At 40.3% G+C, this 52950-nt stretch carries 53 protein-coding genes, 2 tRNA genes and 2 rRNA genes; 56 read left to right on the top strand and 1 reads right to left on the bottom strand.

Annotated features, from left to right (window positions below; all coding sequences use genetic code 11):
• Nucleotides 1-193 precede the first annotated feature (193 nt).
• The 9 genes from rrf to rsmI all read left to right on the top strand — a co-directional run bounded on the left by rrf (nt 194) and on the right by rsmI (nt 7943).
• Nucleotides 194-310 (top strand): 5S ribosomal RNA (gene rrf / locus N667_RS0113740).
• Nucleotides 311-1513: 1203 nt separating this feature from the next.
• Complete coding sequence (locus tag N667_RS19540; protein ID WP_332248974.1) at nt 1514-1726, top strand: sigma factor G inhibitor Gin; 213 nt, start codon at nt 1514-1516, stop codon at nt 1724-1726.
• 77 nt (nt 1727-1803) lie between these two features.
• Entirely contained in the window at nt 1804-3243 is a 1440-nt protein-coding gene (locus N667_RS0113750; RefSeq protein WP_027410111.1) for an aminotransferase class I/II-fold pyridoxal phosphate-dependent enzyme, read from the top strand.
• A gap of 23 nt (nt 3244-3266) precedes the next feature.
• A complete protein-coding gene (gene tmk, locus N667_RS0113755; RefSeq protein WP_027410112.1) occupies nt 3267-3905 on the top strand; it encodes a dTMP kinase in 639 nt (212 codons plus the stop codon).
• A 124-nt stretch (nt 3906-4029) separates the two neighbouring features.
• Nucleotides 4030-5034 (top strand): DNA polymerase III subunit delta', encoded by a 1005-nt coding sequence (gene holB, locus N667_RS0113760; protein ID WP_027410113.1) that lies wholly within the window; start codon nt 4030-4032, stop codon nt 5032-5034.
• Nucleotides 5027-5854, top strand: coding sequence for a stage 0 sporulation family protein (locus tag N667_RS0113765; protein WP_027410114.1), 828 nt, complete (start codon nt 5027-5029; stop codon nt 5852-5854). Before holB ends, N667_RS0113765 begins: the two co-directional genes overlap by 8 nt.
• 15 nt (nt 5855-5869) lie before the next feature.
• On the top strand, nt 5870-6235 hold the full coding sequence (yabA, locus tag N667_RS0113770; RefSeq protein WP_027410115.1) for a DNA replication initiation control protein YabA: 366 nt from the start codon (nt 5870-5872) through the stop codon (nt 6233-6235).
• 67 nt (nt 6236-6302) lie between these two features.
• Nucleotides 6303-7043: a tRNA1(Val) (adenine(37)-N6)-methyltransferase gene (locus tag N667_RS0113775; RefSeq protein WP_027410116.1), complete on the top strand. Its 741-nt coding sequence runs from the start codon at nt 6303-6305 to the stop codon at nt 7041-7043.
• 21 nt (nt 7044-7064) lie between these two features.
• On the top strand, nt 7065-7943 hold the full coding sequence (gene rsmI / locus N667_RS0113780; RefSeq protein WP_027410117.1) for a 16S rRNA (cytidine(1402)-2'-O)-methyltransferase: 879 nt from the start codon (nt 7065-7067) through the stop codon (nt 7941-7943).
• Nucleotides 7944-7977: 34 nt separating this feature from the next.
• On the opposite strand, the gene N667_RS0113785 is transcribed toward rsmI, so the two are convergent.
• A complete protein-coding gene (locus tag N667_RS0113785) occupies nt 7978-8262 on the bottom strand; it encodes an AbrB/MazE/SpoVT family DNA-binding domain-containing protein (protein WP_027410118.1) in 285 nt (94 codons plus the stop codon).
• 494 nt (nt 8263-8756) lie between these two features.
• Here N667_RS0113785 and metG point away from each other — a divergent pair, with 494 nt between their 5' ends.
• The 47 genes from metG to N667_RS0114020 all read left to right on the top strand — a co-directional run.
• Nucleotides 8757-10694 carry a methionine--tRNA ligase gene (metG, locus tag N667_RS0113790; protein WP_027410119.1) on the top strand — a complete coding sequence of 646 codons (1938 nt, stop codon included), beginning with the start codon at nt 8757-8759 and terminating at the stop codon, nt 10692-10694.
• A 137-nt stretch (nt 10695-10831) separates the two neighbouring features.
• Complete coding sequence (locus N667_RS0113795; RefSeq protein ID WP_027410120.1) at nt 10832-11602, top strand: TatD family hydrolase; 771 nt, start codon at nt 10832-10834, stop codon at nt 11600-11602.
• A 203-nt stretch (nt 11603-11805) separates the two neighbouring features.
• Nucleotides 11806-12993: a ubiquitin-like domain-containing protein gene (locus tag N667_RS0113800; RefSeq protein ID WP_027410121.1), complete on the top strand. Its 1188-nt coding sequence runs from the start codon at nt 11806-11808 to the stop codon at nt 12991-12993.
• 194 nt (nt 12994-13187) lie between these two features.
• Nucleotides 13188-13748 carry a ribonuclease M5 gene (gene rnmV / locus N667_RS0113805; protein ID WP_027410122.1) on the top strand — a complete coding sequence of 187 codons (561 nt, stop codon included), beginning with the start codon at nt 13188-13190 and terminating at the stop codon, nt 13746-13748.
• On the top strand, nt 13745-14632 hold the full coding sequence (rsmA, locus tag N667_RS0113810; protein WP_027410123.1) for a 16S rRNA (adenine(1518)-N(6)/adenine(1519)-N(6))-dimethyltransferase RsmA: 888 nt from the start codon (nt 13745-13747) through the stop codon (nt 14630-14632). Before rnmV ends, rsmA begins: the two co-directional genes overlap by 4 nt.
• 84 nt (nt 14633-14716) lie before the next feature.
• On the top strand, nt 14717-15595 hold the full coding sequence (gene yabG, locus N667_RS0113815) for a sporulation peptidase YabG (RefSeq protein ID WP_027410124.1): 879 nt from the start codon (nt 14717-14719) through the stop codon (nt 15593-15595).
• 210 nt (nt 15596-15805) lie between these two features.
• Entirely contained in the window at nt 15806-16069 is a 264-nt protein-coding gene (gene veg, locus N667_RS0113820; RefSeq protein WP_027410125.1) for a biofilm formation stimulator Veg, read from the top strand.
• A gap of 105 nt (nt 16070-16174) precedes the next feature.
• Complete coding sequence (locus N667_RS0113825; protein WP_027410126.1) at nt 16175-16357, top strand: small, acid-soluble spore protein, alpha/beta type; 183 nt, start codon at nt 16175-16177, stop codon at nt 16355-16357.
• 149 nt (nt 16358-16506) lie between these two features.
• Nucleotides 16507-17376 (top strand): 4-(cytidine 5'-diphospho)-2-C-methyl-D-erythritol kinase, encoded by an 870-nt coding sequence (gene ispE / locus N667_RS0113830; RefSeq protein ID WP_027410127.1) that lies wholly within the window; start codon nt 16507-16509, stop codon nt 17374-17376.
• A 56-nt stretch (nt 17377-17432) separates the two neighbouring features.
• Entirely contained in the window at nt 17433-18257 is an 825-nt protein-coding gene (purR, locus tag N667_RS0113835) for a pur operon repressor (protein WP_027410128.1), read from the top strand.
• 19 nt (nt 18258-18276) lie between these two features.
• The gene (locus N667_RS0113840; RefSeq protein WP_027410129.1) at nt 18277-18651 is read left to right on the top strand and encodes a RidA family protein; all 375 of its coding nucleotides are present in this window, start codon (nt 18277-18279) and stop codon (nt 18649-18651) included.
• A gap of 212 nt (nt 18652-18863) precedes the next feature.
• Nucleotides 18864-19154: a septation regulator SpoVG gene (spoVG, locus tag N667_RS0113845; RefSeq protein ID WP_027410130.1), complete on the top strand. Its 291-nt coding sequence runs from the start codon at nt 18864-18866 to the stop codon at nt 19152-19154.
• A 125-nt stretch (nt 19155-19279) separates the two neighbouring features.
• Nucleotides 19280-20659, top strand: a complete 1380-nt coding sequence (glmU, locus tag N667_RS0113850; RefSeq protein ID WP_027410131.1) for a bifunctional UDP-N-acetylglucosamine diphosphorylase/glucosamine-1-phosphate N-acetyltransferase GlmU — start codon at nt 19280-19282, stop codon at nt 20657-20659.
• A gap of 9 nt (nt 20660-20668) precedes the next feature.
• Nucleotides 20669-21622, top strand: a complete 954-nt coding sequence (locus tag N667_RS0113855) for a ribose-phosphate diphosphokinase (protein WP_027410132.1) — start codon at nt 20669-20671, stop codon at nt 21620-21622.
• A gap of 75 nt (nt 21623-21697) precedes the next feature.
• Nucleotides 21698-22327 carry a 50S ribosomal protein L25/general stress protein Ctc gene (locus tag N667_RS0113860; protein WP_035098990.1) on the top strand — a complete coding sequence of 210 codons (630 nt, stop codon included), beginning with the start codon at nt 21698-21700 and terminating at the stop codon, nt 22325-22327.
• Between the two features lie 196 nt (nt 22328-22523).
• On the top strand, nt 22524-23084 hold the full coding sequence (pth, locus tag N667_RS0113865) for an aminoacyl-tRNA hydrolase (protein WP_027410134.1): 561 nt from the start codon (nt 22524-22526) through the stop codon (nt 23082-23084).
• A gap of 62 nt (nt 23085-23146) precedes the next feature.
• Nucleotides 23147-23377, top strand: coding sequence for an anti-sigma-F factor Fin family protein (locus tag N667_RS0113870; protein ID WP_027410135.1), 231 nt, complete (start codon nt 23147-23149; stop codon nt 23375-23377).
• A 60-nt stretch (nt 23378-23437) separates the two neighbouring features.
• Nucleotides 23438-26971, top strand: coding sequence for a transcription-repair coupling factor (gene mfd / locus N667_RS0113875; RefSeq protein ID WP_027410136.1), 3534 nt, complete (start codon nt 23438-23440; stop codon nt 26969-26971).
• A 195-nt stretch (nt 26972-27166) separates the two neighbouring features.
• Nucleotides 27167-27703 (top strand): stage V sporulation protein T, encoded by a 537-nt coding sequence (spoVT, locus tag N667_RS0113880; RefSeq protein ID WP_027410137.1) that lies wholly within the window; start codon nt 27167-27169, stop codon nt 27701-27703.
• Nucleotides 27704-28040: 337 nt separating this feature from the next.
• The gene (locus tag N667_RS0113885; protein WP_027410138.1) at nt 28041-29642 is read left to right on the top strand and encodes a polysaccharide biosynthesis protein; all 1602 of its coding nucleotides are present in this window, start codon (nt 28041-28043) and stop codon (nt 29640-29642) included.
• On the top strand, nt 29639-31102 hold the full coding sequence (gene mazG, locus N667_RS0113890) for a nucleoside triphosphate pyrophosphohydrolase (protein WP_027410139.1): 1464 nt from the start codon (nt 29639-29641) through the stop codon (nt 31100-31102). The genes N667_RS0113885 and mazG overlap by 4 nt, the downstream gene beginning before the upstream one ends.
• Nucleotides 31103-31116: 14 nt before the next feature.
• The gene (locus N667_RS0113895; RefSeq protein WP_027410140.1) at nt 31117-31398 is read left to right on the top strand and encodes an RNA-binding S4 domain-containing protein; all 282 of its coding nucleotides are present in this window, start codon (nt 31117-31119) and stop codon (nt 31396-31398) included.
• Between the two features lie 70 nt (nt 31399-31468).
• Nucleotides 31469-31771, top strand: coding sequence for a sporulation protein YabP (gene yabP / locus N667_RS0113900; protein ID WP_027410141.1), 303 nt, complete (start codon nt 31469-31471; stop codon nt 31769-31771).
• Nucleotides 31768-32379 (top strand): spore cortex biosynthesis protein YabQ, encoded by a 612-nt coding sequence (gene yabQ, locus N667_RS0113905; protein WP_027410142.1) that lies wholly within the window; start codon nt 31768-31770, stop codon nt 32377-32379. The genes yabP and yabQ overlap by 4 nt, the downstream gene beginning before the upstream one ends.
• Nucleotides 32380-32397: 18 nt before the next feature.
• Complete coding sequence (locus N667_RS0113910) at nt 32398-32769, top strand: FtsB family cell division protein (protein WP_027410143.1); 372 nt, start codon at nt 32398-32400, stop codon at nt 32767-32769.
• A gap of 116 nt (nt 32770-32885) precedes the next feature.
• Nucleotides 32886-33284, top strand: coding sequence for a S1 domain-containing RNA-binding protein (locus N667_RS0113915; protein ID WP_027410144.1), 399 nt, complete (start codon nt 32886-32888; stop codon nt 33282-33284).
• Between the two features lie 150 nt (nt 33285-33434).
• Nucleotides 33435-33508: transfer RNA gene (locus N667_RS0113920), tRNA-Met, on the top strand.
• Nucleotides 33509-33522: 14 nt separating this feature from the next.
• A tRNA-Glu gene (locus N667_RS0113925) sits at nt 33523-33594 on the top strand.
• Nucleotides 33595-33899: 305 nt separating this feature from the next.
• Nucleotides 33900-36377 carry a stage II sporulation protein E gene (gene spoIIE, locus N667_RS0113930; protein ID WP_027410145.1) on the top strand — a complete coding sequence of 826 codons (2478 nt, stop codon included), beginning with the start codon at nt 33900-33902 and terminating at the stop codon, nt 36375-36377.
• A gap of 61 nt (nt 36378-36438) precedes the next feature.
• On the top strand, nt 36439-37179 hold the full coding sequence (locus N667_RS0113935; RefSeq protein WP_027410146.1) for a vWA domain-containing protein: 741 nt from the start codon (nt 36439-36441) through the stop codon (nt 37177-37179).
• Entirely contained in the window at nt 37148-38119 is a 972-nt protein-coding gene (locus N667_RS0113940) for a serine/threonine protein kinase (protein ID WP_035099001.1), read from the top strand. The genes N667_RS0113935 and N667_RS0113940 overlap by 32 nt, the downstream gene beginning before the upstream one ends.
• Before the next feature lie 87 nt (nt 38120-38206).
• Nucleotides 38207-39592, top strand: coding sequence for a tRNA lysidine(34) synthetase TilS (gene tilS, locus N667_RS0113945; RefSeq protein WP_027410148.1), 1386 nt, complete (start codon nt 38207-38209; stop codon nt 39590-39592).
• 20 nt (nt 39593-39612) lie between these two features.
• Entirely contained in the window at nt 39613-40158 is a 546-nt protein-coding gene (gene hpt / locus N667_RS0113950; protein WP_027410149.1) for a hypoxanthine phosphoribosyltransferase, read from the top strand.
• Nucleotides 40159-40249: 91 nt separating this feature from the next.
• Entirely contained in the window at nt 40250-42139 is a 1890-nt protein-coding gene (ftsH, locus tag N667_RS0113955) for an ATP-dependent zinc metalloprotease FtsH (protein WP_027410150.1), read from the top strand.
• Nucleotides 42140-42236: 97 nt separating this feature from the next.
• A complete protein-coding gene (locus tag N667_RS0113960; RefSeq protein WP_027410151.1) occupies nt 42237-43010 on the top strand; it encodes a type III pantothenate kinase in 774 nt (257 codons plus the stop codon).
• A 15-nt stretch (nt 43011-43025) separates the two neighbouring features.
• Entirely contained in the window at nt 43026-43916 is an 891-nt protein-coding gene (gene hslO, locus N667_RS0113965) for an Hsp33 family molecular chaperone HslO (protein WP_027410152.1), read from the top strand.
• An 85-nt stretch (nt 43917-44001) separates the two neighbouring features.
• Complete coding sequence (cysK, locus tag N667_RS0113970; protein WP_027410153.1) at nt 44002-44928, top strand: cysteine synthase A; 927 nt, start codon at nt 44002-44004, stop codon at nt 44926-44928.
• 96 nt (nt 44929-45024) lie between these two features.
• Nucleotides 45025-46440 carry an anthranilate synthase component I gene (trpE, locus tag N667_RS0113975; protein ID WP_035098994.1) on the top strand — a complete coding sequence of 472 codons (1416 nt, stop codon included), beginning with the start codon at nt 45025-45027 and terminating at the stop codon, nt 46438-46440.
• 5 nt (nt 46441-46445) lie between these two features.
• Nucleotides 46446-47024 (top strand): aminodeoxychorismate/anthranilate synthase component II, encoded by a 579-nt coding sequence (gene pabA, locus N667_RS0113980; RefSeq protein ID WP_027410155.1) that lies wholly within the window; start codon nt 46446-46448, stop codon nt 47022-47024.
• Between the two features lie 3 nt (nt 47025-47027).
• The gene (gene pabC, locus N667_RS0113985; protein ID WP_027410156.1) at nt 47028-47909 is read left to right on the top strand and encodes an aminodeoxychorismate lyase; all 882 of its coding nucleotides are present in this window, start codon (nt 47028-47030) and stop codon (nt 47907-47909) included.
• Nucleotides 47903-48739, top strand: a complete 837-nt coding sequence (folP, locus tag N667_RS0113990; RefSeq protein WP_027410157.1) for a dihydropteroate synthase — start codon at nt 47903-47905, stop codon at nt 48737-48739. The genes pabC and folP overlap by 7 nt, the downstream gene beginning before the upstream one ends.
• Complete coding sequence (gene folB / locus N667_RS0113995; RefSeq protein WP_027410158.1) at nt 48732-49091, top strand: dihydroneopterin aldolase; 360 nt, start codon at nt 48732-48734, stop codon at nt 49089-49091. Before folP ends, folB begins: the two co-directional genes overlap by 8 nt.
• Nucleotides 49092-49619, top strand: coding sequence for a 2-amino-4-hydroxy-6-hydroxymethyldihydropteridine diphosphokinase (folK, locus tag N667_RS0114000; protein ID WP_027410159.1), 528 nt, complete (start codon nt 49092-49094; stop codon nt 49617-49619). It abuts the gene before it with no gap.
• Nucleotides 49571-49801, top strand: coding sequence for a helix-turn-helix domain-containing protein (locus N667_RS0114005; RefSeq protein WP_027410160.1), 231 nt, complete (start codon nt 49571-49573; stop codon nt 49799-49801). The genes folK and N667_RS0114005 overlap by 49 nt, the downstream gene beginning before the upstream one ends.
• Nucleotides 49794-50795 (top strand): tRNA dihydrouridine synthase DusB, encoded by a 1002-nt coding sequence (gene dusB / locus N667_RS0114010; RefSeq protein WP_027410161.1) that lies wholly within the window; start codon nt 49794-49796, stop codon nt 50793-50795. Before N667_RS0114005 ends, dusB begins: the two co-directional genes overlap by 8 nt.
• A gap of 83 nt (nt 50796-50878) precedes the next feature.
• Entirely contained in the window at nt 50879-52363 is a 1485-nt protein-coding gene (gene lysS / locus N667_RS0114015; RefSeq protein WP_027410162.1) for a lysine--tRNA ligase, read from the top strand.
• A gap of 333 nt (nt 52364-52696) precedes the next feature.
• Nucleotides 52697-52950: ribosomal RNA gene (locus N667_RS0114020) — 16S ribosomal RNA — on the top strand; the annotation flags it as partial.

Consider the following 52950-nt stretch of genomic DNA (forward strand, 5'->3'; position numbering starts at 1 on the left):
AAGAAAAGCGAAGGCGACTGTATAGCCACGAAGAGAGCGGAAGGCCTGCGAGGAGGCTGTTGCCGCCGCAGCAGGACAGAAGCGATTCGAGGGGCTAGGAGCCGAAGCTAGACAACACGAAAAGCGGAAATACCGCATCCTTTCTTCAACCTTTCACTGTTATCTAGTTTTGAAGGAACCATCCTTCAGACCGTCTAGTGACGATGGCGGAGAGGTCACACCCGTTCCCATCCCGAACACGGAAGTTAAGCTCTCCAGCGCCGATGGTAGTTGGGGCTAGCGCCCCTGCGAGAGTAGGACGTCGCTAGGCAAAAAAGCTGACTAAACAATGGTGTTTAGTCAGCTTTTTTATTTTATACAATCTTAATATATGAATTGCCTTTGTTCACGCAAATGTATAACGAATCGTACATCCATGCTTTTAGTCAAATACGTTTATGTAAACCTTTCCCACCTACACTCCGTTCGATCAAAAGAAGTTTCAGCGCAGAAAAAGGAGGTCCTCTCCTGCTCAATTCAATAAGAGGGACTGCTTCCCTCGTTCGTACTTTTTCCAGCAGTGGGCCCCTTTTGACATTTCTCTTGCCGTTATTGAGTCTCGGCGAGTTTCTTGTTTCGCAGCCGATGCAAGAAGCAGATCTTTCGTCTAGTGATCAAGAGAGCTTGGCCGTTTTCGCAAAACGCTCCGATGGTATGAATTTCGCCAAGATCGACATCAACTGAACGACCGGGTTGATGCGCTTTCGCCTCGGTCTCATTGTCATAAGGATCGCTAAGTACTAATCGTGGTCATAACAACATTCGATTTCTTTAATGGTTCCTTTTGACAAGCGGGAGACGTGGGCGATGATCGGTTCTTTTCTCTTTCTTTGATGGATACCCATCGATAAGGTGATGGTTCCATTTTCGTCAATTTTGAAACAGCCTTTCATCCATTTGGTGTGGAAGGATTTCTTTTGTTTTTACGAATAATAAGCATGACGAATTCCTTTTTGAAGATTGTCGTGCAAAGGAGAGTATTAGTAGCAGACCGCTTGAATCGACTGAATATGAAGATGAAATCGTCCTTTCGTTTGCTTTTTGAAATGCGTCGACCATACTGAGGGAAGTAGTCTTTAGCCAATCGGAGGCACTCATTCCAGACGCGGGTCGACTCCCGATTGCAGACCTAAAGACGCTCAAAATCCCTCTCGGATGCACGAAAGTCGACTTTTTGACCGCGAAGCATCCAGATTCCTCCCTTTCACGATCTTGGCTAAGAAGATTATGGAACATATATTCTATACTAGGAAGAAAATGTCCGATTCATTCTCCATCTACAGGTTGTTTCAAGGTAAGAGGCTTCTCGGTGGATATGTTAAAAGCTTTGTACTTTATGTTTGTAATTACTGAAAAATGACTTAGCATGAATAAAATATTTGAGTTACGTTTATATACTCTTCTACAAACAAACTAAAAATACATATCTTGTAAGTATAGAAACTAATAAATGAGGGAATTCTAAAAATGGGAGGTGGAGAATTTGGACCAATCTACGGCCAGTCATTCCATAGGAGAAACATGTATTGTTTGTGAACAATTAAAAAAACAAGGGATTCGAATCTATACCAAATTCCTATGTATAGACTGTGAAAGAGAAATCGTGCAGACGGATGTACATGATCCGAGATATCAATTTTATTTACAGCAATTAAGAAAAATAATGAATCGAGAGATATATTCATAGTTTCAGGTCCTATTAATAGGGCCTATTTTATTTTAATATATTTAATTAGGATAACTAAAAACAAGGAATGATGTGATATGGAACATAAGCAACACGAAACGCCTTTATACAACGCTTTAAAACAACATTGTTCAGCCAATCCTCTTTCTTTTCATGTTCCTGGACATAAATACGGGGAAGTTTTTCTAAAACAGGCTAAGGAAGATTATCAGCATTTATTGAAGTTAGATGCTACGGAATTAAACGGATTGGATGATCTGCATCAGCCGGAAACTGTTATTGCCGCAGCACAAAGGTTGGCTGCTGAGTTATATGGTGTAGATGAAACATTTTTTTTAGTAAATGGATCAACAGTTGGCAACTTAGTGATGATTTTTGCCACATGCGAGGAAAATTCTAAAGTTATTGTACAAAGGAATTGCCATAAATCCATTATTCATGCGCTTCAGTTAGTTGGGGCTACGCCAGTGTTTCTTTCGCCTCAATTTGATGACAATGTGAAAGTCCCTTCTTATATTCCTTATGAGGTGGTAAAACAAACTGTTGAATGCCATCCGGATGCAAAGGCGTTAATTTTGACCAACCCCAATTATTATGGTATGGCAGTTGATTTAACTGAAATCGTAGATATGGCTCATCGGTATCATATACCTGTTCTTGTAGATGAGGCGCATGGTGCTCATTTTGTGTTAGGTCATCCTTTTCCAAAAACAGCAATAGCATGTGGCGCAGATGTCGTCGTGCAGTCAGCACATAAAACATTGCCGGCGATGACTATGGGTTCGTATCTACATGTAAACAGTTCGCTTGTAGATAAGGATAAAATCAAGTATTTTTTACAAGTATTTCAGTCGAGCAGCCCGTCTTATCCAATTATGGCTTCACTGGATTTGGCAAGGAGTTATGTAGCTAACTTATCAACCAAGGATATTCATCATATACAAAAACAGGTTGATTTATGGAAAAATGCGCTAAATGATATAGAAGGGATAGAAGTAGCTGAGTCGCAAGATCCATTGGTCAGTACAGATTTGTTGAAAATTACCATGCAAACAAGATGTACGCTATCCGGTTACGAACTCCAAAAACGTTTAGAAACGGAGAACATTTTTACGGAATTAGCAGATCCTTTTAATGTTCTTTTCGTATATCCTTTAGCTTTATTAGAAAATGTGGAGAAGATTATAGGAAAAATAAAGAGAGCTTTTGATGGATTGCAGTGTTCTGAAGATTTATTTCAATCCTTAAAACCATTTTCATTTACAGAAATATCACAATCCATTTCCTATCGGGAGTTAAAGAAGCTGCCCCAAAAATTTGTACATATAGAGCAAGCGGAAGGACTTGTAGCGGCAGAAACGATTATTCCGTATCCGCCAGGAATTCCTTTGTTGATGACAGGCGAAGTGATCAACGATAAGCATATTCAATATATCCTTGAATTAAAAAAACATCGTTCCCATTTTCAAGGAGGAAAAAAGCTAGCGCTTCATCAAGTTGAGGTTTTTGAGAAATAAATAAACGAGAAAGGTGATAAACTGTGGAAGGATATTTTTTTTCTTTTGAAGGACCAGAGGGAGCAGGAAAAACAACCATTATTTCTAAGTTGGAATTGTTTTTACGCGAAAAGGGATGGGACGTTGTTGCTACGAGGGAACCTGGAGGCATCGAAATTGCAGAGGAAATTCGTGCAGTCATTTTAAATCCTGCACATACCAAAATGGATGCGCGTACAGAAGCATTGCTTTACGCAGCTGCCAGAAGACAACATTTGGTAGAAAAAATCATTCCTGCGATTGAAAAAGGAAAAATTGTGTTGTGCGATCGCTTTATCGACAGCTCACTCGCTTATCAAGGATTTGCGAGAGGATTAGGGGTTGATGAAGTATTGAGCATTAATGAATTTGCTATTTCCGGTTATTTTCCTTCGTTAACGTTTTATTTTGATATAGATCCTAAAATAGGGATCGAGCGAATTTACAACAATCGACTTCGAGAAATTAATCGTCTTGATATGGAGGGTTTGTCGTTCCATAACAAAGTACGGCAAGGTTATTTGCAATTAGTGGAACGTTTCCCTCATCGTATGATAAGAATTGATGCTTCTAAATCAATTGAGGAAGTATTTGTAGAAACGGTTGCTGTGCTTATGCAGAGAATTGAAGGAAAGGAAAAATGATTCTTCCATCAAACATAAAATGATGAAATGATAAAGACGTGTTAGAATAGAAATGGACTTTCCTTTTTCATCTTTCTAGAGAGGGAAAGTCCCCTTCTATAATAAAGATAAGTGAGTGGTGTATGTGGCTGTCGTTTGGGAAGAACTTGAGCAATACCAGCCGATTGTATTGAGGCTGTTAGCTAATAGTATTGAAAAAGGCAGAGTGGCTCATGCTTATTTATTCGAAGGACAACGTGGCACGGGTAAAAAGGAAGTCAGCGTTTTGTTTGCGAAGAGTTTGTTTTGTTTCAACCGAGTTGAATATAAACCGTGCAACGAGTGTATAAATTGCCGCAGAATTGATTCGAGAAACCATCCAGATGTTCATTGGATTGAACCAGACGGACAATCGATCAAAAAGGGCCAAATTGAGGCGCTGCAGGAAGAGTTTTCAAAAACAGGCGTCGAGTCGAATCAAAAGTTGTACGTTATTAATCATGCCGATAAAATGACGACGAATGCGGCAAATAGCTTATTGAAATTTTTAGAAGAACCTTATCGGGGAACTACAGCGATTTTATTAACTGAACAATATCATCGTATGCTAACGACTATTATTTCACGATGTCAAGTTTTATCGTTTCAGCCATTGCCGCCTACTGTCCTCGCTAATTATTTAAAGGAGCAACAAATTCCACTTCACCTTGCTCTTCTTGCAGCTCATGTTACGAATAACCGCGAAGAAGCAATCGAATTAAGTCGAGATGATTGGTTTGCAGAGGCGCGAAAAATAGTGTTACAATTATATGAAGCGCTAAATAAAAACAATCTTCAGGCTCTTTTTGTCATACATGAAAAATGGATACCCCATTTTCAAGATAAGCAACAGATTGATATAGGATTAGATCTGTTATTGTATTTATATAAAGACCTACTGTATTTGCAATTAGGGCAATTAGAAAATATCATATATCGTGATCGAATGAATGATTTGCAGCAATGGGCTCTTACTTGTTCGCAAAAGCGTATTATTCAAAACATGTCGACAGTTTTACAAGCAAAAGCGCGTTTAAATACAAATATGAATGTACAACTTTTAATGGAACAGCTGATCCTCAATTTAAAGGAGGGAAGAACATTTGTATAATGTAGTGGGCGTCCGCTTTAAAAAAGCGGGAAAAATTTATTATTTTGATCCCGGGGAACTAACAATACCGACAGGGGAGTTTGTCATTGTTGAAACAGTTCGTGGTATCGAGTTTGGAAAAGTAGTTATAAGCAATAAACAGGTGGATGAAAACGATATTGTTCTCCCTTTAAAAAAGGTCATTCGCATTGCTGATGCTAAAGACAAAATGGTAGTTGAGGAAAATAAAAAGGCTGCTCAGGAAGCATACCAAATTTGTTTAAAAAAGGTAGAAGAGCACGGGCTTGAAATGAAGCTCGTGGATGTTGAATATACGTTTGATCGCAATAAAGTAATTTTTTATTTCACGGCAGATGGACGTGTTGATTTCCGGGAGCTTGTTAAGGATTTAGCAGCTATTTTCCGAACGCGTATCGAGCTTAGACAAATTGGCGTGCGTGATGAAGCAAAAATGCTTGGCGGAATTGGACCTTGTGGGAGAATGCTTTGTTGTTCGACGTTTTTAGGAGATTTTGATCCTGTGTCCATCAAAATGGCGAAAGATCAAAATTTATCTTTAAATCCAACAAAAATTTCTGGTCTCTGCGGTCGACTAATGTGTTGTTTAAAATATGAAAACGATGAATATGAAACGGCGAAAGAACAGTTGCCTGACCTAGGCGAGTACATTGAAACCCCACATGGTCTCGGAAGAGTAGTTGGCTTGAATATTTTAGAAAGAGTGCTGCAGGTGGAGTTGTCGGAGCATGAGCGAGTGGTAGAGTATACGATCGATGAGTTAGTGAAAGAAGGGGTTTTATCGATTCAAGCCACAGATTAATTGAGGTGGATTTGCGTGGATAAAAAAGAGATTTTTCAATCAGTAGCAAGTATGGAAGAACAAATTAGTCATTTGTACCGTCAGCTTGTCGAACTAAAGGAGCATCTTGCTCAACTACTAGAGGAAAATCGGCATTTACGGATAGAAAATAATCATTTGCGCGAGCGACTTGAGCAGCTCACCGGGGATGTAACGACTATAAAGAGAAAAGCAAAAGTTGATAAGCAGAGGAATAATGATCGAAAGTTTATTGATATCGGCGAGGGGTATGACAACTTAGCAAGGCTTTATCAAGAAGGATTCCATATTTGTAACGTTCATTACGGAAGTGTCCGCACGGAAGATTGTTTATTTTGCTTATCATTTTTAAATAAAAAGTAATAGCCGAGCCTTTCCAAGTAGGGAGAGGCTCTTTTCTTGAAAGATGACGAAAGAGGGTATTAAGTTAATGGTTGCACTGTATGGTGATGAGAGACTTGATTATCTTTTGAACGAGGATATGCGTATTATACAAAGCCCATCTGTATTTGCGTTTTCGCTAGATGCAGTTTTATTAGCGAAATTCGCCTATATGCCGATTCAAAAAGGACAAATTGTCGATTTATGTACCGGAAATGGGGTTATTCCGCTTTTGTTAAGCAAAAGAACGAAAGGAAAAATAGTGGGCATCGAAATTCAAGAACGCATTTATGACATGGCTAGACGAAGTGTGCAATACAACAAACTAGAAGAGCAAATCGAGATCATTCATGGGGACATTAAAGATATACCTAAGCAAATTGGCTATAGCAAGTATGATGTTGTAACTTGTAATCCTCCATATTTTCCAACAGTTAGCGAGGAGGAAATGAATAAAAATAGGCATCTGGCTATTGCGCGTCATGAAATTTATTGTACATTGGAAGATGTAATTAGAGTAAGCAGCCAATTGCTTAAACAAGGGGGAAAAGCTGCTTTTGTTCACCGTCCGGGGCGCTTGCTAGATATTGTTACCTTGATGAGGAAGTATCGATTAGAACCGAAACGATTGCGTTTTGTATATCCGAAAATCGGGAAAGAAGCGAATACAATCCTAATAGAGGGAATCAAAGATGGAAATCCAGATTTGAAAATTTTGCCTCCATTAATTGTTTATAATAATAATGAATATACCGATGAAGTGAACCAAATTTTATATGGAATTTCATAATAATAAAGGAGAAAAAGTATGTTGTGGCAGCAAAAAAGTTTTACAGGACAAAGTAATGGCGGCATTTTATATATTGTACCGACTCCTATTGGGAACCTAGAGGATATGACGTTTCGGGCATTACGGATCTTAAAAGAAGTTGATTTTATTGCCGCAGAGGATACGAGACAAACGAAAAAATTGTTGCGTCATTTTGAAATTGCTACTCCCGTTATTAGCTATCACGAGCATAATAAGTACACAGCTGGTCCAAAAATTGTTGAATGGTTGCAGCAGGGGAAAAATGTAGCATTAGTAAGCGATGCAGGAATGCCTGCGATTTCCGACCCGGGATATGAACTTGTGGTGATGGTTATAAAAGAGCACTATACTGTTGTTCCGCTTCCAGGGGCTAATGCCGCGGTAACCGCTCTTGTTGCTTCTGGACTGCCAACTGATCATTTTTATTTTTTTGGTTTTCTTGATCGGGGGAAAAAAGAGAGAAAAAAGCAACTTGAAGCGTTGAGACATATTCGCGATACCCTAATTTTTTATGAAGCACCGCACCGATTAGAAGACACGCTACTTGCTATGCATGAAGTATTAGGAGAGCGAAATATTGCTCTATGTCGCGAATTGACAAAGCGATTTGAAGAGTTTGTTCGAGGTACGATAAGCGAGGTCATAAATTGGGTAAAATGCGAGGAGATTCGCGGTGAATTTTGTATTATTGTGGAAGGTGCGAAAGAAAGCGAAGAAGATGAAAACACAATGGATAAGTGGTGGCAATCGCTCTCCGTTGTAGAGCATGTTGATTATTATATTAATGAGAAAAAATGGAGCTCCAAGGAAGCCGTCAAGCAAACGGCTAAAGACAGAAATATGTCGAAAAGGGAGATATATCAACAGTATCACCAATAAAAAAAGTTCTCTAGAAAAATCTAGAGAACTTTTTTTATTTCGACATTTCTAAATTCTCTTGGATTTCTTTAAGAAGAATTTCTGCTCCTTCACGGCTTAAAATAATCTTGCCGCCGGCAAGTTTGAAGTTGTCGTCAGAAACTTCGCCTGTCACGACACATGTCATATTTGGTTTATACTTTTTCAAGATGATACGCTCGTCATCAACATAAATTTCTAATGCATCTTTTTCTGCGATATCTAATGTGCGACGCAATTCAATCGGAATAACAACACGACCTAATTCATCCACTTTACGAACAATGCCTGTAGATTTCATTGAACAATCTCCTCCCCACAAGTGATTTTGATTTTCTATGTTTTTAGTCTTTTATTCGTCAATATTCGACAAAATTCCTACAACCTAATCATATCAGTGTTTCCATTATACGTCAATCCTTTTATATGTAAAATTAAAAAAAAATGTATTTTACTATTTTAGAAAATGTTTAAATTTGATTTTTTACCTATAAATAAATATTATTTGATATATTAGAAAAACTATTATATTGATACACATCCCGAAAAATAATGAATTTTTTTCCTTTTTTATGATTATTTTTACAAAAAACTTGTATATACATATTATCTAAATAGTGATTATTCGACAAAATTCAACTTTGTTTGTTGACACCCACCTCATTTTTATGTATATTTTTCCAAGATAAAAGAAATAGATGTTTTTATATAACAGAAAAATCATATAAAATATATATTAAGAACAATCGCTCTCGTCCTTCGGGCGGGGGTTTTTCTATATGAGGAGGGTCAAGGATGGAAAAGAAAACATTTTATATTACGACGCCTATTTATTACCCAAGTGGAAAACTACATATTGGACATGCTTATACAACTGTTGCAGGCGATGCGATGGCACGCTATAAACGTCTTCGCGGGTACGATGTGATGTATTTAACAGGAACGGATGAGCACGGGCAAAAAATTCAGCGAAAAGCCGAAGAAAAAGGCGTCACTCCCCAAGCCTATGTAGATGAGATTGTTGCAGGCATTCAAGAACTATGGAAAAAACTCGATATTTCCTATGACGATTTTATCCGCACGACGGAAGATCGCCACAAAGAAGCGGTTGAAAAGATTTTCGCTCGCCTTGTCGAGCAAGGTGATATTTATTTAGATGAATACGAAGGATGGTACTGTACCCCTTGTGAGTCTTTCTATACGGAGAGACAGCTTGTTGATGGGAATTGCCCTGATTGTAATCGTTCGGTAGAAAAAGTAAAAGAAGAATCCTACTTTTTTAACATGAGTAAATATGTTGACCGTCTTCTTCAATATTACGAAGAAAATCCAGAATTTATCCAACCGGAATCACGAAAAAATGAAATGATTAACAATTTCATTAAACCTGGATTGGAGGATTTAGCGGTCTCGAGAACAACGTTTGATTGGGGAATTAAAGTGCCAGGAGATCCGAAACATGTTATCTATGTATGGATCGATGCATTATCTAACTATATTACGGCGCTAGGCTACGGAGCAGAGAATGATGAAAAGTTCTTAAAATATTGGCCAGCTGATGTACATTTAGTCGGAAAAGAGATTGTGCGTTTTCACACGATTTATTGGCCAATTATGTTAATGGCATTAGATTTACCGCTTCCGAAAAAAGTGTTTGCTCATGGCTGGCTATTAATGAAAGACGGCAAAATGTCGAAATCAAAAGGAAATGTTGTCGATCCCGTGACGTTAATTGACCGCTATGGTCTAGACGCGCTTCGTTATTACTTGCTTCGCGAAGTTCCATTCGGTTCAGACGGGGTGTTCACGCCAGAAGGTTTTGTCGAGCGTATTAATTACGACTTAGCGAACGATTTAGGAAACTTATTAAATCGTACAGTGGCTATGATCGAAAAATATTTTGCCGGTGCAATCCCGCCTTATAGTGGACCGAAAACGGCATTTGATGATGAGCTTGTCGAAATGTCGAAAGAAATAGTAAAGCAGTACGAAGAAGCGATGGAAAAAATGGAGTTCTCGGTGGCATTGACAGCGGTGTGGCAGTTGATTAGCCGCACGAACAAATATATCGACGAAACACAGCCTTGGGTATTAGCAAAAGAGGACACGAATAAGGAAAAATTAGCATCTGTTATGACGCATTTAGCCGAATCTCTCCGTCATATAGCGATTTTACTTCGTCCGTTTTTAACGCGCACGCCGGAAAAAATCTTTAAGCAGTTAGGCATTGTGCAAGAAGAATTAAAAATATGGGAAAGTTTGTATGAATTTGGTCTTATTAAAGAAGGAACAAGAGTCGAGAAGGGAGAACCGCTTTTCCCTCGCTTAGAAATAGAAGCTGAAGTAGCTTATATTAAAGAGCAAATGCAAGGCGACAAGCCAGCGCAACCACAGCCAACAGAAGCGATAGATGAAATCGCCATCGATGATTTTATGAAAATTGACTTGAGGGTTGCACAAGTGCTGCATGCGGAACCTGTAAAAAATGCTAATAAGCTTCTTAAGCTGCAACTGGATCTTGGATATGAGAAACGCCAAGTCGTCTCCGGGATCGCTGAGTTTTATAAACCTGAGCAATTAATAGGAAAGAAGGTCATTTGCGTAACAAATTTAAAGCCAGCGAAATTGCGAGGCGAGTTGTCCCAAGGAATGATTTTGGCGGGACAAACAAACGGTGTGCTGTCTTTAGCTACTGTCGATGAAAATCTTCCGAATGGGACAAAAATAAAATAATGCATTCAATGAAAGAGGTGGGCGCGGGATGCGGGCGACACCTCTTTGTTGTCATTTTGTAATATAAATGTTAACGAGCTGTGATATATGTAATCGCTTTGTATGATACACTTAACAACGAAAAAGGAGCTAGGAGTATGTTATTTGATACACATGCGCATTTAAATGCATTGCAATATAGTGAAGATGTAGAAGAGGTCATTCAACGAGCCTGCGACGAAGGGGTATCTCACATTGTCGTTGTAGGATTTGACCGTCCAACCATTTCACGGGCGATCAAGTTGGCGGAACAATACGATTTTATTTATGCGGCTGTCGGTTGGCATCCTGTCGATGCGATTGACATGACTGATGAAGATTTGCAAATGCTTGAGAAGTTAGCCTCGCATCCGAAGGTAGTTGCTTTAGGAGAGATGGGGCTTGACTATTATTGGGATAAATCTCCTAAAGAAGTGCAAAAAGAAGTATTTCGTAAGCAAATTGCTTTGGCTAAAAAAGTGAGATTACCAATTATCATACATAATCGCGAGGCGACAGCAGATATTTTAGAGATTTTGCAAGAAGAAAACGCGAAAGAAGTCGGCGGAATTATGCATTGCTTTACAGGTAGCATTGAGGTAGCGAAACAGTGCATTGATATGAACTTTTATCTTTCATTTGGCGGACCGGTGACGTTTAAAAACGCAAAAAAGCCGAAAGAAGTAGCGAAAGAAATTCCGCTCGAGCATTTGCTTATTGAAACAGATTGTCCTTATTTAACTCCTCATCCGTTCCGGGGGAAACGAAATGAACCGAGCTATGTGAAATATGTAGCAGAAGCGATTGCTGAATTAAAAGGTGTTTCTTTTGAAGAAGTAGCAACAAAAACATGTGAAAACGCCAAAAAATTATTCGGCATCAATCGCTAGTAAAAACTGTCGTTTTTTTGGAAGGCTTGTCTAATAATTGGTGAAGAAAAAAGAGTTCTACAAATTTAGAGTCTTGCATAGTATAGACATGTCGACAAGTCTTCCTTTCCTTTTACCTTGATTTTTTGCATAATAGAGTGTGTTTACGCGTAAAGAGGTTAAGGGAGGAGAAATAAGGACAAGAGAAGGAGGCGTTTCAAAACGTGTTAACAAACATGAGGAGTCTGCTGTCCGGTTCGTTCAGAAAGAATTTAACGATAACTGCTAGTAGTTTGATAGCTTTTTCGGCAACAACTGGATTTGCGGGATATGAGGCAACGAAAGAACATGTGATACTTACAAAGGATGGGAAGAAGCAGGAGATTCGTACACATGCCGATACAGTTCGAGAGTTGTTAGAAGAACAGCACATTCACCCGCGGCCTGAAGATTATGTATATCCTTCGCTTGATGCAGCTGTAACAGATGATCTACATATTGTTTGGGAACCGAGTAAAAGAGTTACCATGACGATAGATGGGAAACAAAAAGAAATTTGGACGACTGCAAAAAATGTAAAAGAACTATTAGCCGCCCAACATATTGTTTTAGGACCACACGATCAAGTATCTCCATCAATTGATGCGAATATTCAAAAAGGGATGAATATTTCGCTTGAAAAAGCGTTTCCCGTTCAGTTAAATGTCGGCGGTAAACAACAACAGGTATGGGCAACTTCGACTACTGTCGCTGACTTTTTAAAGCAGCACAACATCACATTGAATGAACTCGACCGTGTTGAACCATCATTAAATGATAAAATAAAAGCAAATATGGTCGTAAAGGTTACTAAAGTTCAAAAAGTCACCGATGTAGTGGAAGAACCAGTAAATTTTGCAGTCGTCACCCGAAGAGATGCCAGCCTGCCTAGGGGGCAGCAACGAGTCATCAGTCCCGGCGAAAAAGGGCTCGTATCAAAGCAATATGAGGTCATATTGGAAAATGGAAAAGAAGTGTCGCGCAAATTAGTAAAGACAGAAACAGTTAAACAAAGTCAAGATCGTGTCGTGGCTGTGGGTACTAGAGAAACGTATATCACATCACGCGGCTCAGCACAATCATCTAGAGAGATTTATGTTACTGCCACTGCATATACTGCTTATTGTAGTGGATGTTCTGGAAAAACGCGAACAGGTATTAACTTGCGTTCTAATCCTCATATGAAAGTAATTGCAGTTGATCCCCGCATAATTCCGCTCGGTTCGAAAGTGTATGTAGAAGGGTACGGTTATGCAATTGCAGGGGACACGGGAGCTGGGATCAACGGTTATGAAATTGATGTTTTCTTTCCTGATAAGTCGTCTGCTTTTCGTTGGGGGAAGAAGCGTGTAAAAGTAAGAATTATACAATAAGGAAGAAGACAGGGGGTTTTTTTGCCCTCTGTTTTTTCGTTATAATGGAAAGTGATTTTCCACACTTATTAGACGAAAAAGCAAGTAAAAAGTTTCATTTTTTATGAAAACGATAAAAATATTTATGGTAAAAATATTTGTCTATTTTGATTCGGAAAGGGGGAAGCGCAGGAACTTGTTTCTGCGCACCAGTGTTGAAGATTAAAGAAATCATTGTTGTCGAAGGACGAGATGATACGGTGGCAATCCAGCGGGCCGTTGCTGCCGATACGATCGAAACGAACGGTTCAGCTATTAATGACGAAACGATCGAACGAATTAAGCTAGCGAAGGAAAAACGAGGAGTTATTATTTTTACTGACCCGGATTTTCCGGGAGAAAAAATTCGCAAGACCATTGCTGAACGTGTTCCAGGATGTAAGCACGCATTTTTACCTAAACAGTCCGCTCTTGCTAAAAGAGGAAAAGGAGTTGGCGTAGAACACGCCTCTGTAGAAGCAATCCGTAAAGCGCTCGAAAACGTATATGAAGAGACAGATGAGTGGAATGAAGATATTACATTAGATGATCTCTTAGCAGCCGGATTGATTGGAGGGAGTTTAGCTAAGACTCGTCGACAACGTCTAGGTCAATTATTAAAAATAGGTTATACGAATGGGAAACAGCTTCATAAGCGATTAAGAATGTTTCAAATTTCCAAAGAAGCTTTTTATAATGCATTGGAGCAAATACTTCAGGAGGAAAATACAGAATGATTAAAGATATTGCTACGCCAGCGCGCACGCGTGAAATTTTAGATAAATATGGTTTTTCATTTAAAAAAAGTCTGGGACAAAATTTTTTAATTGATACAAATATTTTGCGCCGCATCGTTGATTTTGCAGGATTATCCGATACGACGGGGGTCATTGAGATCGGCCCGGGTATTGGGGCATTGACAGAACAACTTGCGCGACGCGCCAAAAAGGTTGTCGCGTTCGAAATAGATCAGCGTCTTTTGCCGATTTTAGCAGACACTCTTTCATCTTATCCAAATGTGTGTATTATTCATCAAGATGTACTGAAAGCCGATATTCGCTCTGTTATTGACAAGGAATTCAAAGATGTAAGCGATATTATGGTTGTTGCTAATCTTCCATATTACGTGACGACGCCGATTATTATGAAGTTGCTAACAGATGCTTTGCCGATTCGCGGTATTGTGGTGATGTTGCAAAAAGAGGTGGCTGACCGAATTTCTGCACGACCGGGAACAAAAGATTATGGCTCTTTATCTATTGCTGTTCAATATTATACGGAAGCAGAAACTGTAATGAATGTCCCCCGTACTGTTTTTATGCCGCAACCGAATGTGGATTCAGCTGTGATTCGTCTAGTGAAAAGAGACAAACCAGCCGTCGAAGTAAATAATGAATCATTTTTCTTTCAAGTGGTACGTGCAAGTTTTGGACAACGGAGAAAAACGATCTTAAATAATTTAATAAGTCATTTGCCAAATGGAAAGCAACTGAAAGAGAGTGTTGAGGGTACACTAACAGATCTCGGAATTGACCCTCGCCGCCGCGGTGAAACGTTGACAATTGAGGAATTTGCAGCTCTCAGCAACAGCTTGGCAAAAGTGTTCTGTGAAAAGGCCTAGTTTTTAGGCCTTTTTCTTTTCACGTCTTTTAGGTATATGCATATTGTACTTAATAAACGGCATATATTTTGGAGTGAACGAGCAATGGAGATTAAAATCGGAGATATCGTGGCCAGAAAATCATACGAATGCGATTTATTGTTTCGAGTGATTGATATTAAAGAGAAAGATGGAGAAATAGAAGTGATCCTTCACGGTGAGGACGTACGTTTAATCGCAGATGCCCCATTGAACGATTTAATCATTGTTGATGAACAGGAGCAACAAACGAGAAAAAAAAGGGAAAATGAGTTAATTGAACAGTCATATAGGTTGTTAAGGCAAGATTATTACCTGTTGAAACAAAAAGCAGAGTATCGGGCGACAGGGGGGTATCAAACAGAAAAAGATTTTTTTCAAATTCCAGGGCGCGTCCTTCATCTGGATGGTGACCCTGTATACTTACGTAAATGTTTAAACTTATATGAACGAATCGGTGTCCCTGTATATGGTGTATATTGTGAGGAAAAGGAGATGCCGGAAAAAGTAGGAGGACTCCTTGAGCAAGTTCGTCCCGATATTTTAGTTATTACAGGTCATGACTCTTACTCAAAATCAAAAGGGAAAGTAACTGATTTAAAAGCATACCGTCATTCAAAATATTTTGTGCAAACGGTAAAAGAGGCGAGGAAAAAAATACCTCATCTTGACCAGCTTGTCATTTTTGCTGGGGCATGCCAATCGTATTTTGAATCATTAATTCGTGCCGGTGCAAACTTTGCAAGTTCCCCAGCGCGTGTCAATATTCATGCGCTTGATCCAGTGTATATTGTTTCAAGAATTAGTTTTACTCCCTTTGTTGAGGCAGTTCAAGTTTGGGATGTGCTGCGCAATACTTTGACTGGTGAGAAGGGGCTTGGGGGGGTAGAAACAAAAGGAGTACTGCGCACGGGAATGCCATTTCGCTTAATTGAAGAAGAATAGGGAGAAGATCGCTACGGCGAAAGAAATAGTCGGGCGATCTTTTTCTATTCCATACATAATTTTTCATGAACAGTATATAATATACACGGAAATGAGAAAAATGTAGAAAAATACACATTGACACAAATGAAAAGTGGTTGGTATAATTTTTATTTTTGATTTTTTAAATCAAATTTGTTATAATGTTAACAGTGAGGTGGAGAGCGAATGATGGCAAAAACTTTATCCGATATTAAGAAGGCGTTAGATTCTAACATTGGTAAGCGCCTAACATTAAAAGCGAACGGTGGTCGAAGAAAAACCATTGAACGCTGTGGGATTCTTGCAGAGACGTATCCATCTGTATTTGTCATTGAGCTTGATCAAGCGGAAAATGCGTTCGAGCGTGTCTCTTATAGCTATGCGGATGTATTGACAGAAACGGTAAAATTAACATTTTTGGATGATGATCATATGGTAGTGGGCAGGCAGTAGACATTTGTTTGCTGCTTTTTGTTTTTCTCCGCCGCATCAAACATAAAGAGTGGGTCGTTTTTAAATACTAAAACTGTCGCGGTGTTGGAAAGGAGCTGTTTGCATTTGGGTCGACGTCGTGGAATAATGTCACAGCGTTTTAAAGAAGAATTAGCAAAAGAGCTAGGGTTTTATGACGTAGTGCAAAAAGAAGGATGGGGTGCAATTCGCGCGAAAGATGCCGGCAACATGGTAAAGCTAGCCATTGAAATGGCTGAAAGACATTTGGCGAACAGGCAAGGACGCTAAACGAACTTGACAAACGAACGCCGCGACAGCCGAAGCTTTATGGCTTCGGTTTTTCTTTGACAAGACCGCTAAAAGATTGCATAATGATGGACGGTGTTTTGTGGTAAAATGTTCGTATAAGTTTGAAGTGGATAAAGTAGGTGGAAAGTTTGAGATTATTGGTAAAGGCACCGGCAAAAATCAATTTATCATTAGATGTGTTACATAAACGTCCGGACGGATATCACGAAGTTAAAATGGTTATGACGACAATTGACCTTGCTGACCGCATTGAATTAATTCCATTGTCGAGCGATACGATCAAAATCATTTCGCATAATCGCTTTGTTCCTGATGATCACCGCAATTTAGCTTATCAAGCGGCGAAGTTGTTAAAAGAAACGTTTGGAATCAGAGAAGGGGTAGCGATATCTATTACAAAAACGATTCCAGTAGCGGCAGGTCTGGCAGGAGGGAGCAGCGATGCAGCTGCTACACTGCGAGGGTTGAACAAACTTTGGAAGTTAGGTCTTACCCTTGATCAGTTGGCCGAACTTGGTGCCAAAATAGGTTCCGATGTCTCATTTTGTGTCTATGGGGGAACAGCGATTGCGACAGGGCGGGGAGAGAAAATTGAGCATATTCCAGCCCCGCCTCCATGTTGGGTTATTTTGGCTAAGCCTACGATCGGAGTTTCTACGGCGGAAGTATATCGAAACTTAAATCTTAATACAATTACTCATCCAGATGTTGATGGAATGGTACAAGCCATTAAAAGTCAAAACTACGAGAGGATTTGCTCTCTTGTTGGAAATGTGTTGGAAGATGTGACTTTGAGGAAATATCCAGAAGTAGCCAACATTAAGGAACAAATGAAGCGATTTGGTGCTGATGCAGTGTTAATGAGCGGGAGCGGCCCAACGGTGTTCGGGTTAGTTCAATATGATTCACGCCTACAGCGAATCTACAATGGATTACGAGGGTTTTGTGACCAAGTATTTACAGTGAGATTGTTAGGAGAGCGGAATTCTCTTGATTAAACACGTACATTAATGTTATATTTACGTTAAAATATTCGGTTTTAGGGGGTGTATTTATGAAATTAAGGCGCAGCAGCCGACTAGTCGATATGACGCATTATCTCCTGCAACATCCTCATCAGCTCGTGCCGCTCACCTTTTTTGCAGAGCGTTATCAATCGGCGAAATCTTCCATCAGCGAAGATTTGGCTATCATTAAACAAACGTTTGAGCAGCAAGGAATAGGAACGCTCAAGACGCTTTCCGGCGCGGCGGGCGGCGTTCAATATATTCCAAAAATGTCTGCTGATGAAGCGAAAGCAACGGTTCAATACTTGTGCGAACAACTCGCTAATCCGGAGCGATTATTGCCCGGTGGGTACTTGTACATGACTGATATTCTGGGAGATGCCCGTATTGTGAACAAAATTGGTAGACTTTATGCGTCTCTTTTTGCAGAAAGATCAATTGATGTTGTGATGACGATCGCGACAAAAGGTATTCCACTCGCTTATGCCGTTGCTCACTTTTTGAATGTGCCCGTTGTGATTGTTCGCCATGATAATAAAGTAACCGAAGGATCAATGGTCAGCATTAATTATGTTTCTGGTTCTTCAAAGCGTATTCAAACGATGGTATTGGCAAAACGGAGTTTGGCGGAAGGCACAAACGTTTTAATTGTTGATGATTTTATGAAAGCAGGCGGAACGATCAACGGAATGATTAGCCTGCTAAATGAGTTTAATGCCCAATTAGCTGGCATTGGTGTTCTCGTGGAATCAGAGGAAACGAGCGAAAGGCTTGTTGATGAATATATTTCCTTAGTAAAGCTCTCTTCTGTTAATATAAAAGAGAAGCAAATTGCTATTAAAGAAGGAAACTATATTGATTTTATGGAATAAGTGAAAGGGGATATGCAAGATGAAAAAAGTAGAAACAACAAAAGCGCCGCAAGCCATCGGTCCTTACTCTCAAGGAATTATTGTCAATAACATGTTTTATAGCTCTGGACAAATTGCCTTAACACCAGAAGGAGAAATGGTTGAAGGAGATGTTCAAGCACAAACGCATCAAGTATTTAGAAACTTGCAAGCTGTTTTGGAGGCAGCAGGAGCATCACTTGAAACAGTCGTAAAAACGACAGTATTTCTAAAAAGCATGGATGATTTTGCAGCAATGAACGAAGTCTATGGACAATATTTTAATGAACACAAGCCAGCTCGCTCTTGTGTAGCAGTGGCTAAACTTCCGAAAGATGCGCTCGTTGAAATCGAAGTTATTGCATTAGTAAAATAGTTTCCCTTGTGTTGCTGCTCACCTTTCTATTCCCATTTGAAGAATGTTTCAAATAAGAAGTTGGATGGATATTGAGAAATTTTAATAGTTTGACAAAAATCGGTCATTTTAGCCATTTTTTATAAAAAAATTTAAATAAAAAGAAGGAAATGCGGGATAAATGTGGAATAAAACTAATTAAGTTCTTATATAGGGAAAAGGTGGTGAGCAGAATGGAAGTAACTGACGTAAGATTACGCCGCGTGAATACCGAAGGACGTATGAGAGCGATTGCCTCGATTACATTGGACAATGAGTTTGTTGTGCATGATATCCGTGTAATTGACGGCAATAACGGCTTGTTTGTGGCGATGCCGAGCAAGCGTACTCCTGACGGGGAATTTCGCGACATTGCACATCCAATTAATTCCACAACCCGCGGGAAAATTCAAGAAGCCATATTGGCAGAGTATCACCGTTTAGGTGAACTTGAGGAAGAATTAGAAGAAGCTGGTGCTTCTTAAATAGAAAAAGCCTGTTCTAGCAGAACAGGCTTTTTATTTTTTGGTAAAATGGATTGTTTCCTTGAAATACATAACTAATTGAGATATATTCAATATGGATAAAAAGGTAATTGGAGGCCCTGTTTATGGTAAAACGATATGCGGTAATATTGGCGGCGGGACAGGGAACAAGAATGAAATCTAAACTCTATAAAGTGTTGCATCCTGTCTGCGGCAAGCCAATGGTTCAGCATGTGGTTGACCAAGTATTACAGCTTGGTCTGGAGAAAGTAATTACTGTTGTTGGTTTTGGTGCAGAACAAGTTCAATCGCAGATTGGTGATAAAAGCGAATTTGCTCTCCAAGAGAAGCAGCTAGGAACGGCCCATGCAGTCATGCAAGCATCCCCGTACTTGAAGGACAGAGAAGGCGTGACGCTTGTTGTTTGTGGGGATACTCCCCTAATTACGGCTGAAACGATGAAAGCGTTATTAGAGCATCATCTTTCCACTCGTGCTAAAGCTACGATTTTAACGGCTATTGCAGAAAATCCCACTGGTTATGGGCGAATTATTCGCAATGGCGACGGACACGTAGAAAAAATTGTAGAACATAAAGATGCAACTGAAAAAGAGCGGATGATTAAGGAAATCAACACAGGAACGTACTGTTTTGATAACAAAGCTTTATTTGAAGCGCTTACAAACGTCTCTAACGATAATGCCCAAGGAGAGTATTACTTAACGGATGTCATTGAAATTTTAAAGACAAAAGGTGAGATTGTTTCTGCTTACCAGGCTCCTTCATTTGAAGAAACCATCGGAATCAATGACCGTCTTGCTCTTTCCCAAGCCGAAAAAATTATGCGCAGGCGCATTAACTATTCTCACATGATGAACGGCGTGACCATCATTGATCCAGAGCATACGTATATATCACCAGAAGCGGAAATCGGTAGGGATACTGTCATTTACCCTGGCACCGTCATTGAAGGAAAAACAATAATTGGTGACGATTGTATCATCGGTCCCCACTCTGAGATTAAAAATTGCGTAATCGGAAGCGGCACGACGATTCGTCATTCGGTTGCTCATGATAGTAATATCGGGCATCATGTAACAATTGGACCATTCGCCCATATTCGCCCATCTTCGGCAATTGGCGATGAAGTACGTATTGGAAACTTTGTCGAAATCAAAAAATCTACGTTTGGTAAAGGAAGTAAAGCTTCACATTTAAGTTACATCGGCGATGCCGAAGTAGGAGAAGATGTGAACTTAGGTTGCGGTTCGATTACAGTGAATTATGACGGAAAGCATAAATATTTAACAAAAATTGAAGACGGAGCGTTTATCGGCTGTAATGCAAATTTAATCGCCCCTGTAACAATAGGAAAAGGTGCTTATGTGGCAGCTGGTTCCACGATTACTGAGGATGTTCCAGGGAACGCTTTATCAATTGCTCGCGCCCGTCAAGTAAATAAAGAAAATTACGTGGATCGCCTTAACATTAAGAAAAATTCCTAACGGAGGTTTATCATGTCTCAATATCTCGATTCCAGTCTCAAGTTGTTTGCCCTAAATTCCAATATGAAGCTAGCAGAAGAAATCGCTCAAATTATCGGTGTACAGCTAGGAAAATGTTCCGTATCACGCTTTAGCGATGGGGAAATTCAAATTAATATTGAGGAGAGCATTCGCGGTGGCGATGTGTTTGTCATTCAATCAACAAGCGCTCCTGTAAATGAACATTTAATGGAACTTTTGATTATGATTGATGCGTTAAAGCGTGCGTCTGCAAAAACCATTAATATTGTCATGCCTTACTATGGTTATGCTCGCCAAGATCGTAAAGCGCGTTCCCGCGAGCCGATCACCGCAAAATTAGTAGCCAATCTTTTAGAAACAGCAGGTGCTTCTCGCGTCATTACACTTGATTTGCATGCTCCGCAAATTCAAGGATTTTTTGATGTTCCAATCGATCATTTAATGGGTGTGCCAATTTTAGCGGACTATTTTAAAAATAAAAATCTCCAAGATATCGTAATCGTATCTCCAGACCACGGCGGGGTAACGCGTGCGCGTAGACTAGCGGACCGCTTAAAAGCACCAATTGCTATTATTGATAAACGTCGTCCTAAACCAAATGTCGCAGAAGTGATGAATATCGTTGGACAAGTGGAAGGAAAAACAGCTATTCTCATTGATGACATTATTGATACAGCTGGAACGATCACATTAGCGGCCAATGCGCTTGTCGAAAACGGCGCAACTGAAGTGTATGCTTGTTGCACACATCCTGTATTGTCGGGACCAGCCATTGATCGGATTCAAAATTCTAAAATTAAAGAATTGGTTGTAACCAATTCGATTGCTCTTTCAGATGAAAAGAAAATTGATAAAATTGTAGAATTATCTGTAGCTCCTTTAATTGCTGAAGCTATTATTCGCATCTATGAGATGCAATCGATTAGTGCACTTTTTGATTAATTAAAATCTATGTTTAAATCCCCCTGTTTTAGGACAAAGTAATTCGTAGATTCTAAAACAGGAGGATGATGATTCATGGCTGTGTTAGAAGCACAAGAGCGCACGGAAGAAAAGCACTCGGCCCTTCGAGAAATTCGGCTGCAAGGAAACATTCCTGGAGTGCTCTATGGGAAAGATATAAAAAATAAAATGATTTATATTAATGAATCCGATTTTATCAAAACGATTCGTGAGGCTGGACGCAATGGCCTAATTATGCTTAGAGTAAATGGAGAAAGCCATTCTGCATTGCTTCGTGATATTCAAAAAGACCCGATTCGCAACGAGATTATGCATGTCGATTTTCAGGCAGTGGATATGTCATCGGAAGTGAACGTTGATGTGAACGTCCATTTAGTTGGAGATGCCGCTGGTGTTAAAGATGGCGGCGTATTGCAACAACCGTTGCATCAATTATCGATTCGGGCGTTGCCTTCTAATATTCCGTCGTCTATCGACATTGATATCTCTCATCTTCAAGTCGGTGAAACCATTACTGTTGGTGATGTTCAAACAGGTGGAAAGTACGAAATTAATCACGAACCCGAAGAGGTTATCGCTTCAATTTTACCGCCGAAACAAGAAGAAGAAATTCATAGCGGCGAGCAACAGGAACCAGGGCATCCTGAATCGGAAGAAGGGCGAGAAACAACTCCACAATCATGACGGACAGACGTAACCATTGTTTGGTTACGTCTTTTGCGCTAAACTGTCAATGAGAAGGAAGGTACACTTGTATTCAGCATCGTATTTACTTGTGGGTTTTTTGAATAAAAAATAAAGTAAATGGCATGTTTGTCGAATCCCGATGGCAAGAGTCACGGGCTTTGTTAGTATGCAAATAAAGAGAGGAGATCAACCGTTGAAACTGTTTGTCGGCCTAGGGAACCCCGGAAGGGAATATGAGCAAACAAGGCATAATATCGGATTTATGATTGTTGATGAGCTTGCCAAACGTTGGAGTATTTCTTATAATCAAGCAAAATTTAATGGTGTTTTTGCATCCCATATTATTGCCGGGGAAAAAGTCATATTATGTAAGCCTTTAACATATATGAATTTATCGGGTGAATGTGTGCGGCCGTTTATGGATTATTATAAAATTGATATTGAAGATGTAGTCGTTATTTATGATGATTTAGATATTCCAGTGGGAAAAATCCGTTTGCGTATGAAAGGAAGCGCCGGCGGTCATAACGGGATCAAGTCACTTATTCATCATTTGGGAACAGATCAGTTTAAACGCATTCGCGTTGGCATTGGGCGTCCGCAAAACGGTCAAAGGGTAGCAGACTATGTGTTAGGAAGATTTACACAAGAGGAAGAAGCCGATATTCAACATGCAATTATACGTGCAGCTGATGCTTGTGAAAAAGCGGTCTCCGCTTCATTTTTACAGGTAATGAACGAGTTCAATTCATGAATAAAATCCTCCTAAATGGTAAAAAATGAACATATGTGAGAGACCATTAGGAGGTTGTGGATATGCCATTGCATTATTATTGTCGGCATTGTGGAGTAAAAGTAGGCACGATCAACCGGGTACCGTTATATAGCGAACAGCTAGGATTTCATCATCTGACGGAAGAAGAGCGTTTAGATATGATTTCTTACCTCCCGAATGGGGAGATCCATGTGAAAACGATTTGTGAAGATTGCCACGAAGCACTTGAGAGAAATCCAGAACTGTACCAATATGAGAAATTTATACAATAAGGAGCTTTGGTTACACCAAAGCATTTTTGCATTTATCGCTATGAGAGGAGGGGGAACTCGGTGCGAGCATTGCATCATTATTTTGTAGAAAACCAAGACGTTCAGTCAATTATAAAAGGAATTGAAATTGGTTTAAAGGAGCAACTTATAACTGGGTTATCAGGTTCGGCTCGGTCGGTATTTTTATCATCTCTTTATAAAGAAACAAATAGACCGTTGCTTATTGTTGCTTATAACTTATTCCAGGCGCAAAAGATATATGATGACCTCATACAGTTGTTAGGGACAGAGGAAGTGTTTCTTTATCCTGTCAATGAAATGATTGCTGCGGAAATGGCTATCGCTAGCCCTGAACTAAAAGCTCAACGTTTAGAAGTGATGAATTATTGGACGCAGCAAGAAAAAGGGATTGTGATTACTCCGCTTGCAGGATTGCGGCGTTTATTACCACCGAAGCCTCTATGGAAGGAAAATCTGTTTAAAGTTGAAGTAGGAAAAGAATTTGATATTGATATTTATAAACAGCGTCTTGTGCAAATGGGGTATAAGAGAGTGTCGGTGGTATCAACTCCGGGGGAATTTAGCATTCGTGGCGGTATCATTGATATTTATCCGCTCACAGTAGAACTTCCATATCGGATTGAATTGTTTGGTACAGAAGTAGAGTCTATTCGAACATTTACAATCGATGATCAGCGTTCACAAAAAGAGGTAAAGCAAATTTTAATAGGGCCGGCAGATGAAATGCTTGTATACGGGAAAGCATTGCAGCAAGGTATTGAAAGGATTGAAAAGGGATTAGCAGAAAGCATTAAAACAATAAAGGACGAAAAGACAAAGCAATTATTAGTCGATCACATTTCTTATGAACTTGAGCGATTAAAACAAGGGCAAGAAATTGAACAACAATATAAATATTCCGCGCTTTTTTATGATGAACCTGCTAGTTTGCTAGACTATATGCCGGAGAATGGTCTATTGTTGCTTGATGAAGTTAGTCGTTTGCATGACTCGTCAGAAAATTTAGATAAGGAAGAGGCAGAATGGTATACAAGTTTACTTTCGGAAGGAAAAATTATCCACGAAGTTCCAATTTCCCATTCTTTCTCCAACCTCCTGCAATCATGTAAGAAGCCAATTTTATATTTATCATTATTTTTGCGTCATGTTCCGCATACGCATCCGCAAAATATCGTGAGTATTTCTTGCAAGCAAATGCAAAACTTTCACGGCCAAATGGCGTTATTAAAAACGGAATTAGAGCGCTGGAAGAAGGCGAAGTATGCAGTCATCTTTTTAGCCCCAAATGAGGAGCGGGTGAAAAAGCTGCAATCTATTTTAGAAGACTATGAGATGGATGTGTCTTTATTGCCGGAAGAGGCGGCAATCATGCATGGTAAATGCCAGCTTATTCAAGGAGATTTAAATACAGGTTTTGAACTGCCGATGCAGAAGGTTGCCGTGATTACAGAGGAAGAGTTATTTAAAAAACGCATAAAAAAGACAACTCGAAGGCAAAAATTGTCAAATGCGGAGCGGATTAAAAGCTATTCAGAGTTGCAAGCAGGCGATTATGTGGTACACGTAAACCACGGAATCGGTAGATATTTAGGAATTGAAACATTGGAGATAAATGGAATTCACAAGGATTACATCCATATACAATATCAAGGAAGCGACACATTGTATGTTCCTGTTGATCAAATTGATCAAGTGCAAAAGTATGTCGGCTCAGAAGGAAAAGAACCGAAAATTTATAAACTAGGCGGAACTGAGTGGAAAAAGGTCAAGAAAAAAGTCGAGTCGTCGGTTCAGGACATTGCCGAAGATTTAATCAAACTGTATGCAGAGCGAGAAGCAAGCAAAGGATATGCCTTTTCTGCGGATACGGAAATGCAGCGGGAATTTGAAGCAGCTTTTCCTTATCAAGAAACAGAGGATCAGCTTCGCTCTATTGAAGAAATCAAACGCGACATGGAAAGTGAAAAGCCAATGGACCGTTTATTGTGCGGTGATGTTGGCTACGGAAAAACAGAAGTCGCACTCCGAGCGGCTTTTAAAGCGATTATGGACGGAAAGCAAGTGGCATTTTTAGTGCCGACAACGATTTTGGCGCAGCAGCACTATGAAACGGTAAGAGAACGTTTTCAAGGATATCCGATTAATGTTGGTTTACTCAATCGTTTTCGTACGAAAAAACAGCAAAACGAGACAATTCGAGGATTGAAGGATGGTACCATCGATATGGTGATCGGTACCCATCGATTATTATCAAAGGATGTTGCTTTCAAGGATTTAGGATTGCTAATTATTGATGAGGAACAGCGATTTGGAGTAACTCATAAGGAAAAAATCAAACAGCTTAAAGCGAATATTGATGTGCTAACGCTAACAGCGACACCGATTCCAAGGACGCTACATATGTCAATGATAGGGGTTCGGGATTTATCTGTTATTGAGACGCCACCGGAAAATCGTTTTCCTGTCCAGACATATGTGATGGAATATACGCCAGAATTAATCCGTGAGGCGATTGAACGAGAGCTTGCAAGGGACGGACAGGTGTTCATTCTCTATAACCGTATTGAAGATATTGACGTTAAGGCAGAGGAGATTTCGATGCTGGTGCCAGATGCGCGCGTCACATACGCCCACGGAAGAATGACAGAAAACGAACTCGAATCTGTTATTCTGGCGTTTTTAGAAGGACAATATGACGTGTTAGTAACAACGACGATTATTGAAACAGGTGTCGATATTCCGAATGTGAATACGTTGATTGTATATGATGCGGATAGGATGGGGCTTTCCCAACTATACCAATTAAGAGGGCGCGTCGGACGTTCCAATCGTGTTGCTTATGCGTATTTTACGTATCGGAAGGATAAAGTATTAAATGAAGTGGCTGAAAAACGTCTGCAAGCTATTAAAGAGTTTACAGAGCTCGGATCAGGGTTTAAAATTGCAATGCGCGACTTATCGATTCGTGGAGCAGGAAATATATTAGGGGCTGAACAACACGGATTTATTGACTCCGTCGGGTTTGATCTATATTCGCAAATGCTGAAGGAAGCCATTGAAAAACGCAGAGGCATTCACCAAGAAGAAAAACAGATTGAAGTGGAAATCGATCTTGAACTGGATGCTTACATTCCGGATACGTATATTTCTGATGGTTTACAGAAAATCGATATGTATAAACGGTTCAAAGCCATTAACACATTGGAAGAACTTGAGGAACTTCGCGCTGAAATGCTTGATCGCTTTGGAGAGTATCCGGATGAAGTCGATTATTTATTCCAGGTAGCTGAAATGAAAGTATATGCTAAACAGAACGGAGTCGAGTCCATTAAGCAGCATAAACAACAAATTGATTTATTGTTTACGGAACAGGCATCAAAAGACGTACAAATTCAGCGTCTATCTAAAGTCGGAGAACGGTACGGACGAGTGTTTGGTTTTGGCATGGATGGTTCAAAATTAAAAATCGTTCTCTATGTTAAAGGCTTGAAAGCGCAAGAATGGCTTATCATTTTATACGAAACATTAAAGGAATTAACACATGAGAAAAATGAAAGATCGGTGACAGCTTAAGCACAAAATGTTTACATTTTGGAAAATGTGTCGATGATGAATGTTGGGGAATTTTATCTAAAATTGAAAAAATCACTTTCATCACGTATAGAAGTTGCGTTGTGAAGGATACTAATCACAACAATGGTGAATTCTTCAATGAAGAATTCATCGGTGTATTCTTCAAACATCAAGATGAAAGTGAGGCGTCAATCGATGAAAGCAACTGGTATTGTGCGTCGAATTGATGATTTAGGACGAGTTGTAATCCCAAAAGAAATTCGCAGAACGTTGCGCATTCGGGAAGGGGATCCACTTGAAATATTTGTGGATCGTGACGGTGAGGTTATTTTAAAGAAGTATTCACCAATTAGTGAACTTAGCGACTTTGCCAAAGAATATGCTGAAGCTTTATTTGACAGTTTAGGTCATCCTGTTTTAATTTGTGATCGCGATACATTTATTGCTGTCGCAGGGGTTTCTAAGAAAGAGTTTCTAAATAAGAGTGTCAGTTCGTTAGTGGAAAAAGTAATGGAAGATCGTCAGCCGCTTCTCCGTACAGAAGAGGGTGAAGTGGAACTTGTTGATGGACACACAGAACGATTGAAATCGTATACAATTGGCCCAATTGTGGCAAATGGAGATCCGATTGGTGCAGTCGTTATTTTATCAAAAGACAAAGCAATTGGCGAAGTCGAGCACAAATCAGTCGAGACGGCTGCGAGCTTTTTAGCGCGGCAAATGGAGCAATAAGAAAAGCGTGAAAGGTTCGGAACACTTTGCGCCATGAGGATATGGTGAAGTGTGGATGAATTGGCCTTTTCAATCAACTTATTGCACCGCGGAAAGCATGGCTTCAAATCGACTAAAGTATTGCTGGTGCAGTCGTATTCTAGACAGATTTTGTGTCATGTTTGTTACTAAAAATAATGAGCTAAAATGCATTCGGGTAAATGATGTTTTAAAAGGAATGATCTCTTAATACAAATTGGTTTGAATGTATATGCTTTAAAAGGCAGCTGCTATGCTGCCTTTTGTTTTTGCGGTATAATGGCAAAGGTTAGCTTTTATTGTTGGAAGGTGAAATAGGATGAATGTAAATGATGGGTCGCGAACTTTGAGCGTGTGGCGAGGGGCAGCTGTATTAACTGTAGCTGCCTTTGTGACGAAAGTATTGAGCGCTTTTTATCGTGTCCCATATCAAAATATTGTTGGCGATGTCGGTTTCTACATTTATCAACAAGTATACCCGATTTACGGGATTGTTACGGCGTTAGCTACATACGGATATCCGGTCGTTATTTCTAAACTGGTGGCAGAACGAGCAGAAGAAAAAGATGAAGAGGGAATTAGCTATATTTTACAAGTCTCCTTGTGGTTTTTAACTATGATCGGTGTGTTTTGTTTTATTTTGTTGTACACAGGAGCAACGTCGATTGCAAAATGGATGGGAGATGAAAAACTTACTCCACTGATCCGTATCATTTCTTTTTCTTTTTTATTGCTTCCGTTTTTATCGGTATTGCGCGGTTATTTTCAAGGAAAAAATGATATGGTCCCTACTGCTATTTCGCAAGTAGCGGAACAATCTGTAAGAGTAGTAACTATTATTGGCTCTTCATACCTTTTAATCAAAAGTGGACATACAATGTACGAAGCCGGGGCAGGGGCGATCTTTGGCTCGTTAACAGGAGGATTGGCAGCCCTTCTATTGTTAAGTGCCTATTGGTTGCGGAGGAGGCGATTACAGCATCTGAATCCAATAACCACGTTACGTGCTGGAACCATTATTCGTTATTTGTTCGTGCAAGGGTTGACGATTTGTGTAGCCAATATGGTTTTGACGCTTACCCAGCTTGCCGATGCCATGTCGTTATTATCTTTGTTAATACACCATGGAATAGAAGAGCATACTGCTAAAATGTTAAAAGGGGCTTATGATCGTGGTCAGCCGCTTCTTCAACTAGGAACAGTTGTCGCTACGTCATTTTCCTTAACGCTCGTACCGCTTATAGCGGGGGCAAAAAAACGAGGAGACGATGCATTTATTTTAGAAAAAATGAATTTATCTCTTCGTATTGCAATGGTCATTGGTATTGGCGCTTCTTTCGGTTTGGCCATTTTAATTCGTCCAACTAATATTATGTTATTTGAAAATGATGCTGGTTCTTGGCAGTTGGCTATTTTAGCAATATCCATTTTCTTTGCGACAATGTCCCTTACCGCTTCAGCGCTTCTTCAGGGAATAGGGTATGAGCGTTTTTCGATTATTGGGGTAGTCATTGCTTTTATTTGTAAATGGTTGTGCAATATATGGTTCGTTCACATGTTTGGAATCACTGGAGCCGCATTAGCTACTTTGCTTTCATATATGTTAATGTTTATATTTTTGTACTGGATATTGCAAAAAAATACAGGTGTTCCGCTGATTAGGAAAAAAGATATATATGCTATGATAAAAGCGGCCTTTATAATGATTGTGACATTACAGTTATATATGTGGTTGACAGAGTCATGGCAGGAAAGCCGTTTGGGAGCGGCTGGACAAGCTTTGGCTGGAGTACTGCTTGGAGGAAGTGTTTATATTATAATGGTTTTCAAAGGAACAATTTTTTCTCCACAAGAGGCAACCTTTTTTCCGTTTGGGGAAAAATTACATAGATTTCTTTCCAAAATAGGTGATGAACAGTGAATACGATTTTTATTTTTGGTTTAGGGGCAGGAGACATTGATCAGCTGCCGCTTGGTATTTACCGCAAATTAAAAAGCGCTTCTCCTCTTTTTTTGCGTACGAAAGAGCATCCTGTTGTGCAGGTATTAGAAGAGGAAGGAGTTCCGTTTACTTCGTTTGATGTTCTTTACGAAAAATACGACACATTTGAAGAAGTGTATGTGGAAATTGTCCGCGTTCTATTGGAAGAGGCGCAAACGACCGACGTTTTTTATGCTGTTCCGGGCCATCCTTTTGTGGCCGAAAAAACGGTCCAACTTTTATTAGAGGCGGAGCGGCAGCAAAAATGTCGTGTGGTTATTGAGGGGGGACAAAGCTTTTTAGATGCGCTGTTCACCTCTTTGCGCATTGACCCAATTGAAGGATTTCAGCTCATCGATGCGACATCGTTTCGTGAGGATGAGTGGCAATTAACGCACCATGTTGTGTTTTGTCAAGTGTATGACTCATTCATTGCTTCAGAAGTGAAACTTGCGTTAATGGAACAGCTGCCAGACGATTATCAGGTGTATGTTGTAGTAGCAGTAGGAAGCGCAGATGAAAAAATTATTCAAATTCCTTTGTACGAGTTAGATCGTATGACGGAATTAAGCAATCTAACCAGTGTTTACGTGCCGCCTGTGAAGGATGAAACGATGCTGTACCATCGCTTTGAAACATTGCGTCGCGTCATTGCGACATTGCGAGGTCCAAATGGCTGTCCATGGGATCGCAAACAAACGCACGAGTCATTAAAAAAATACTTGCTCGAAGAGACATACGAATTGTTTGATGCAATTGACAAGCACGATGACGATGGAATCATTGAGGAGCTCGGTGATGTTTTATTGCAGGTCATGTTGCATGCGCAAATCGGCGAGGATGAAGGAATATTTTCGATTGTTGATGTGATCAAAGGCATCACGGAAAAGATGATTCGCCGCCACCCGCACGTATTCGGGGACGTGACGGTGCAAAATGCGGACGAAGTAGTAGAAAATTGGCAACGCATCAAAGAAAGAGAAAAACAAGACCGCACAAAGTCGTTGCTTGATGAAGTGACGAGAAGTCTACCTAACCTATTAAAAGCATACGAATTCCAGGCAAAGGCAGCAAAAGCAGGCTTTGACTGGGATGATGTAAAGCCGATGTGGGATAAAGTAGAAGAAGAAATAAAGGAATTTAAAAACGAAATTTCTAAAAATCATCAGAATCTAAAGAAGCGGATGAATGAATTTGGCGATATATTATTTGCGCTTGTCAACATTGCACGTTATTACAAAATCAACCCGGAAGAAGCGCTACATGCTACAAATATGAAGTTTTATCGCCGTTTTTCTTATATTGAAGAGCAAGTGAAAAAGCACGGCTTGCGCATGGAATCGTTATCGCTACAGCAACTGGATCAATGGTGGGAAGAAGCAAAAGAAAAAGGTTTATAAGGAGGGGATTTTTGATGCGTCTTGATAAGTTCTTAAAGGTATCGCGTCTCATTAAACGGCGAACGCTGGCAAAGGAAGTGGCAGATCAGGGGCGCGTAGCTATTAACGGCATAACGGCGAAAGCTAGCTCTACGGTGAAAGTAGGAGATGAAGTTACGATTCAATTTGGGCAAAAACATGTAACGGTTAAAATTACAGATTTAAAAGAAACAACGAAAAAAGAAGAAGCTCCCCATCTTTACGAAATTATAAAAGAAGAGCGCATTGATAGGGAAACGTTCCAAGACGAGGTGTGACAGCTTGTTCTAAAATTTCCCCTACATTCATACACATGGTACAAATGTGAGATGAATGCGGGGGATGAGTATGAACCAACATTATGATGGAATGAATAATAAAGGATCTGTGCAAGAGCACGACGTCATTATGCGGGGACGCCGCCTTTTAGATATTACTGGGGTTAAGCAAGTTGAAAGTTTTGATAGCGAAGAATTTTTGCTTGAAACAGTGATGGGCTTTTTATCGATCCGAGGACAAAATTTACAAATGAAAAATTTAGATGTCGATAAAGGCGTCGTCTCGATCAAAGGCAAAATATTTGACCTTATATACTTAGATGAACATCATCAGGAGAAGGCTAAAGGATTCTTTAGCAAGTTGTTCAAATGAGTGTAAACACTCAGCTTGAAACGATGTTTGCGATGATTGTGATGGGAGTTTGGCTCGGTTTGGCGCTGGATACGTACAATCGCTTTTTGCAGCGGCCGAACCGTACTCGTTTTATTGTTTTTATTAACGATATTTTGTTTTGGCTCCTCCAAGGTCTTATTACTTTTTATATATTATTGCTTGTAAATAAAGGTGAACTACGGTTTCACATTTTTTTGGCGATTTTATGCGGTTATGCAGCCTATCAAAGCTTATTCCAAACCATCTACCTAAAGCTGCTAGAAATGCTCATTCGCATTTTTACGGCATTGTACCGCTTTTTTATAAGGACATGCTATTACGTCATCGTTCGTCCAATTCAATGGCTTTTTCATCTCATATTATTGCTTTTATTGTTCTTATGGAAAGTATTTCTTTCGGTTTTCAAAACTCTCTTTCGATGTATCACTTTGTTGCTGAGACCTTTCCGCTTGCTAGGGAAATGGATTTGGGAGATGGTTCCTTTTAAATGGAGAGCGCCAGTTACAAAATTTTTTCTTTGGTTGGCAGGAGTTGTACAAAAAGGAACGAATATGTTCATAAAATGGGGCGCTAAATTCCGAAAATAAGAGTGGAGGTATAAAAACGTGGGTGCTTTACATAAAAACAAGGTGACAAAGCTTCAGTCCTCATATGTTCTCGCACAAGAAGAAAAGGAAAGAAAAGCATTAAAAAGGCGGCGCATCATTGCCGTTCGCTTTACTTTTTTAGGCGTGGTAATGGCAGCGTTGTCAGCCTTCTTTTTATATACTCTCCACTCCCAATCTTCCAATATTGAAACAAAAATTCAAAATCAAAAAAAGCTGGAACAGCAGTTAAAAGTATTAGAAAAGCGACAAAAGCGGCTGGAAGAGGAAATCAAAAAATTGCATGATGATGACTATATTGCTGAATTAGCCCGAAAAAAATACTTTCTGTCAAAAGACGGAGAGATTATCTTTACTGTTCCACAAAAATAAGCGAGAACCCGCTAAAGACATAGGCGTTGAGCTTATTGACACTTGTTTTTTGCATTCGTTATAATAAAGAAAATAATTTTTTACTTTTTTAAGGATTAAGGAGGAGCACTTTTTTTATGTCAATTGAAGTAGGCAGCAAGTTACAAGGCAAAGTAACGGGAATTACAAAATTCGGAGCGTTTGTGGAGCTGCCAGAAGGCGTAACGGGTTTAGTGCATATTAGTGAAGTAGCCGATAACTATGTCAAAGATATCAATGATCATCTCAAAGTAGGAGATGTTGTTGAGGTAAAAGTTATTAACGTTGAAAAAGATGGAAAAATCGGCTTATCCATTAAAAAGGCAAAAGAATCGCAGTCTTCACAGCGTCCGCGTACAAAAGCAAACGATCGTGCCGCAAAGGAAAGCTTCGAACAAAAAATCAGCCGTTTTTTAAAAGAAAGCGAAGATCGTTTGGCATCTCTCAAACGACATACTGAATCAAAGCGGGGAGGTCGCGGTGCGAGACGCGGTTAACTTGCTGCTGAATCATGTTATAATATAGCAGGTATGGAATAAGAAAAAAGCATCCAAACGATTAGGATGCTTTTTCTTTGGTTAATAAAATGCGGTAAAAAATATTGACAAAAGAATAGATCATGGTTAAAATATTAATTGTCGTTGAATGGCGGCGTAGCTCAGCTGGCTAGAGCGTACGGTTCATACCCGTGAGGTCGGGGGTTCGATTCCCTCCGCCGCTATAACTAAATAACAAGGCCCGTTGGTCAAGTGGTTAAGACACCGCCCTTTCACGGCGGTAACACGGGTTCGAATCCCGTACGGGTCACTAATTAAAGATGTTTCCTAATTTGGAAACATCTTTTTTTTAATTTTTTAACCCTTGCACATGATGCTCGTTTGAAAAACTTAAGGAATAAAGCGGCTCGTAATACGTATGAACCTCTCTCACCTGCAATCTGTTAAGAGGTGGGAGACTTCTCGGTTTATGTTAAAGAATAAATTTGTATGACTATGGCATGTTAGCGAGAAATTCGTCGAACGTTTTTTTGGGTAGCTTTCCTTTTTTGACAAATTTTTGACAATTCAGAAGATATAATAAGGCTAATAGAAAAGCAAAGGAGTGGATCGGGAATGGAAAGAATCGAAAGACGTTTAATGAACCAAATTTCGGAGGTGCCATTAAACGAAACACAGGCTGTTTTCTCACGCTGGACGAGACATTTAAAGTTAAGATTGGGACACTTATTTGTTCAGAAAGGTTTTGCTTTATTAGTTATCGGTTTTCTCCTTGGACGAGCCCTCATTTTATCAAAACTTATTCCATTTGCGCTCCCGTTTTTCGTATCTGTTTATATGATGCGCCGAGATAAAGCGGGATTGGCGTTCATTGCCCTTGCAGCTGGAGCATTGACGATATCGTTTGAAACAGCTGTGTTTGTTTTTGCAGGAATGTCTAGCTTCTTATTGCTAAACCAGTTTTTGAAAAAGTTTTTTGATGACTCACTAAAAATAGCTCCTTTTGTTGTATTTTGTCTTTCGCTTTCTACAAAATTAGCGATGATATATTTTTGGTCGGGCACTCCAACAATGTATGAAACTGTAATGGCCTTGATTGAAGCAGGTCTTGGTTTTGTTCTCACTCTTATTTTTCTGCAAAGCATCCCTCTTTTAACTGTACAAAAATACAAGCAATCATTGCGGGCAGAAGAAATTATTTCGCTCGTTATTTTGCTTGCTTCGATGTTGACAGGAACGATCGGCTGGAAAATCTCCTATTTATCGGTAGAGCATATTTTAGCGCGATATCTTGTATTACTATTTGCTTTTGTTGCTGGAACGACTACCGGTTCGACGGTAGGGGTAGTAACGGGCTTGATTTTAAGCTTAGCGAATGTTGACAATTTATATGAAATGAGTTTATTGGCGTTTGCTGGTCTTTTAGGCGGGCTGCTAAAAGAAGGAAGGAAAATCGGTACTTCTCTTGGTTTATTAATAGCTACCCTATTAATTGGTTTATATGGAAACGGCAAAGCGGACGCAATTCCAACGGTGCTGGAGTCTTGTTTCGCGGTAGCTTTATTTTTGTTGACTCCGCGTTCATTAATTGAAAAAGTAGCTAAGTACATTCCTGGAACAGTTGAGTATATGAATGAACAGCAACAGTACGTAAGGAAAGTTCGTGATGTAACGGCGCAAAGAGTATCTCAATTTTCCCGTGTATTTCAGGCGCTGGCTAGCAGTTTTTCTAGCGAACGGACTTCTCTTGAGCATGAGTATGGCGAAAAAGAGATTGACTACTTTCTTAGCGATATTACGGAAAAAACATGCCAAACATGCTTCAGAAAAGAACAATGTTGGTCCCAGCAGTTTGATACAACATATGAGTACATGAAACAAATTATGATAGAGGTAGATGGAGAAAATATTTCACAGAACCATAAACTGTTACGTGAATGGGATCGTTACTGCATTAAGGCGAAAAAAGTAGTAGATGTGATGGAAAAGGATATGGCTACTTACCAAGCGAATAAAAAGCTGCGAAAACGAATTCAAGAAAGCAGGAAACTCGTAGCAGAACAATTAATGGGCGTTTCGCAAGTTATGGAGGATTTTGCTAAAGAAATCCAACGTGAGCAGGAAAATCATTATTTGCAGGAGGAACAAATTTTCCACGCATTACAAGAGTTCGGAATTGAAGTTGGGCATGTTGATATTTACAGTTTGGAAAAAGGAAATATTGATATTGAAATGAGTATTCCATATTGCGATGGGCGTGGGGAATGTGAAAAACTGATTGCACCGATGCTTTCTGATATTTTAGATGAAACGATTGTGGTCAAAAGAGAGGAATGTGCCGCATATCCGAACGGATATTGTCGTGTAGCCTTTGGGTCAACGAAAGCGTTCGTTGTAGAAACGGGTGTGGCTTTTGCGGCAAAAGGTGGAGGATTTGTCTCAGGTGATAGTTATTCGATGATTGAACTCGGGGCAGGAAAATATGCGATTGCCATTAGCGATGGGATGGGAAATGGAGAAAGAGCTCATAATGAGAGCAATGAAACGTTACGTTTATTGCAAAAAATCTTACAAACAGGTATCGACGAAACGGTAGCGATTAAATCAATTAACTCTATTCTTGCATTGCGAACAACCGACGAAATTTTCTCGACGCTAGACTTGGCGATTATTGATTTACAAAACGCCGCTACTAAATTTTTAAAAATCGGATCTACGCCGAGCTTTGTAAAGAGAGGAAATAAAGTGATGAAAATTGAATCAAGCAACTTGCCTATGGGAATTATTAAGGAATTTGAATTCGAAATTGTAAGTGAACAATTAAAGGCGGGAGATTTATTAATCATGATGAGTGATGGTGTATTCGAAGGACCTTCTCACGTAGAAAACCATGAGTTATGGATGAAGAGAAAAATAATGGAACTACAAACAAATGATCCTCAAGAAGTGGCAGATCTCATTATGGAAGAGGTGATTCGAACTCGTTCAGGAAGAATTGAAGATGATATGACGGTAGTGGTAGCAAAAGTGAAACACAATACGCCAAAATGGGCTACCATTCCAGCATATATGTATGCAAAGAAGGCTCAATAAGTATAAAATCCTTTCATTCCGTCGATGATGGTAATACATCATTCGAGGAGGGAAATGGAAGGTGCGAAAAGGAACATTACGGCAAATTTTATTAATTACGGACGGTTGTTCGAATCATGGGGAAGATCCTATTGCGATGGCCGCCCTTGCAAAGGAACAAGGGATTACAGTAAATGTTATCGGGGTGCTCGATCAAGATACAATCGATGAGAACGGTTTACGAGAAATTGAAGGAATTGCGATGGCAGGAGGCGGTGTGAGCCAAGTCGTTTATGCAAAGCAACTATCCCAAACTGTTCAAATGGTAACGCGAAAGGCAATGACACAAACATTGCAAGGTGTTGTAAATAAAGAACTGAAACAAATCTTAGGGTCGAACGCGTCATTGGAGGATTTACCGCCGGAAAAACGCGGTGAAGTAATGGAAGTCGTTGACGAACTTGGAGAAACAGTCGAATTAGAAGTTTTAATATTAATAGATACGAGCGGAAGTATGAAAACGAAATTGCCAACAGTCAAAGAGGCGTTGTTTGATTTATCGCTAAGTCTTAACGCCCGCATTGGCGATAATCAATTTTCGGTTTTTGTATTTCCGGGGAAACACGGAAATACAGAAAAAGTGCTTGATTGGACACCAAACCTTGAATCGTTATCTTCTGTATTTCCTAAACTGACATCAGGAGGGCTTACACCAACAGGTCCTGCATTGCGTGAAGCTGTTGCTTTCTATTTTGAGAAAAAACGTTCTCTAAGGGGTTTGATTTCCGGTGATGAATCATACTTTGAAGAATCATCTATGTAAGCTTTCAGTCGGAACGGTTGTTGTTGGAAAATGGCATCACCATGCTTACAAAATTATCAAGCTGCTCGGTAATGGAGCTAACGGAGCTGTTTATTTAGCAGAAAGCAAGAGAGGGCTTGTCGCTATCAAAGTTAGCGACAGTAACACCACCATTCTATCAGAAGTAAATGTATTAAAACGTTTTTCCAAGGTCCAGGGAGTCGCCCTTGGGCCTTCTTTGCTAGATGTAGATGATTGGTTTGATCCTTCTGTCAATCGGCTCATTCCTTTCTATGTTATGGAATATATACGGGGAGAAGAATTTTTTACTTTTATTAAGAAGAGGGGAAAAGAATGGATTATTATTTTAATGCTGCAATTATTGTCTTCATTAGAGAAACTCCATAAAGAAGGATGGGTATTTGGGGACTTAAAGCCAGAAAATTTGCTAGTGGCAGGGATGCCGCCAACGATTCGCCTTCTCGATGTGGGAGGTACAACGTTACAAGGAAGAGCCATTAAAGAATTTACGGAATTTTACGATCGGGGATATTGGGGACTCGGCTCAAGGAAAGCAGATCCCGCCTATGATTTATTTGCGGTAGCGATGATCATGATTCATGCTTGCTATCCACGGAAATTTGAACGAAAGGAAAATGCTCGGCAACAATTATCCGAGATGATTCAGGCAGATGCGACACTTCGTAAATATCACAAGGTGCTTATGAAAGCAATTGACGGAACTTATAAGCAAGCGATTGAAATGAAGCGAGATTTAGTCGCTGCTCTTCACCATAACGATCTTTTAAAAAAAGAAAGTCAGCCACCGTTGAGAAAAACAAGAAATCAAAGGAAAATGCAAAGGAAAGCGAAAAAAAGAGGTGGAATCGTAGAAACAGCGGTGATCGTCGCAACATTACTATTTGCATATGTATTGTATTTATATGGTCAAGTGCTTTAGAAGACAGACCGTCTTTTTTGAGAAAAAATTTTATTAATGATACGATAAATGGTGAAGAAAAATGTCCTAAAAGAGGGTTATTGCTGTATGCTTTCAATCGTTCGTTCATTTATTCAAAAGCACGAATTGCTAACACCAAATTCGACTATCGTTGTTGGCGTATCAGGAGGACCAGACTCTCTTGCATTGCTGCATTTTTTTTATGGCATTCAACATGAATGGAAGCTTCGGTTAATCGCGGTTCATGTCGATCATATGTTTCGCGGTAAACAATCCGAAGAAGATATGAATTTTGTGAAACATTTTTGTGACCAAATCGGTATTATATGTGAGGCAAAACAAATTGATGTCCCCTCTTTCCAACGTCGGACAAAAATGGGGGCTCAAGAAGCGGCTCGTGAATGTCGATACCGTTTTTTTAAGGAAATAATGGACAAATATTCTGCAACTTATTTGGCATTGGCGCACCATGGCGATGATCAAATTGAGACCATTTTGATGCGTTTCGTTCGCGGAAGCAGTGGAAAAGGATATGCAGGCATTCCGTTTAAGCGTCCATTTCATAATGGTTATATTATTCGTCCGTTTTTATGCATCAGCCGCGATGAAATTGAAATGTATTGCAGCGAACATGGCCTTCATCCGCGCTACGATGCTAGCAACGAGAAAGATGATTATACAAGAAATCGGTTTCGTCATGCAATCCTTCCTTTTTTAAAGAGGGAAAATCCGCGTGTTCATGAACGGTTTCAGCACTATAGCGAAACAGTCATCGAAGATGAAACGTTTTTAGAGGAATTAACGAACGAAGCGATGAATAAGGTAATGGAAAAACAATTTAACCAGGTAACATTACAAATTAAGCCGTTTCGATCGTTGCCGAAACCTTTACAAAGAAGAGGGATTCAACTAATATTGAACTATCTGTATGATGAAATTCCTTCCTCTTTGTCCTCAATACATATAAGCAATATAATAACTTTTTTGAACAATGACCATCCTTCAGGTAGGTTGGATTTTCCAAACAAATTAAAAATCATTCGTTCTTATGATATTTGCATTTTTACGTTTCAGGAAAAAAAATATAGCACTTATGCATTTAACTTAAATATTCCCTCAACATTACATCTGCCAAACGGATATGCAATCATTAGTGAAATTCGGGAACACTATCCGAGAGAACAAAAAGGGAATGAAGTGCTCATTCTTGATCCTGATACAGTCACATTTCCACTGCGTGTTCGAACGAGAAGAACTGGCGATCGCATGGCATTGAAAGGAACGAATGGAACAAAAAAAATCAAAGACATCTTTATTGAAAAAAAAATTCCGATGCATGAAAGAGATCAATGGCCGGTGCTTGAGGATGGGCAGGGAAGGATTTTATGGCTTCCAGGGCTAAAAAAATCTGCTTTTGAAGCAACTGATATTACAAAAACACGGTATCTTGTATTACACTATAAAGAGCAATGAACATCTAGGAGGAAAAGAAAATGGGGATGAATCAAGACATTCAAAAAATTTTAGTGACACAAGAACAAATACAAGAAAAAGTAAAAGAATTGGGAAAGCTATTAACTGAAGAGTATGAAGGTCGCTTTCCGCTCGCTGTTGGAGTATTAAAAGGTGCTCTGCCTTTTATGGCTGATTTATTGAAGCATATTGATACATACTTAGAAATGGATTTTATGGACGTGTCCAGCTATGGAAATGCAACTGTATCATCGGGAGAAGTCAAGATTTTAAAAGATTTGAACACCTCTGTTGAAGGACGCGATATTTTGATTATTGAGGACATTATTGACAGCGGCTTAACGCTAAGCTATTTAGTGGATTTGTTCCGCTACCGGAAAGCCAAATCCATTAAAATTGTCACACTGCTAGATAAACCTTCCGGACGGAAAGCGAATATTGAAGCTGATTATGTAGGATTTATCGTACCGGATGAGTTTGTTGTTGGTTATGGACTAGATTATAGCGAAAAGTATCGGAACCTTCCTTACATTGGCGTTCTGAAGCCAGAAGTATATAGTAAATAAGCTGCTAGCCGATGCGGTGAATTTGTTGTATTGGAATGATTTTCTATGGTACTATTGACTATAGCGTGTTTTATATGGGAGGAGGCAAGAAATGAATCGGATCTTCCGTAATACAATATTTTATTTACTGATTTTTCTCGTGGTCATTGGGGTTGTCAGCTTCTTTAACGGAAGTAACCAGCGGACTGAACCGATGACATACGATGCTTTTATTACTCACCTCGAAAACGGTGATGTTAAATCGTTTTCAATGAAGCCGGAACGCGGCGTATATGAAATTAGAGGACAGTTGAAAACATATGGCGAAGGTCAATATTTTTCGACATATGTTATGAATAGTGATCCCGTTTTAAACCGCATTGACGCAGCAGCCAAACGGACGAGAGTGGAAGTGATGCCGGCCGATGAAACAAGCGGTTGGGTAACGTTCTTTACATCCATCATTCCGTTTGTAATCATTTTCATTTTGTTTTTCTTCTTGCTCAATCAAGCGCAAGGCGGCGGCAGCCGAGTTATGAACTTCGGGAAAAGCCGAGCAAGACTTTACAGTGAAGATAAGAAAAAGGTGCGCTTCCGCGATGTGGCAGGGGCAGATGAGGAAAAACAAGAGCTTGTTGAGATTGTAGAGTTTTTAAAAGATCCAAGAAAATTTGCTGAACTTGGGGCCCGTATTCCAAAAGGTGTGCTTCTTGTTGGACCTCCTGGTACAGGGAAAACATTATTAGCACGTGCGGTAGCAGGAGAAGCAGGGGTTCCGTTTTTCTCCATCAGCGGTTCGGATTTTGTTGAGATGTTCGTAGGGGTCGGCGCGTCCCGCGTGCGCGACTTGTTTGAGACAGCGAAAAAGAATGCGCCTTGTATAATCTTTATTGACGAAATTGATGCAGTTGGACGTCAACGCGGCGCAGGACTTGGCGGCGGACACGACGAGCGCGAGCAAACATTGAACCAACTGCTTGTTGAAATGGACGGATTTAGCGGAAATGAAGGAATTATTATTATCGCTGCGACCAACCGTCCAGACATTTTAGACCCGGCGTTGTTGCGTCCAGGACGCTTTGACCGCCAAATTACGGTAGACCGTCCGGATGTCAAGGGACGCGAGGCGGTATTGCGCGTTCATGCCCGCAATAAGCCGCTAGATGAATCAGTCGACTTAAAGTCAATTGCAATGCGTACGCCCGGTTTTTCTGGTGCTGATTTAGAAAACTTGCTTAATGAGGCGGCGCTTGTCGCGGCACGACAAAATAAAAAGAAAATTGATATGAGCGACATCGATGAAGCGACAGACCGCGTCATTGCCGGACCAGCGAAAAAGAGTCGCGTCATCTCTGAAAAAGAGCGACGCATTGTCGCCTACCATGAAGCTGGCCATACAGTGATCGGAATGGTATTAGCGGATGCTGAGATGGTTCACAAGGTTACCATTGTGCCACGTGGGCAAGCTGGTGGTTATGCGGTGATGCTTCCGAAAGAAGATCGTTACTTCATGACGAAGCCGGAGTTATTGGATAAAATTACGGGCTTGTTAGGGGGGCGTGTCGCTGAAGAAATCGTGTTTAGTGAAGTCAGCACGGGAGCGCATAACGACTTCCAGCGTGCGACAAACATCGCCCGCCGGATGGTAACGGAATTTGGGATGAGCGACAAGCTTGGTCCAATGCAGTTCGGTCAGTCTCACGGTCAAGTATTTTTAGGCCGCGATCTGCATAATGAACAAAACTACAGCGACCAAATCGCTTATGAAATTGATTTAGAAATTCAACGCATTATTAAGGAATGTTACGAAAAAGCGAAAAACATTTTAACGGAACATCGAGATAAGTTAGAACTGATCGCTAAAACATTGCTTGAGGTAGAAACGTTAGATGCCGAGCAAATTAAACATTTGTTTGAACATGGCACATTGCCAAATCGCAATGGAAACAGCGACAAACAAGATGATTTGAAAGTAAATATCCATACAAAGAAAGAAGAATAAGATGTCTCTTTTATAGGGACATCTTTTTTTACCGTTCAGGGAAACACTTATGGTATGATGAAAAAAGTAAGAATGTGTGAAAAGTGGGGATGAAGCGATGATTTTTGTGTTAGATGTCGGCAATACAAATACGGTTTTAGGGGTTTATGATGGAGATGAATTAAAACATCATTGGCGAATTGAGACGAGCCGTGCCAAAACAGAAGATGAATATGGCATGACCATTAAAGCGCTCCTCAACCATGTCGATCTTGATTTTTCAGATATTCACGGCATTATTATCTCTTCCGTTGTGCCGCCAATTATGTTTGCTTTAGAGCGGATGTGTCTGAAATATTTCCATATCAAGCCGCTCATTGTTGGTCCAGGGATTAAAACGGGATTAAATATAAAATACGACAATCCAAAGGAAGTCGGGGCGGATCGCATTGTAAATGCCGTTGCAGGTATTCATTTATACGGAAGCCCGTTGATTATTGTAGATTTTGGAACAGCAACTACGTATTGTTACATCAACGAACATAAACAATATATGGGGGGAGCGATTGCGCCAGGGATTACAATTTCGACCGAAGCTCTCTATTCTCGGGCAGCTAAATTGCCGCGCATTGAAATCGCTCGTCCGGATGATATTATCGGAAAAAATACCGTAAGCGCTATGCAAGCAGGTATATTGTATGGATATGTTGGACAAGTGGAAGGAATCGTGTCACGGATGAAAGAAAAGAGCCCGATTCCACCGAAAGTTATTGCTACGGGAGGGTTAGCTCCCCTTATTGCACACGAGTCTAACGTGATTGATATTGTCGATCCATTTTTAACACTCAAAGGACTGCAACTCCTTTATATGAAAAATGTAGACAAAAAATAAGAAAAGGTGAACGATATGTCAGACTACTTAGTTAAAGCATTAGCGTATGAAGGACAAGTAAGAGCCTATGCTGTACGAACGACCAACACGATAAGCGAAGCCCAACGCAGACATCAAACATGGCCAACGGCTTCAGCCGCTCTTGGTCGCGCGATGACCGCAGGAGTGATGATGGGCGCGATGCTGAAAGGTGATAGTCAGCTAACAATCAAAATTGAAGGCGGAGGGCCGATTGGCGCCATTCTTGTCGATAGCAACGCCAAAGGTGAAGTAAGGGGATATGTGACAAACCCTCACGTTCATTTTGATTTAAACCAATATGGCAAATTAGATGTGGCACGAGCTGTCGGAACAAACGGAATGCTAACTGTGGTCAAAGATTTAGGATTGCGCGACTTTTTTACAGGGCAAGTGCCGCTTGTGTCTGGAGAACTCGGCGAGGACTTTACGTACTATTTTGTTTCATCTGAGCAAGTTCCTTCTTCTGTCGGCGTGGGGGTGCTTGTTAATCCTGATCAAACGATATTGGCAGCGGGAGGATTTATTATTCAGCTGATGCCTAATACAGAAGAAAAGACGATTACAGAAATAGAGGAACGGCTTAAATCTATTCCACCAGTCTCGAAAATGATTGAGAACGGGTTAACTCCTGAAGAAATTTTAAATGAACTGCTTGGCGAAGGAAATGTAAAAATTCTTGAGACCCTTCCAGTTGCTTTTGTTTGTCGCTGTTCGCGCGAACGTATTGCCAATGCGATCATTAGTTTAGGCGCTGATGAAATTCAGGAGATGATTGATGAACAAGGTCATGCAGAAGCATCGTGCCATTTTTGCAATGAAACATATCATTTCACAAAACAAGAGTTAGAAGAGTTAAAGCGTATTGCACAGTCGCCATCCGAGTGAAAAATTAAATAATTGACAATTGAGCAAATAGTTGATAAATTTTAAACAAATTCGATAAAATTACTCGGGATTAGGGGTGGATCAAATGGCACGTGCAGTCAACTCTATTACGGAATTAATTGGAGACACACCAGCGGTAAAATTAAACCGCATTGTCGACGGGGATAGCGCAGATGTATATGTTAAATTAGAATTTATGAACCCAGGGAGCAGTGTTAAAGATCGTATTGCATTGGCGATGATTGAAGCGGCTGAAAAAGAAGGGGAATTAAAGCCAGGAGATACACTCATTGAGCCTACGAGCGGCAATACAGGAATAGGGCTAGCGATGGTTGCTGCTGCCAAAGGATATAAGGCGATTCTTGTTATGCCGGATACAATGAGTTTAGAGCGCCGTAATTTATTGCGCGCTTACGGGGCTGAGCTAGTATTAACACCGGGAAGCGAAGGCATGCGCGGTGCGATTCGCAAAGCCGAGGAATTGGCTGCGGAGCACGGTTATTTCATGCCACAGCAGTTTAAAAACGAGGCAAACCCGGAAATTCATCGCCTCACAACTGGCAAAGAAATTGTGGAACAAATGGGCGATCAGCTAGATGCGTTTGTGGCTGGCATCGGTACAGGCGGAACAATTACAGGAGCGGGCGAAGTGCTTCGCGAAGCATATCCAAATATTAAAATCTATGCCGTTGAACCTGCTGATTCTCCAGTTTTATCAGGTGGAAAACCAGGTCCACATAAAATTCAGGGGATTGGCGCAGGATTCGTTCCGGATATTTTGAATACGAACATTTATGATGAAGTAATTACAGTAAAAACAGAAGAAGCATTTGAAGCAGCTCGTCGCGCCGCACGGGAAGAAGGGATATTAGGCGGCATTTCGTCCGGTGCAGCTATTCATGCCGCATTGAAAGTAGCAAAGCAACTCGGCAAGGGGAAGAGAGTACTAGCGATTATTCCTAGCAATGGTGAACGTTATTTAAGTACAGCTTTATATCAGTTCGAAGAATAATTTGAAGCAATATGTCGGCAGGGAAGACTCCCTGTCGAAATTTTTTTATAGTACAATATGCTTGTGCAGTAAAGGAAGGGGTGTACCGACCAGCTTATGCGATTACGAAAAATATTGAGGCGAAAAATTTCTTATCAACAACAAGATTGGTTTAAGCAGTATAGATTTCTCATCCAAAATGAGCCGTATCATGCGTTGCTAGAAAGTGGCCGTTCCGGGCGCTACAGCATTATTGGATTGCGGCCTGTTGGAATCGTACAAGGCAAAGGACAGGAGCTTTGGATTCGCTATCGTGGAGAAGAAACTCGTTTGCAAGGGAACCCTTTGCATTTAATGAAACAATGGTTTGCCCAATTTGAATCCGTTTCTTGTGAGGATGGCCCAGACTTCCAAGGTGGAGCAATTGGCTATATAAGCTACGATTGTGCCCGATATATCGAACGACTTCCCTCGACAGCAGAAGACGACCTTAGGCTTCCTGATCTATATTTTTTAATTTTTGATGATGTATTTGTTTACGATCATGAAGAGCAAACATTACATTTGCTTGTTCATTATGAGGAAGAAGTACGCCATGAAGCAGAACAACGTTTAATCTTATATGAGGAGCTATGGTTAAGGAAGAACGGAGAAGTCAAACCGATGCCGTTCAACCCAACAGAACAACCCGGAACGGTTTCTATGACAGAAGCACAGTTTATGGAGGCTGTGGAAAAGGTTCGCCAGTACATCGCGCAAGGGGATGTATTTCAGGTAAATTTGTCTGTAAGGCAGTCGAGACCACTATTGACGCATCCCTTTCATATTTACGAGAAGCTTCGTCTTCTTAACCCTTCACCGTATATGGCCTATCTTCATTTTCCAGAGTTTCAAATCGTGAGCGGTTCTCCTGAACTGCTTGTCAAAAAGCGAGGGTCATATGTGAGCACAAGGCCAATTGCCGGAACTCGTTCACGCGGCAAAACGGCAGAAGAAGATGAGAGAATTGCTAATGAACTCTTAACAAACGAGAAAGAGCGGGCGGAGCATGTCATGCTTGTCGATTTGGAACGCAATGATCTAGGAAGAGTATGTAAGTATGGCACGGTCAAAGTAGATGAATGGATGACCATTGAGCAATATTCCCATGTGATGCATATCGTATCGCATGTATCAGGGGAATTGGAAAGTGAGAAAGATGCATTTGATGTAATCCAGGCAGCATTTCCTGGAGGAACAATCACCGGTGCACCGAAAGTACGTACAATGGAGATTATTGAGGAGTTAGAACCAGTAAGAAGGGGTATTTATACAGGTTCAATTGGCTGGATCGGTTTTAACGGAGATATGGAGTTGAATATTGCTATTCGGACGATGATTGCCAAAGATGGCCTTGCACACGTACAAGCGGGCGCAGGAATAGTGATTGATTCGCGTCCGCAGTATGAGTATAAGGAGTGTTTGAAAAAAGCGATTGCCCTTTGGAAGGCAAAAGAGATGAGCGAAGCAGAGCAACCATTTATGACGAGGTGAGAAAGATGATTTTAATGATTGATAATTATGATTCATTTACGTACAATTTAGTCCAATATTTAGGCACTTTGGGAGAAGAGTTGCTTGTCAAACGAAATGATGAGGTGACAATTCAAGAGATTGAGCAAATCAATCCTGATTTTCTTATGATTTCACCTGGACCGTGCAGCCCGAATGAAGCAGGAATTAGTCTAGCCGCGATTCAATATTTCGCGGGAAAAATTCCGATTTTTGGCGTGTGTCTAGGCCACCAATCCATCGCCCAAGTGTTTGGGGGAGAAGTGGTGCAGGCTCAAAAGTTAATGCACGGCAAAACATCACAAATTTTTCATGATGGAAGGACGATCTTTTCCGATATCCCAAATCCGTTTACTGCTACCCGCTATCATTCACTAATTGTAAAAAAGGAAACTTTGCCGGATTGTTTCGAAATTTCTGCGTGGACAGAAGACGACGAGATTATGGCGATTCGCCATAAAACGCTTCCGATAGAAGGTGTGCAATTTCACCCGGAATCTATTATGACGGCACATGGCATGGAGCTATTGAAAAATTTTATCCAAATATACAAAAGGGTTCGATAATCAATGTATGTATATGTCAATGGGGAGATTGTTCGAAAAGAGGAAGCACGCATTTCGCCATTTGACCATGGCTTTATGTATGGGCTAGGAGCTTTTGAAACGTTTCGTACTTATAAGGGCCATCCATTTTTATTAGATGATCACATTAAAAGGCTTAATGAGAGTTTATTGGAGCTGAACATTTCTTTAACATTGCGTCGCGATGAAGTGATGGGGATTATCAACAGGTTATTAGAAGCCAACCAACTTAATGATGCGTATATCCGCTTCAATGTGTCAGCTGGGGTGGGCGATATCGGATTACACACGGGAGAGTATGCGAAACCGACTGTGATTGCATATATGAAACCTTTGCCGCTGTTTTTCTCAGCAGAGAAAACGTGCAAGATTTTAAAGACAAGGCGAAACAGTCCAGAAGGAGAAAGGCGGCTCAAATCCCATCATTATTTAAACAACATCCTTGGAAAGCGGGAGATCGGAAATGATCCCCAAATGGAGGGGGTATTTCTTAGTGAAAAAGGATTTCTTGCCGAAGGAATTGTGTCCAATCTCTTTTGGGTAAGAAACGGGGTTGTATACACACCGTCACTTGAGACAGGTATTTTAAATGGAATTACAAGGCAGTTTTTATTGGAACTTCTTTCTGTATTGAAAATTCATTACGAGGAAGGGTTATACTCTGTAAATGAATTAGAAACGGCAGAGGAAGTATTTTTAACAAATTCCATTCAGGAAATCGTGCCCGTCTCTCAAGTTGACGAACACAGTTATCTTGGAAAAAGAGGGCCGTTGACACAATTGCTAAAAAAATATTATAAACATTTCGCACCTTCTTTATGGACAAGACATGAACTAATGGAAAGGAACGACCTGACATTATGGTAAACACAATTCAATGTGGACCTTACACCCTTGATATAGAACGGAAAACTATCGTCATGGGAATTTTAAATGTTACTCCGGACTCTTTCTCGGACGGAGGCCGATTTGCTGTGCTCGAACGCGCTGTTGAACATGCAAAAAAATTGGTGGCGGACGGGGCGGATATAATCGATATTGGGGGCGAATCGACACGTCCGGGGGCCGAAAAGGTATCGCTAGAAGAGGAATTGCAGAGAGTGATTCCGGTTGTAAAAGCGGTGGCAACCGCGGTGAATGTTCCTATTTCTATTGATACGTATAAGGCAGAAGTAGCCAAACAGGCCATTGAAGCAGGCGCTCATATCATTAATGATATATGGGGAGCAAAGGCTGATCCGGAAATGGCGAAAATAGCTGCCCGTTACGACGTTCCCATCATTTTAATGCATAATCGCCAACGTCCTGATTACAAAGATTTAATTAATGATATGGTTTCTGATCTGTTAGAAAGTGTAGAAATTGCAAAGAAAGCAGGAGTGAAAGATGACAAAATCATCTTAGATCCTGGGATTGGTTTTGCGAAAACAGCAGAGCATAATTTAAAAGTCATGCGTCATCTAGAGGAATTCACAAAACTTGGATATCCTTTATTGTTAGGAACGTCGCGCAAATCATTTATCGGACATGTTCTTGACCTACCGGTTCATGAACGGGTGGAAGGAACGGGAGCGACTGTTTGTCTCGGTATTGCAAAAGGCGTCCACATCGTTCGTGTACACGACGTGTTGCCGATGACGAGAATGGCAAAAATGATGGATGCGATGATCGGTAAAGGGGGCGAGGGCCATCGATAAAATTTATGTGAACGGGATGGAGTTTTATGGGTATCATGGAGCGCTTCCTGAGGAGAATGTACTTGGCCAACGTTTCTTTGTGGACTTAGTTGTTGAAACTGATTTGAGAAAAGCAGGAGAAAGTGATTGTCTAGATGATACGATCAATTATGCTGAGCTGTATGAAATTTGCCAAGGAATTGTAGAAGAACAACAATTTGCTCTTATTGAAGCTGTCGCCGAGCAAATTGCCCAGCAAATTTTATCTTCTTTTTCAAGCGTGTTGCAATGCACGGTGAAAGTAACGAAGCCGAACCCGCCAATTAAAGGGCATTACCAATCTGTGGCGGTAGAGGTAGTGAGGGGGCGTTGAATGGATAATTACGCATATATTGCGCTCGGATCGAATATAGGCGAGCGTTTTCAGTACTTGCGTGAGGCTGTCAGAAGATTAGAAAGCCATGAACGCATCTCAGTTATCCAAACGTCTTCGATTTATGAAACAGATCCTGTCGGTTATACTCAGCAAAATAAATTTTTAAATATGGTTGTTCAAGTTAAAACCTCACTTTCGCCATTTGCGTTGCTGGAGGTGACGCAAAAAATTGAAATTGATCTTGGAAGAAAAAGGATAATTAAGTGGGGACCGCGTACGATAGACCTTGACATTTTATTATATAATCATGAAAATATTGAAACAGAGCAACTTACTATTCCACACCCACGAATAGCAGAGAGAGCGTTTGTATTGGTTCCGTTGCTTGAACTTAATAGAAATATAAAAATTCCAAATGCGGAGCAAAATTTAGCTTTAGTAATAAATCAATTACCAGATAAAGAAGGGGTACGTATATGGAAGCAGAAAAGTGGGGGAGACGTATTCGCGCTTTTCGAAAGTTAAAAGGGTACACACAAGAGCGATTTGCCAAAGATTTAGGCATATCTGTATCGATTTTAGGAGAAATTGAGCGCGGGAATCGGTTGCCAACGGAACAGTTTCTACAAATGGCGGCAGAACGCTTAAACATAGCAGTGGAGGAGCTTTATCCACCAGGTGAAGAAAGGAGGTTAGAAAATGTTTAAAATCGGTGATGTTGAAATTAAAAACCGTGTTGTTCTTGCTCCGATGGCAGGGGTTTGCAATTCAGCGTTTCGTCTTACTGTTAAAGAATTCGGCGCAGGTCTTGTTTGTGCGGAAATGGTTAGTGATAAAGGAATTTTGTTCAACAATGAAAAAACGATGGGCATGCTTTACATTGATGAGCGGGAAAAGCCACTAAGCCTGCAAATTTTCGGTGGTGAAAAAGAAACACTAGTTGAAGCGGCAAAATTCGTTGATAAAAATACGAATGCCGATATTATCGATATTAATATGGGATGTCCTGTGCCGAAAATCACAAAATGTGACGCTGGCGCCAAGTGGCTATTAGACCCGAACAAAATTTATGATGTAGTGAGCGCTGTTGTTGACGCTGTTGAAAAGCCTGTAACAGTTAAAATGCGAATTGGTTGGGACGAAGACCATATTTTTGCGGTAGAAAACGCCCAAGCAGTCGAGCGGGCAGGCGGCAAGGCTGTTGCGGTTCATGGAAGAACTAGAGTGCAGATGTATGAAGGAAAAGCTGACTGGAACATCATTAAACAAGTGAAAGAAGCGGTTAAAATCCCTGTAATCGGAAATGGTGATGTCCAAACCCCTCAGGATGCTAAAAGAATGTTAGAAGAAATAGGGGTTGACGGCGTAATGATCGGCCGTGCTGCTCTTGGAAATCCATGGATGATTTATCGCACGGTTCGTTATCTAGAAACAGGAGAGCTAATGCCAGAGCCTTCTGTCAGAGAAAAAATCGATGTGTGTATTTTGCACTTGGATCGTTTAATCGCCTTGAAAAATGAATATATTGCGGTAAAAGAGATGCGTAAACATGCTGCGTGGTACTTAAAAGGGGTCCGCGGCAATGCTAAGGTGCGAAACGCCATTAATGAATGCAATACTCGGGAAGAATTAGTTAATCTTTTGATGAATTTTGTAGAAGAAGTGGAAGCAAAACAACAAAACGATGTGCAGGCTGTGTAAATAAGTGAATGAGTATAATGATTATTTACTGTCAGCCTTAGCTGGCAGTATTTTTTAATAAATTTTAAAATGGAGTGGATTTTATGAGTCACGAAGAATTAAATGACCAATTGCGTGTACGCCGAGAAAAAATGAATAAATTAAGAGAAAAAGGCATTGACCCATTTGGCAAGAAGTTTGAGCGCACACACAAAGCACAAGAACTGTTTGACTTATATGGCGACCTATCAAAAGAGGAATTAGAGGAAAAGCAAATCAAAGTAGCTATTGCCGGCCGTATCATGACAAAACGCGGCAAAGGAAAAGCAGGGTTTGCCCACATTCAAGATTTAACGGGTCAAATTCAAATCTATGTCCGCCAAGACGAAGTTGGCGAAGAACAATATGAGGTATTTGACACTTCCGATTTAGGAGATATTGTAGGTATTCACGGTACCGTTTTTAAAACAAAAGTAGGCGAATTGTCAGTCAAAGCTACCTCTTACGAATTTTTGACAAAAGCATTGCGTCCATTGCCAGAGAAGTACCACGGGTTAAAGGATATTGAGCAACGCTACCGTCAACGTTACTTAGATTTAATTATGAACCCGGAAAGTAAAAATACATTTATTACACGTAGTTTAATTATTCAATCTATGCGCCGCTATTTAGATAACAATGGATATTTAGAGGTAGAAACACCGATGATGCACTCCATTGCTGGAGGGGCAGCAGCCCGACCGTTTATTACCCATCACAACGCGCTCGATATTCCTTTATATATGCGTATTGCTATTGAGTTGCATTTAAAGCGTCTCATTGTCGGTGGGTTAGAAAAGGTGTATGAAATTGGACGAGTATTCCGTAATGAAGGGGTTTCTACACGCCATAATCCAGAATTTACAATGCTTGAGTTGTACGAGGCGTATGCAGATTATCAAGATATTATGAGCCTTACAGAAAATATGATTGCCTATATTGCTCAAGAAGTATTAGGCACCACAAAAATTCAATATGGGGAGCACGAGGTAGATTTAACTCCTAAGTGGAAACGACTTCATATGGTAGATGCGATTAAAGAATATGTAGGTGTGGATTTCTGGAAGGAGATGACTGACGAAGAGGCGCGTGAGCTAGCAAAAGAGCATGGTGTAGAAGTCGCGCCACATATGACGTTTGGTCACATTGTTAATGAGTTTTTTGAGCAGAAAGTAGAAGATAAACTTATTCAACCAACCTTCATTTATGGTCATCCAGTTGAAATTTCGCCATTGGCAAAGAAAAATCCAGAAGATCCACGCTTTACAGACCGTTTTGAACTGTTTATTGTCGGGCGCGAGCATGCGAATGCCTTTACGGAGCTAAACGACCCAATTGATCAAAGAGAGCGATTTGAAGCGCAGCTTAAAGAGCGTGAGCAGGGCAATGACGAGGCACATGAGATGGATGAGGACTTTATCGAAGCGTTAGAATACGGTATGCCACCAACGGGTGGATTAGGAATAGGTATTGACCGACTTGTTATGCTATTAACAAATTCTCCGTCAATCCGAGATGTGCTCTTATTCCCGCAAATGCGTAATAAATAATACATTTACATTAACAGTAAATCCCCTGCAAAGTTTAGATTTGCAGGGGATTTGAATTATAAAATAAACTTCTTAAATATATTCCATTATTTTCATAAAAAAATTAGTTGATTTATTAGGGGAAAGATGATAAATTATAAAACGTCGCTTCTGATGAGAGACAAAACACAAAAAGATATTCTAAAGGTGTTGACAACGAAATTTATAAATGTTATATTAATAAAGTCGCCTGTAAGCGATAAAATATTAATGATATGTTGAAGTATGTTCTTTGAAAACTGAACAAAACGAAGCGTCCACGTCAATTAATGATTGAGTATGGAAATAGAACTTTCTTTGGAGAGTTTGATCCTGGCTCAGGACGAACGCTGGCGGCGTGCCTAATACATGCAAGTCGAGCGGACTAAAAGGGGCTTGCTCCTTTTAGTTAGCGGCGGACGGGTGAGTAACACGTGGGCAACCTGCCCGTAAGATCGGGATAACTTCGGGAAACCGGAGCTAATACCGGATAACACTGAAGACCGCATGGTCTTTGGTTGAAAGGCGGCTTCGGCTGTCACTTACGGATGGGCCCGCGGCGCATTAGC

This window comes from Anoxybacillus tepidamans PS2 (genome assembly GCF_000620165.1).
GTDB lineage: Bacteria > Bacillota > Bacilli > Bacillales > Anoxybacillaceae > Anoxybacteroides > Anoxybacteroides tepidamans_A.

Bases quoted from the DNA above. Each gene is read 5' to 3' on its own strand.
- N667_RS0113750 (WP_027410111.1), top strand. From the start codon at position 1,804: ATGGAACATAAGCAACACGAAACGCCTTTATACAACGCTTTAAAACAA.
- N667_RS0113775 (WP_027410116.1), top strand. From the start codon at position 6,303: ATGGTTGCACTGTATGGTGATGAGAGACTTGATTATCTTTTGAACGAG.
- N667_RS0113785 (WP_027410118.1), bottom strand. From the start codon at position 8,262: ATGAAATCTACAGGCATTGTTCGTAAAGTGGATGAATTAGGTCGTGTT.
- metG (WP_027410119.1), top strand. From the start codon at position 8,757: ATGGAAAAGAAAACATTTTATATTACGACGCCTATTTATTACCCAAGT.
- N667_RS0113795 (WP_027410120.1), top strand. From the start codon at position 10,832: ATGTTATTTGATACACATGCGCATTTAAATGCATTGCAATATAGTGAA.
- rsmA (WP_027410123.1), top strand. From the start codon at position 13,745: ATGATTAAAGATATTGCTACGCCAGCGCGCACGCGTGAAATTTTAGAT.
- yabG (WP_027410124.1), top strand. From the start codon at position 14,717: ATGGAGATTAAAATCGGAGATATCGTGGCCAGAAAATCATACGAATGC.
- veg (WP_027410125.1), top strand. From the start codon at position 15,806: ATGGCAAAAACTTTATCCGATATTAAGAAGGCGTTAGATTCTAACATT.
- purR (WP_027410128.1), top strand. From the start codon at position 17,433: ATGAAATTAAGGCGCAGCAGCCGACTAGTCGATATGACGCATTATCTC.
- N667_RS0113840 (WP_027410129.1), top strand. From the start codon at position 18,277: ATGAAAAAAGTAGAAACAACAAAAGCGCCGCAAGCCATCGGTCCTTAC.
- spoVG (WP_027410130.1), top strand. From the start codon at position 18,864: ATGGAAGTAACTGACGTAAGATTACGCCGCGTGAATACCGAAGGACGT.
- glmU (WP_027410131.1), top strand. From the start codon at position 19,280: ATGGTAAAACGATATGCGGTAATATTGGCGGCGGGACAGGGAACAAGA.
- N667_RS0113860 (WP_035098990.1), top strand. From the start codon at position 21,698: ATGGCTGTGTTAGAAGCACAAGAGCGCACGGAAGAAAAGCACTCGGCC.
- N667_RS0113870 (WP_027410135.1), top strand. From the start codon at position 23,147: ATGCCATTGCATTATTATTGTCGGCATTGTGGAGTAAAAGTAGGCACG.
- spoVT (WP_027410137.1), top strand. From the start codon at position 27,167: ATGAAAGCAACTGGTATTGTGCGTCGAATTGATGATTTAGGACGAGTT.
- N667_RS0113885 (WP_027410138.1), top strand. From the start codon at position 28,041: ATGAATGTAAATGATGGGTCGCGAACTTTGAGCGTGTGGCGAGGGGCA.
- N667_RS0113895 (WP_027410140.1), top strand. From the start codon at position 31,117: ATGCGTCTTGATAAGTTCTTAAAGGTATCGCGTCTCATTAAACGGCGA.
- yabP (WP_027410141.1), top strand. From the start codon at position 31,469: ATGAACCAACATTATGATGGAATGAATAATAAAGGATCTGTGCAAGAG.
- yabQ (WP_027410142.1), top strand. From the start codon at position 31,768: ATGAGTGTAAACACTCAGCTTGAAACGATGTTTGCGATGATTGTGATG.
- N667_RS0113915 (WP_027410144.1), top strand. From the start codon at position 32,886: ATGTCAATTGAAGTAGGCAGCAAGTTACAAGGCAAAGTAACGGGAATT.
- spoIIE (WP_027410145.1), top strand. From the start codon at position 33,900: ATGGAAAGAATCGAAAGACGTTTAATGAACCAAATTTCGGAGGTGCCA.
- N667_RS0113940 (WP_035099001.1), top strand. From the start codon at position 37,148: ATGAATCATACTTTGAAGAATCATCTATGTAAGCTTTCAGTCGGAACG.
- tilS (WP_027410148.1), top strand. From the start codon at position 38,207: ATGCTTTCAATCGTTCGTTCATTTATTCAAAAGCACGAATTGCTAACA.
- hpt (WP_027410149.1), top strand. From the start codon at position 39,613: ATGGGGATGAATCAAGACATTCAAAAAATTTTAGTGACACAAGAACAA.
- ftsH (WP_027410150.1), top strand. From the start codon at position 40,250: ATGAATCGGATCTTCCGTAATACAATATTTTATTTACTGATTTTTCTC.
- N667_RS0113960 (WP_027410151.1), top strand. From the start codon at position 42,237: ATGATTTTTGTGTTAGATGTCGGCAATACAAATACGGTTTTAGGGGTT.
- hslO (WP_027410152.1), top strand. From the start codon at position 43,026: ATGTCAGACTACTTAGTTAAAGCATTAGCGTATGAAGGACAAGTAAGA.
- cysK (WP_027410153.1), top strand. From the start codon at position 44,002: ATGGCACGTGCAGTCAACTCTATTACGGAATTAATTGGAGACACACCA.
- trpE (WP_035098994.1), top strand. From the start codon at position 45,025: ATGCGATTACGAAAAATATTGAGGCGAAAAATTTCTTATCAACAACAA.
- pabA (WP_027410155.1), top strand. From the start codon at position 46,446: ATGATTTTAATGATTGATAATTATGATTCATTTACGTACAATTTAGTC.
- pabC (WP_027410156.1), top strand. From the start codon at position 47,028: ATGTATGTATATGTCAATGGGGAGATTGTTCGAAAAGAGGAAGCACGC.
- folP (WP_027410157.1), top strand. From the start codon at position 47,903: ATGGTAAACACAATTCAATGTGGACCTTACACCCTTGATATAGAACGG.
- folK (WP_027410159.1), top strand. From the start codon at position 49,092: ATGGATAATTACGCATATATTGCGCTCGGATCGAATATAGGCGAGCGT.
- N667_RS0114005 (WP_027410160.1), top strand. From the start codon at position 49,571: ATGGAAGCAGAAAAGTGGGGGAGACGTATTCGCGCTTTTCGAAAGTTA.
- dusB (WP_027410161.1), top strand. From the start codon at position 49,794: ATGTTTAAAATCGGTGATGTTGAAATTAAAAACCGTGTTGTTCTTGCT.
- lysS (WP_027410162.1), top strand. From the start codon at position 50,879: ATGAGTCACGAAGAATTAAATGACCAATTGCGTGTACGCCGAGAAAAA.